Source organism: Streptomyces fuscichromogenes, from assembly GCF_014645815.1.
In the GTDB taxonomy this organism is placed as follows: Bacteria; Actinomycetota; Actinomycetes; order Streptomycetales; family Streptomycetaceae; genus Streptomyces; species Streptomyces fuscichromogenes.
The window spans coordinates 115344-172021 of sequence record NZ_BMML01000023.1; the positions used below are offsets into that span (position 1 = coordinate 115344).

Consider the following 56678-nt stretch of genomic DNA (forward strand, 5'->3'; position numbering starts at 1 on the left):
CCGGCTGTCGCGGCTGGTGGTGGACCCGGAGCGGTTCCCGGACGAGCGGGAGGAGATGCTCGCCGTCGGGATGGGAGCGGTGTACACGCGGACCACGCACCGGGGTGTGCTCCGCGACGAGTCCGCCGACCCCGGGCCGCTGGTCGAGCGGTACTTCCGGCCGTACGCCCGGGCGATGACGGAGGCCGTCGCCGGGCGGCTGGCGGCGACCGGCCGGGCCGTGGTGATCGACGTGCACTCCTATCCGAGCCGGGCGCTGCCCTACGAGCTGCACGGGGCGGGACCGCGGCCGCCGGTGTGTCTGGGCACGGACGCCTTCCACACCCCGGCCGGGCTGGCCGAGGCGGCCCGCGCGGCCTTCGCGGGGTGCGGGGAGACCGGGCTGGACAGCCCGTTCGGCGGAGCCTATGTGCCGCTGGAGTTCCACGGGACGGACCCGCGGGTCGAGGCGCTGATGGTGGAGATCCGGCGGGACCTCTACATGACCGAGCCCGGCGGTCCGGCGGGCCCGGGAGCGGACCGGCTCGCCGCCGCCCTGGCCGCGCTCGTGGACGCCGCGGGCCGCTGACCCTCCGGCTGGAGCATTCCGGCAGGACACGGGGGGAGGGCCGTACGACCGTGGAGGCATGACCACGGAGACGACCGCGCCCACGACCACGGAGACGGCCGCGCCGGCGGCGACGGAGCCGATCCCGGCCGTCTGCGGGACCGCGCCGCCGGTACGGGACTGGCCCGCGCTGGACCTGGCGGGGACGGACTTCGACCCGGTCCTCGCCGCCCTGATGACGGAGGGTCCGGTGACCCGGATCCGGCTGCCGTACGGCGAGGGCTGGGCTTGGCTCGCCACCCGGTACGAGGACGTCAGGACCGTCACCAACGACCCGCGGTTCAGCCGTGCCGAGGTCACCCGGCGCCAGGTGACCCGGCTGGCCCCGCACTTCAGGCCCCGGCCGGGCTCGCTGGCCTGGGCCGACCAGCCCGACCACAACCGGCTGCGCAAGCCGCTCGCCGGTGCCTTCACGGTCGGCGCGATGAAGCGGCTGCGGCCCCGGGCGCAGGAGATCCTCGACGGACTGGTGGACGGGGTCGTACGGGACGGGCCGCCCGCCGATCTCGTCGCGCGGGTGCTGGAGCCGTTCCCGGTCACCGTGGTCAGCGAGGTGATGGGGGTGCCGGAGGCGGACCGGGACCGGGTGCACGCCTGGACCCGGCAGATCATCTCCACCTCGGGCGGCGTGGAGGCCGCCGAGGCGGCCAAGCAGGGGCTGTACGGGTGGATCACCGAAACGGTGGGTGCGCGTGCCGACGGTCCGGGTGACGACGTGTACTCGCTGCTCGGGACCGCGGTGGCCCGTGGCGAGATCGGCATGGAGGAGGCCGTCGGACTGGCCGGTCCGCTGCAGATCGGCGGCGAGGCGGTCACCCACAACTGCGGGCAGATGCTGTTCCTGACGCTGACGCGGCCGGAGCTGATGGCCCGGATGCGGGACCGGCCGGCGGAGCGCGGGCCGGTCCTGGACGAGCTGTTGCGCTGGATCCCGCACCGCAGCACGGTCGGGCTCGCCCGGATCGCCCTGGAGGACGTCGAGTTGGGCGACGGCACCAAGATCGCGGCCGGCGACCCGGTGTACGTCTCCTACCTGGCGGCCAACCGCGATCCCCGGGTCTTCCCCGGTCCGGACCGCATCGATCCGGACCGCGACCCCAACCCGCACCTCGCCTTCGGCCACGGCACGCACTACTGCACGGGCGCGGTCCTGGCCCGGCTCCAGACCGAACTCCTGGTCGACACGCTCCTCGACCGGCTGCCGGGGCTGCGCCTCACGGTGCCCGCCGAGGGGGTGGAATGGCGCCGCAGGACGATGATCCGGGGGCCGCTGACACTGCCCGTCACCTGGTGACCGGCGGCCGGACCGGGACCGGACCACCGGGGCCGTCCCACCGGCCGTCCGGCCTGTCCACGACCGTACGAAGCGCGGCGGCCAGGAGTCCGGGCGAGGGTCCCGGACCGGCGGCGGGGCTTGCTCCTGCCGGTCCGGGGCGCGGCCAAGTGTGCGGGCCCCGCCGGACCGGGGTGCGGGCGCCGCCGGTCGGGGGTGCGGGCGCGGCCGGTCGGGGGTGCGGGCGCGGCCTCAGGCCCGCAGCCACTCCGTCACGATCACGTCCCGGCCCGTCCGCAGCCGGAGCGCGAACGGACCGGTGGGCGGCGTGTCACTGGCGAAGCGGCCCATGCCGTCGACGGTGAGCGGGCGGGCCGCCGCCGGACCGCCGAGCACCTCGATCCGCGCCGTCTGCGGGGGCAGCAGCTGGCCGAGCAGCCCGTCGCCGGTGACCTCGACGTCCACGGTCAGCGCGCCCGCCTGGAAGGTCAGCATCCGGGGCGGGTCCTCGACGCCTCTGACGGGGATGGCGTCGACCAGGGAGTCGAAGGTCAGCTCGGCGACCCGGGCCTCCAGGTCGTGCAGCACGTAGGCGTCCATGGCCAGTTGGAGCAGCTCGGCCGGGAGCGGGTCGAGCACGGCGGCGGCGCCGCGCAGTTCCTGCTCCAGGAGGTCCGCGTCGAACCCGTCGGCGCCCTCGGCGGTCGCGTCGAGGCCGTCGTCGGGCGGGAAGTCGTCGTCGCTCATACCGCACCCCTCGCGTCGAGCCGGGCCCGCAGCCGGCGCAGACAGCGCTGGCGCAGCGGGCCGATACTGCCCACGGCGATGCCCAGCGCGGCGGACACCTCGACATAGCTGGGCGGCGGCGAGGCCATCAGGACACGCAGCAACTGCCTGCACCGGTCCCCGAGTTCCTCGAACTCCTGCCACAGCATGCGGATCCGCCGGGCCTCGTCGGCCTGGTCCTCCGCGTCGATCAGGGACTGCTCGGGCGTACGGTCCTCGCTGATCCGGTCCAGGACCTGGGGATCGTCGGTCGGCAGCAGCCTGGTCAGTCCCCGGATCACCTTCAGGCACTCGTTGCGTGCCGTGCTGGCCAGCCAGGAGCCCGCCTTGTCCGGCTCCCGGATCCGGCCCAGGTGCTGGGCGAACCGGAACCACACGGTCTGGTAGACCTCGTGCCCGTCGGCGTCGGAGAGCCGGTGTGCGCGCACCACGGACCACACCAGCGGGCTCAGCCCTTCCACGAGCGCCTTCCAGGCCGCCGCGTCGCCGTCGACGGCGGACTGGACCAGCGCGCCGACCTCTGCTCGGTCCACGGTCCCACCCCTCGTGTACGGCAAGTCATCGTACGCCGTGGAGGGGAGTGTTCCGGAACTCAGGCCGTCGTAGCCAGTCCCACGACCGGGACCGGCTGCCAGCTCGCCGGGCGGAGCGCCGGTACAGGGGTGCCGCGCACCTCGGCGTACTCCGAGATGTCCGCCAGGAGCCGACTGCCCGCCGTGCGCGGGTCGGGCTCCTGGTGCGTGGTCATCCGGTCGGCGACGAGGCCGGCCACGATGGGGGTGGCGAACGATGTTCCGCTCCACTGTGCGAACCCTTCGAACATCACTTGGTCCGGTTTGCCGGGGCCGGTCGTCCCGGTGTCGGTCAACACGCCGGTGTGGCGCGGGTACTGGCAGGTGCAGGCGTAGGTGAAGCCGAACCGGCAGGCGTCATAGGTGGTGTGCTGGTACACGTACGGCACGGGTGCGTCGAAGCCGGCCAGGGCGCCGATGAGCTGCTCGCCGGGGGCGTAGACCTTGACCCAGCCGCCGTGGTTGGTGAAGCAGGCGCCGTACTCGCCGTCGCTGCGCAGCGCGCCGACCGAGAGGACCGTGTTCTCGTAGCCGGGCAGACCGGCGCAGGCGGCGGGCCAGAAGGAGGTGGCGCTGCCGTTGTTGCCGGCGGCGGCGACCAGCAGGGTGGACTGGTCGCGCAGGGCGTCCATGAAGGCCTCGACGGCGAGCAGTCCGTCGGCGCTGCCGTTGGAGGTGCCGGCGGAGAGGCTGATGACGTCAGGCCAGCCGTGCTCGTCGACCGCCTCGAAGAGCCTGGCCCCGAAGTCGGACTCCAGGATGGCGCCCGCGTCGTTCAGGGTGTTGGTGACGGTGATGTCGGTGTTGGGCGCGAGGGCGGCGATCAGCCCGGCGATGAACGTGCCGTGGCCGACGTACTGCTGCAGGACGCCGTCGGCGTCGGTCTCGGCGAGCTGCGGATCGCCCTGGACCCGGTCGAGGAGCGGGTAGGAGCGGTAGTCGTGCACCAGACCGGTGTCCATCACCAGGACGCTGACGGCGGTGTCCGGGTCGTGACTCCCGGCCACGGGACGTGGGTTGGGGGTCTGGGTGAGCAGGGCGGGCAGCGGTTCGCAGGGGTTGCAGGCGTTGGCGTTGCCCGTGGTGGACACGACGTGGTTACGGCTGACCAGGCGGCGGCCGGCGCGGCCCTCGGCCTCCCGCAGGGCGCGCAGCGCGTGGCCGACGGCGAGGTCGCCGGTGCGGTCGCCGTGGTCGGGGTCGCCCACCCGGATACGGGTGACGCCGGTGCGGCCGGTCTCCGGTCCCGCCCTGCGCACCTGGTCGGCGATGAGCCCGTCGGTGGCGGTGAAGTGCGCGCGCACGGTGTCCTCGACGACCCGTGCCTCCGCGCCGGCGCGGGCGAGGACGACGCCCTTCTCGTAGAGGAACTCGGCTGCGTCGTCCGGTCCCATCGCCAGTGGTACGTCCGGCATGGAACGCTGGATCTGATCGAACTGCTCATGGAATCGCTGCGGTGCCATGGCCTGTCCCTCCCCCGGAAACGGCGTTCTTCAGTCAGAGTCGCCAGGCCGCCGCTTGATACAGCGTCAAACCTGTGGGGCATGTATGCCCAGGCCACTACCATCCGAGGGGTGACTGCGCGAAGCGATTCGGTTACGGAACTCCTGCCGATGGTGTTCGCCGCCCCCGGCGAGGCCCTGGCGCGGGCGGAGCGCGTCCTGCGGTCCGATCCGTCACCGCTGGAGGCGTCCGTCGCGCACCAGGTCATCGGCATCTGGCAGCGCGACTTCGGGGACCTCGGGGTCGCCCTGGACCATCTGCGGCAGGCCAGGGACCGGGCGGCCCGCGCGGACTCGGCGGAGCGGGAGGCGGACGTCCTGGGCACCCTCGGGGTCGCGTTGGTGCACGCGGGGCGCACCCGGCAGGGCCTGGCCGCGTTCGAGCGCGGGGTGGCCCGGGGCAACGGGCACACCCGGGCCCGGGTGCTGTACCGGCGGGCGTACGTCTGGTGGGTGCTGGGCCGGCACAAGGAGGCCCTGGAGGACCTGCGGCGCGCGATACCGGTGCTGCGGCAGGCCGGTGACGTCATCTGGACCGCGCGGGCGCTGAGCGTGCGGGCCACCGTGCATCTGGCGATGGGCGCGGTGGACCGGGCGGACGCGGACTTCACGGCGGCGGAGCTGCTGTGGGAGACCACGGGCCAGGAGCACGACAAGGCGGTCGCGGTGGAGAACCGGGGTCTGGCCGCGTACCGGTCCGGCGACATCCCGGCGGCGCTGCGGCTGCTGGCCGCGGCCAAGGAGCGCTACGACGAGCTGGGCACGCCGCCGTTCATGCTGTACATCGCGCGCTGCGACGTGCTGATGGCCGCCGGTCTCGCCCCGGAGGCGCTGGCCGAGGCGGACACGGCGATCGCGACCCTGGACCGGATCGGCGGGCAGTCCACCCGCAAGGCCGAACTGCTGCTGACCGCCGCCCGTTGCGCGTTGTCGACCGGGGACGCGCAGACCGCGGTCGCCCGCGCCGCCGTGGCCGTACGGCTGTTCTCGGGGCAGCGGCGGAGCTGGTGGGAGACGCATGCGCGGCTGGTGCTGATCGAGGCGCGGGTGGCGGGCGGGGCCGCGTCGGGGCGGCTGGTGCAGGACGCGGCGGCGGTCGCCGACCAACTGGCCTCCTTCGGCGCGCCTGCCGCGTCGGAGGCCTCGCTGCTCGCCGGGCGGATCGCGCTGGCGCTGGGCTGGACGGCGGACGCGGAACGGCATCTCGGGGTGGCCGCGCGCGGCAGGCACGTCGGTCCGCCGCTGGCCCGGATGACGGGCTGGGCGGCACAGGCGCTGCGGGCTCGGGCGGCCGGTTCGGGCCGGGGTGTCCTGGAGGCGTGCCGGCGCGGCCTCGACGTCCTGGACGACCACCGGATGACGCTGGGCGCCTCGGAGCTGCGGGCCCGGGCCACCGCGCAGGGCGCCGAACTCGCCGCGCTGGCCCAGCAGGCGAGCCTCGCGCACGGCGGCCCGCGCCGGCTGCTGGAGTGGAGCGAGCGGCTGCGGGCCACGGTCCTGGCCGCTCCTCCGACCCGGCCGCCCGCGGACCCGGCGCTGCTCGCCTCGCTCACCGCGTTCCGGGAGATCGCCTCGCGCGCGGAGGAGGCGCGCCGGGAGGGCCGTCCGGTGCCCGCCCTGGAGCGTGAACAGCGGCGCCTGGAACGGGAGATCCGCGCCCGCACCCACCACACCCGGGGTGCGGCCCCCGGTGGCGGCGACCGCTTCGACCCGGCCCGGCTGCTGGACCGGCTCGGCGACGCCCGGCTGGTCGAACTCACGGTCCTGGACGGCCGGGTGCACATCCTGCTGTGCGGACAGGGCCGGGTACGGCGGTTCGCGGGCGGCGCGCTGGCGGAGGCCGTCGCCGAGGCGGAGCACGTCCAGGCGGGACTGCGCCGGCTCGCGCACCCGGGGGCGGAGGCGCGGCTGCCGGTGGTGGAGGCGGCCGGGAAGCGGCTGGAGGAGCTGCTGCTGGGCGCGGCGGCGAGCCGGCTCGGCTCCGGTCCGGTGGTGATCGTCCCGCCGGGCACGCTGCACCGGGTGCCCTGGGCCCTGCTTCCGTCCCTCCGGGAGCGGGTGCTCAGCGTGTCGCCGTCGGCGGGGAGCTGGCTGCGGGCCCGGGAGACCGAGCCGCCGCCGGGCGGCCGTCATGTGCTGGTCCGGGGACCGGGGCTGGCGACCGGGGGTGCGGAGGTGCCCGAGGTGGCGGGCCAGTACGCGACGGCGCGGATCCTGGAGCACGAGGGCGCGCAAGTGCCCCGCGTACTGGAGGAGTTGGACGGATCCGCACTGGCCCACATCGCCGCGCACGGTACGTTCCGGGCGGACAGTCCGCTCTTCTCCTCGTTGCGGATGACCGACGGCCCGCTGATCGTGCACGACTTCGAGCGCCTCGCCCGCAGCCCCTACCGGATCATCCTCTCCAGCTGCGACACGGCCCGCCTCGCCTCGGTGGGCGCCGATGAACTCCTCGGCCTGGTCACGGCGTTGCTGCCACTGGGCACGGCCGGGGTGGTGGCGAGCAGTGCGCCGGTCAACGACGCGGCCGTGGTCCCGCTGATGCTGGCCCTGCACAAGGGCCTGGGCGCCGGACTGTCGCTGGCGGAGTCCCTGCGCGACGCCCGCGCCGCCCTCCCCGGCGACGCCCTCCACCAGGCGACGGGCTGGGCGTTCGCGGCGTTCGGAGCGGCCTGAGCACCCCGAAGGGGCGCGGGGAACTGCGCGACCAGCCACGACGGCGCGGCACTCGGCACATGACGTATCACGGCGCTTGCAGCGGAGCGCTCACGCCGTCTGCCGGTCCGGCTGTTCCGTCAGCCAGGGCAGGGCCGCCCGGTCGCTCGCGCCGAGGCGGGTGTACGCGCTGTAGAGGTGGTTGCCCACCGTCCGCACGGACAGGGTCAGTTGCTCGGCGATCTGCCGGTTGCTGAGGCCGGTGGCGGCGAGGGTGACGATCTGGCGCTGGCGGGCGGTGAGTTCACCGAGGACCAGGCCGGACAGGGCCGGGGTGCGGGCGCCCTGGCAGCGGCGGGCGAGGGCGACCGCGCGGGTGCGGGACATCCGCGCGGCGCGCGGGTCGCGGTGGGCGCGGACGGCCTGGGCATGGGCCTCCGCCGCGAACAGCAGCAGACCGCGCTCCGCGAGTGCCTCGGCCGCCCGGTCGAGGGCCGGCCCGTCGCCGCGGGCGAGGGCCCGCGCGTGCCGGGCGAGCACGCCGTCCAGCCGCCCCGCGGCCCCCACCGCCGCTTCGGGCTCCCCCAGCCGTACGGTGCCGTAGTGCGCGAGACCCCCGTCCCCGCGCACTACGGCACCTTCCCCCGAGTCGGCGGCGGCCAGGGCGAGTTCGGTACCGCAGGAGACGTCGCCCGGCGTCGTCCGCAGTCCCTCCCTCGCCCATGCCGCCGCCTCTCGCAGCTCCCCCCGAAGCCGCGAGTACCGGGCACGCACGGCCGCGTACCCGGCTGGTACGGGCAGGTCTCCCGACGCCAGCCACTCCCCCACCGGGGCCGGCACCTCCCGTACGTCCAACTGCTCGATGAGCTGTTCCAGTTGCTTCTGCTCGTCCTTCAGCGCGGGCTCGCACCGGTCGGCGGTGCGGGCCAGCCGCCGGGCCCGCAGCCGCCCTGCCGAGGCCCGCAGCGCGGGGCCGTGCAGGGGGTGGACGAGGCGGACCGCTCCTCGCTCGTCGACGTGGATCAGGTTGTCGGCCTCCAGCCGTTCGAGTACGGCCAGGTCCAGGCCGTCGTCCAGGTGGAGCGGCAACGGCTCGGCGAGGGCGAGGCGTTCGAGGGTGTCGCGCTCTTCGGGGCCCCGCCCGTCCCGCAGCGGTGCGATGCGGTCCCGTACGGTCGGGGTGAGCGGCAGCGGGCCGCGCCAGGCCCGTTCAGCGGTGCCCGGGACCCGGGTCAGCGCGCCGGACTCGCGCAGCGCGCCGAGCAGGTCGCGCAGCAGTCGCAGATCACCCCGGCACACCTGGTGCAGCCGGCGCACGGTGAGCGGTTCCAGGCCGTCGCCGGCCAGCAGTCGGGCCGTCTCGTCGTACGGCAGCGGTTCCAGGGCGAGGTGGGTGAGGAGTTCCCCGGTCCACAGCCGGGAGACCGCTCCGGGGACGGCTGCCGGGTCGGCGGCGGCCACCACGAGGCGCGGGCGGCCGTGCACGGCGAGCTGGTGGACGAGGGCGGCCGAGGCCTCGTCGAGATGGTGGGCGTCGTCGACGACCAGGAGCCGCACCCCCGACAGGTGCCGGACCGCGCCGGGCAGCGAGGCCCGGTCGGAGAGCAGGTGCGCGAACGCCGCGAACGGAAGGGCGCTGGTCTCGGGGGTGCCGGTCACCCGGACGCAGTCGGTGCCCCGGACGGCCTCGGTGATCAGCCGGGTCTTTCCGATGCCGGCCGGGCCGGTCACGACGACACCCTGCCGGCCGGCCACCGACGACCGCCTGACCAGCTCCAGTTCGTCCGCCCGGCCGGTGAACGGCCAGGGCAGTTCGAGGGTTCGCGCGTCCCGTTCGTAAGTCGTCACGTGAGTATGAGTCGCGTTACTCAGCTCTGATACAGGGGGACTTGAGTAGCTTCCGACTCAGGTGCCCGGCCGGGTCGAACGGCAGTCTGGGCGCATGACCCGACGCTACTGCTCGCTTCCGCGGCAGTCGGCCCCGGAGTTCGCACCGGGACTGGCCGCCGAGCGGCTCGGCGCGCTCGTCGGCGGGCGGCGGATGTGGGTCAACGGCACGACCTTGCACTACTACTTCTTCGACGCCGACACCGACGCCTCGGTGATCCCGGTCCCGGGGACCGCGGAGACCCGCCGGGTGCCGTGGGCCGGTGCCAAGGAGCAGCGGGACGTGGTGCGCGAGTGCTTCCGGGAGTGGCAGGACCTGGGCATCGGGGTGGTGTTCGCCGAGGTCCCCGACCGGTGCGAGGCGGAGCTGCGGATCGGCTTCCAGCAGGGAGACGGATCCTGGTCGGCGGTGGGCCGGGACGCGCTCTCGGTCGGCCTGGGCGAGCGCACGATGAACCTGGGCTGGGACCTGACGGAACCCGACGGGCGCTGGACGGCCCTGCACGAGATCGGGCACGCGCTCGGCATGCGGCACGAGCACCAGAGCCCGTTCGCGGGCGTCCACTGGGACGACGAGGCGGTCTACGCCGACCTCGCCGGACCGCCGAACCACTGGAGCCGGGACCGCACGGACCTCAACATCCTGCGCAGGCTGGACCCGTCGGAGGCCAACGGTGCGGTGTGGGACCCGCGGTCCGTGATGCAGTACCCCTTCGGTCCGGGGCTGATCCTGGAGCCGGAGCACTATCACAACGGTCTTCACCCGCCGGGGTCGCTGTCCCCGGCCGACAAGGAGTTCGTGCTCCGCTGGTATCCGCCGGCCGGGCCGCCGGCGGCGCTGGTGCCGTTCCGCTCGGCGCCGCTCGGTCTGGGCCCCGGCGAGCAGGCCGACTTCGCCGTGGAGCCGCCGGAGACCCGCGTCTACAACGTGGGCACCTTCGGGGAGAGCGACTCCGTCGTCGTGGTCTTCGAGGAGCGTGACGGGGAACCGCGCTACCTCGCCGGCCACGACGACGGAGGCACCCCGCACAACACCGGGATCAGGGTCCGGCTCGTCAAGGGCCGCCGCTACTTCGTCCGCGTCCGTCTCCACTCGGCATGGGGATCCGGGGAGACAGCGGTCATGTGCTGGTGACAGCACGGCCGCGACGCGGAGGTCGGACGACCACTGTCCGGCACCGGGGGAAGAGGTCGTGGCACGTAGCCTTCGGGGGAGGGATACGTGCCACGACCACGCCGGAGACGCCGGAACACCTGCCCGGGGGCGCGGGGAACCGCGCGACCGGCCACGACGCACCCGCACCCGGCGGCGGGCCGTTCCGGTGGCTCGCGAACCGGACGTCTCACTTGCCGGTCAACGGCGTCCCACATTGCGGACCCTGCTTGCGCGGGACGCGGGAGCTGCGGTTATGGTTTCGGCCATCTACGCGGGAGCCCCTCCCCGACCGGGCTGAGAGGGCGTCTGGGATCCGTGTGCCGCTCCGGCGGGCACGGTCCCCATGGGGACGCCGACCGCACCAGCAGCGCTTTGCGCCCCGCGTAGGAGTCCACGTGTCCACAGCAGTCGAGCCGCAGCCCACGGTGGAGCACCACGCTGCCCGCTCCTGTTGTCGTCGCACGTGCTGTCGCCGGTCCCGCTGACCGCGACCTCCCCCGCCTTCCGCACCCCGCTCGTCCTCGCGCCCCCGCGCACACTGCCTCCGGAGTACCCCCATGCCGCATATACGGGTCATGCTCGACTATTTCCACCCATGGCCCAATTCTGCCGGTCTGTACGTCGCCCGTGCCCGACGCTGGTACGCGGCGGCCGGTCTGGACGTCGAACTGGTGGTGCAGGATCCGGGGCGTGGGGACACGCTGGAGTATCTGGCCCGAGGCGAGGTGGACTTCGGGATCTTTCCGCCCAACCGCCTGCTCGCCCGGCGCGCGGCGCTCGGTCAGCCGCTGGTCGCGGTCGCCGCGGTCAACCACCGGGGACTGGAGGCGATCCAGACCACCACCTCGACCGGCATCATCCGCCCCCGCGACCTGGCCGGCCGGCGTCTCGCCTACAACCCGACCCCGCGCGGGCGGGCCATGGTCCGTCATCTGGTGGCGGCGGACGGCGGCGACCCCGACGCGGTGGTCACGGTCGACGCGGGCAGCCGCGAGCTGACGGTGGACGACATCGAGGCGGGCGAGGCGGACGCGACCTTCGGCAACTACTGGTCCTGGGACGCCCTGCGCGGCGACCTGCCCGAGGACAGCCGGCTGACCTGGCCGGTCGACGAGATAGGCGCGCCCCGCTACCACAGCTACCTGCTGGGTACGAGCGAGCGGCTGCGCGACGAACAGCCGTCCCTGGTGCGGGACTTCCTGACCGTGACGGCCCGTGGATACGCCACCGCGGCCGGGCGGCCCGAGGCCACCCTGGAGATGCTGGAGCGGGTCATCCCGTACTTCCCGCGGCCGCTCATCGCCCGCTCCCTCGCCCTGATCGCGCCGACGTGGACGGACCCGCAGGGCCGTTGGGGCGTGATCGACGAGGGCCGGATGGGTCCCTACGCGCACTGGCTCGCCGAGAACGGCGCCATCGCGCACGACCACGGCTGGCAGCGGTCCTTCACCAACAGCCTGCTGGACGTGGCCGCATGACCCTGCTCACCCGGCGGCTCGCCGTCGACTTCAAGCGGGTGGACAGCGCGCTGTGTCGGGCCTGACCGCTCCGCACCGCCGCCCGGCTCCGTTCCCCCGCAAGAAGGACCCTCCACCATGCTCCGCCGCACCGCGCTGTCGGCCCTCGCCGCCCTGACACTGCTCGCCGTCACCACAGCCTGCTCGGCCGACGCCGACTCCACGGCCGCCGCCGAGGACGGCACCACCACGGTCACCCTGGCCCTGGACTGGACCCCGAACACCAACCACACCGGCATCTACGTCGCCCAGGCCAAGGGCTGGTTCAAGGACGCCGGGATCGACCTGAAGATCGTCCCCTACGGCTCGACCGCGCCCGAGACGCTGATCGCGAGCCACAAGGCCGACTTCGGCATCTCCTACCAGGAGGGCGTCACCACGGCCCGCGCGGCCGGCCAGGACATCACCTCCGTCTACGCGGTCACCCAGAAGACGGACGTGACGGTGTCCGTGCGCGCCGACCGCACCGACATCACCTCGCCCAAGGACCTCGACGGCAGGACGTACGCCGGGTTCGGCGCCCCCTACGAGAAGCCGCTGCTGCAGAAGGTGATCAGGAACGCGGGCGGCACCGGCGACTTCAGGCAGGTCACCCTCAACACCTCGGCGTACGCGGCGCTGTACGCCGGCAAGGCGGACTTCGCGATGCCGATGCCGACCTGGGAGGGACTGGAGGCGAAGCTCAGCGGGAAGCCGCTGAAGGACTTCCAGCTCTCCGACTACGGCTTCCCGGCGATCTACTCCACACTGATCGCGTCCTCCGACCGGTTCCTGAAGAAGAACCCGGCGGTGGCACGGAAGTTCCTCGCGGCCGTCGACAAGGGCTACCGCTACGCGGCCGCCAACCCCGACCGGGCCGCCGGTCTCCTCATCGCCGCCAACAAGAGCGTGCTCACCAATACCAAGCTGGTCAAGGAGAGTTCGCGGCTGCTGGCCAAGGAGTACTACAAGGGCACGGACGGCTCGATCGGCACCCAGAGCGCGGCCCGCTGGAAGGCCTTCGCCGACTTCGAGTACGGCGCCGGGCTGCTCGTCGACGCGAACGGCAGGAAGCTGACCAAGGCGCCGGACACCTCGGCGTTCTTCACCAACACCTACCTCCCGGCCGCCAGGTGAGGCCCGTGCTGCGGTCGTTGTGGCCGCCCCTGCTGGTGCTGGCCGTGGTCGTCGGCGGCTGGCAGCTGTACGTGACGACGGCCGGCGTCGACCCGACCACGCTGCCCTCCCCCGCCCGGGTGGCCGAGCAGGGCTGGCTGAACCGCCGGGACCTGTGGGACCAGACACTGCCCACGCTCCAGGAGACACTGCTCGGCTTCGCGCTGTCGTTCGCGGCGGCCTGGCTGGTGGCGGTGGTGCTGGACTTCTCCGCCGCCGCCCGCCGGGGCCTGTACCCGCTCCTTGTCGCCTCGCAGACGATCCCGGTCGTCGCCGTGGCGCCCCTGCTGATCATCTGGTTCGGGTTCGGGCTGCTGCCCAAGATGCTGGTGGTGACGCTGACGACGTTCTTCCCGCTGGCCGCCAACCTGGCCGCCGGGTTCGCGGCGACCGACCGGGAGGCGATGCGGCTGCTGCGCTCGCTCGGCGCCGGGCGGTGGCGGGCGTTCCGGCTGGTGCGGGTGCCGAGCGCGATGCCGTACTTCTTCGCCGGGCTCCGGGTGAGCATCACCTATGCCGTGGTCGGCGCGGTGTTCGCCGAGTACGCGGGCGCCGAGTCGGGGCTCGGGATCTACCTGCAGGCGCAGAAGAGCGCGTTCCGCACCGACCTCGTCTTCGCGGCGGTGGCCGTGACCGCCGCGCTGAGCATCGCCCTGTTCGGGGCGACCTGTCTGCTGCAGCGGCTGGTGCTGCCCTGGGAGCGGAAGGAGCGGCGGTCATGAGCGGTCTCGCCGTCGAGCGGGTGAGCAAGTCGTTCGGGGACCTCGACGTCCTGCGCGATCTCGAACTCATAGTGGAGCCGGGTGAGTTCGCCGCCGTCATCGGACCCAGCGGCAGCGGCAAGAGCACCCTGTTCAACCTGGTGTCCGGGCTGGACCGGCCGACCTCCGGACGGGTGCTGGTGGAGGGCGAGCCGGCCGGGGTGGCGTCCGGCAAGGTCGCCTACATGCCGCAGAAGGACCTGCTGTTCCCGTGGCGGACGGTCCTCGACAACACCGCGCTGGGCCTGGAGGCACAGGGGGTGCGGAAGAAGGAGGCGCGGGCACGGGCCGACGCGCTGTTCGCCGACTTCGGCCTGGACGGCTTCCAGCAGGCGTATCCCTCGCAGCTCAGCGGAGGCATGCGGCAGCGGGCCGCGCTGCTGCGCACGGTGGTCCTGGAGCGGCCGGTGCTGCTGCTCGACGAGCCGTTCGGCGCGCTGGACTCGCTGACCCGCACCGAGATGCAGCTGTGGCTGGCCGGCATGTGGCAGCGGCACCGCTGGACGGTCGTCCTGGTCACCCATGACATCCGGGAGTCGGTCCTGCTCGCCGACACCGTCCACGTCCTGTCCCCGCGCCCGGCCACCGTGGTGGACCGGGTCGAGGTCCCCCTGCCCCGGCCGCGTGGCGCCGACGACTTCACGGCACCGCAGTTCGCGGCCACGGAACGCCGGATCCTGGACTCCCTGCGCGGCACGGCGGCGGTGGGGGCGGCGTGAGCGCGCATCTGGCCCACGGCCTGGGCAGCGAGCCGGTGGAGCCGGACTGGCCGCCGCTGACCGACGCCGAGGTCACGGCCGTGACCGGCCCGGCCCGGGTGGTGTGGCGCAGTCCGCGCCCGCTGTCCGCGGCGGCCGTCGTGGTACGGGAGGAGCGGCGGCTGTTCGTGAAACGGCACCACGTCACCGTCCGCACCCCGCGGGGCCTGGCGGAGGAGCACGCCTTCCTGCGTCATCTGCGGGAGCGCGGGGCGCCCGTGGTGGAGGTCCTGGACCTGGTGGAGCGCGGCGAGTGGACCTACGAGGTCCACTCGGCCGGGACCGGCAGGGACCTGTACCGGGACGCGCTGTCCTGGTCGCCGTTCCTCGGTACGGCGCATGCCCGGTCGGCGGGCGAGGCGCTGGCCCGGCTGCACCTGGCGGCGGCGGACTTCGCCGCTCCGCGCCGCGCACCGCAGCCGCTGGTCGCCTCCTTCACCGTCTTCGCGGCCCCGGACCCCTGGGCCGCGCTGGACACGTACCTGTCCGAACGACCGCGGCTGGCAACGGCGTTGGCGGACCTCCCCTGGCGCGAGGACACCCGCCGCGTGCTGCTGCCGCACCATGAGCGGCTGGCTCCGCACCTCCCGGCGCTCGGTCCCCTGTGGACCCACAACGACTGGCACGCCTCCAACCTCCTCTGGGACGAGGACGGCGAGGTCGCCACCGTGCTGGACTTCGGCATGAGCGACCGCACCACCGCCGTGCACGACCTGGCCACGGCGCTGGAGCGGAACACCGTGCAGTGGCTGGACCCCGGCCGTCCGGTGCAGGAGGAACACGCGATCGCGCTGCTCCGGGGCTATCAGTCGGTACGCCCGCTCACCGCGGCCGAGTCGAAGGCGCTGCCCGCCCTTCTCCCGCTGGTCCACGCCGAGTTCGCCCTGTCCGAGTTGGACTACTTCCATGGCGTCACCCGGTCACCGGCCAACGCCCGGCTGGCGTACGAGTACTACGTCGGCCATGCCGAGTGGTTCGCGGGACCGGCGGGCCACCGGCTGCTGGAGCTGGTGGCCGCCCAGGTATGAGCCTCAGCGCCGACGCCACTCCTGCGCGAGGAGTTCGTACGACCGGACCCGGTCGGCCTGGTCGTGGGTGATCGTCGTGATGAGCAACTCGTCGGCGCCGGTGGCCTCCTGGAGCTGTTCCAGGCGGTCGGCGACATGCCGCGGGCTGCCCACGAACTGGGTGTCGAGGCGGTCCTGGACCAGTTCCCGGTCCTCGTCCGTCCAGACGTGCGCCCGGGCCTCCTCGGGGGTCGGGAAGGGGATGGCCCCCTCGGCGGTACGGATGCTGCGGACCCAGGCACCGTAGCCGGTGGCGAGTTCACGGGCGGTGGCGTCGTCCTCGGCGACCACGACGTCGGCGGACACGCTGACGTACGGCTTGTCGAGGACGTCCGAGGGCTGGAAGCTCGCGCGGTAGCCGTCCACGGCCTCCAGCACGGTGGCCGGGCTGACGTGGTAGTTGGCGGCGAACCGCAGGCCTCGCTCACCCGCGACCCGAGCGCTCTCGCCGCCGCTGCTGCCGAGGATCCACACCTCGACCTCGGCGCCCTCGCCGGGAACGACATGGGCCTCGACGCCGTCCTCGGTGCGGTAGGTCCCGGCCAGCAACGCGAGGATGTCGTCGATCTGTTCGGCGTAGTCCTGGGACTCGGCGTTCGGCAGCAGGAGCAGCTTGCGATGGAGCGCGAGCCGCGGGGAGCCGAGCAGCCGGGCGAAGGAGAACCGGGGCGGGACGACCAGTCCGTTGGGTGCCCGGCCGTCGATCACCGGAGTCGCGGTCGGCGTGGCCGCCTTCTCCCCGGGCGGGCGGCCCCCGGAGCGGCCCAGGCCCAGGTCGAGGCGGCCCGGGTGGAGGGCGTCGAGGAGGCCGAACTCCTCGACCGTGGACAGCGCGGTGCGGTGTCCGAGCTGTACGGCACCGGAGCCGAGCCGGATCGTGGAGGTCGCGGCGGCGGTGGCCGCCAGGACCACCGCGGGGGAGGTGCCGGCCACCCCCGGGTTGAGGTGGTGCTCGGCGAACCAGTACCGGGCGTAGCCGAACTCCTCGGTGCGCTGGGCGAGTTCGACGGAGTTGCGCAGGGCGTCGGCGGCGGTGGCACCGCTCGGCACCGGCACCAGGTCGAGGACACCGAGCGGGATGTCAGACATGTGGGGGCTCCTCGGCGGCCGGGTGTACGGGTGCCCACGGGAACGGCGGGTCGGGGATGTCCTTGCGCAGCACCGGGGCCACCGCCGACTGGAAGAGCTCCAGCGAGTCGCGGTGCTGGGTGTCCGTCAGTCCGCCGGCGTCGGCGTGCAGGTGCAGGACCGTGTGCCCCAACTGCTCGTGGTAGCGGTGCACTTTCTCGATGACCTGCTGCGGGCTGCCGATCAGCGCCGAGCTGCGCGCCACGAAGTCCTCCAGGGTCTCGAAGACGACCGGCAGTCCGGCCCGGCGGAAGAAGGCCAGGTTCGCCTCGAACACCGGGCGGTAGGCGGCCAGTGCCTGCTGGGTGGTGGGCGCCACCAGGAGGCCCGCGGTACCCGCGCCTATCGCGATGTCCGCCGGGTCGTGGCCGAAGTACTCCCAGCGTTCCCGGTAGTGGCGGATCAGCTCGGCGTACGGCTCGACGGGGTTGGTGACGTTCGCGGAGAACAGCGGGTCGCCGTAGCGGGCCGCGAGGTCGACGGACTCCTTGCTGGTGGCGCTGCCGTGCCAGACGCGGACCGGCCGCTGGTAGGGGCGTGGCCAGACCTCGGCGTCCGTCAGCTCCGGCCTGAACCGGGTCCTCGCCGTCACCCTGTCCTGCCGCCACAGCTGCCGGAACACCTGGTAGCTCTCGGCGTTGCGGTCCCACTGGTCCTCGGGCGTGACCTGGAACAGCTCCCGCTGGGCGGTGCCGTTGCCCTTGCCGATGATCAGGTCGAGGCGGCCCTCGGAGAGATGGTCGAGGGTCGCGTAGTCCTCGTACGCCCGGACGGGGTCCAGCAGGCTCAGCGTGGTCACCGCGGTGAACAGCCGGATCCGCCGGGTGAGCGCGGCGACATGGCTGAGCACCACGGTGGGCGCGGAGGAGATGAACGGGCGCTCGTGCCGCTCCCCCACCCCGAAGCCGTCGAAGCCCAGCTCCTCGGCGAGCACGGCGTTGTCGAGGACCTCACGGAACCGGTCATGGGTGGACTTCTGTCTCCCCGTGACCGGATCCGGCCGGTGCACGATCAGGGTGATCGCCAGGAATCTCACGACGCCACCCGCTCGCTCCGCTTCTCGTCCGGGTGGGCCAGGCCCAGGTGGTCGCGCAGGGTGGTGCCCTCGTACTCGGTGCGGAAGACGCCCCGCTCCTGGAGGAGCGGGACGACCGTGTCGGCGAAGGTGTCGAGGCCGCCGGGGGTGATGTGCGGGACCAGGATGAACCCGTCGGAGACGTCGGCCTGCACGAAGTCGTCGATGGTGCGGGCGACGGTGGCCGGGGAGCCGACGAAGGTCTGCCGGTTGCCGGTGTTGATCACCAGGTCGCGGATGGACCACTTGTTGGCCTCGGCGAGCTCGCGCCACTCGCGGGCGATGGCGATCGGGTCGCGGTACATCCTGACCTGGGCACGCCCGCGGGAGATGTGCTCCTCGCTCACCAGCGGGTCGACGTCGGGCAGCGGCCCCTCCGGGTCGTACGACGACAGGTCCCGGTTCCAGACGAACTCCAGGTGCTTGAGGGCCGTGGCGCCGCTGACCTGCTGACGGCGCACCTGGTGGGCGATCTCCTCGGCCTCCGCGTCGGTGTCGCCGAGGACGAAGCTGGCGGCGGGCAGGATCAGCAGTTCGCCGGGCGCGCGGCCGTACTTGGCGAGGCGGGACTTCACGTCGGTGTAGAAGGCCTGGCCGGCGTCGAGGGTGGCGTACCGGCTGAAGATCGCGTCGGCACTGGACGCGGCGAACTCACGGCCCTCGTCGGACTCGCCGGCCTGGAAGATGACCGGGCGGCCCTGCGGCGAGCGTGGCACGTTGAACTGGCCGTGGATGTCGAACTGGGGACCCTGGTGCACGAAGGAGCCGGCTCCGGCGTCGCGCAGGAAGGCGCCGGTGGCCTGGTCGGCGAGGATCTCGTCGCCGTGCCAGGAGTCGAAGAGCTCGTTGGCGGTGGCGAGGAACTCCTTGGCCCGGGAGTAGCGCTCGTCCTGCGGCAGGAAGCCGCCGCGCCGGAAGTTCTCGCCGGTGAAGGCGTCCCAGGAGGTGACCACGTTCCAGGCGGCCCGGCCGCCGGAGAGGTGGTCGAGGCTGGCGAACTGGCGGGCCACCTCGTAGGGCTCGTTGAAGGTGGAGTTGATGGTGCCGGTCAGTCCGAGGTGTTCGGTGACGGCGGCGAGAGCGGCGAGGATCGTGAAGGTGTCGGGGCGGCCGACGACGTCCAGGTCGTATATTTTTCCGCCCTGTTCGCGCAGCCGGAGGCCCTCGGCGAGGAACAGGAAGTCGAACCTGGCGCGTTCGGCGGTCTTCGCGAAGTGGGCGAAGGAGCTGAACTCGATGTGGCTGCCGGCGGCCGGGTCGCTCCACACGGTGGTGTTGTTGACACCGGGGAAGTGCGCGGCCAGATGGATCTGCTTCAGCGGCTTGCTCATGGGAGTGCGGTCCTTCCGGCTCAGGCGGTGGCAGCGACGGCGTAGCGGTTGGCGGGGCGGGCGAGCCCGAGCAGGCCGCGCAGCGTGTCCGCCTCGTAGGCGGTGCGGAAGCGGCCGCGACGCTGGAGTTCGGGGACCAGGTCGGCGGTGATGCGGGGCAGGTCGTGGCCGAGCACGGCGGGCCGCAGCCGGAAGCCGGAAAGGCCCTCGGCGGCGAACTCCTCCAGGAGATCGGCGAGTTCGGCCGCCGTCCCGGTGAAGATCCGGGCATCGCCGGTGTACGCGCCGCCGTCGAGGGCGTCGAGGCGCTCCTTGCGGGCGGCGGCCGCGGCCGGGGTGTCGTCGAGGAAGACCACGAGGTCGCCGAAGACGTGCACGGTGTCGCCGGCCCGTCCGGCGGCCTGCTGCTCGGCACGGATCTCGGCGACGATCGCGCGGGCGTCGGCGCTGTCCTGCGGGGTGACGTAGCCGACGTCGGTCTGGCGGGCGATCAGCCGGTAGGGGACGGTCTGGTGGCCGAGGGCGGTGACGAGCGGCTGGCCCTGCGGCGGGCGCGGGGTGATGGAGGGGCCCTTGACGCTGAACCGGCGGCCCTCGAAGCCGATGTAGTGGAGCTTGTCGCGGTCGATGAAGCGGCCGGTGGCGGCGTCCCGGATCTCGGCGTCGTCCTCCCAGCTGTCCCAGAGCCTGCGCACCACCTCGACGTGGTCGGCGGCCTCGTCGAAGTGTTCGGCGAGCCGCTCCTGGCCGGCCGGGGAGCGCAGTTCCGCCAGGTCGATCGGCGGGAAGGCGCGCCGGCCGAAGTGGTCCGCCTCGTGCGGGCGGGCGGAGATCTGCACCCGCAGCCCGGCGCGGCCGGTGCTGACGTAGTCCAGGGTGGCGATCGCCTTGGATATGTGGAACGGCTCGGTGTGAGTGGCGATCACCGTCGGCACCAGGCCGATGTGGCTGGACAGGGGTGCGATCCGGGAGGCGATCAGGACGGCGTCCAGGCGGCCGCGGACCTGGTCGGTGCGGCCGTCCGGCTCGCCGTGGTGCGAGGACTGGAGGCCGAGGCCGTCCTCGATGGTGACGAAGTCGACGAGACCGCGCTCGGCCTCGGCGACCAGGCCGGCCCAGTAGCCGGCGGTGAACAGCTCACGCGGCCGGGCGACCGGCTCGCGCCAGGAGGCGGGGTGCCAGCCGGTGCCGTCCAGGGCGACGGCGAGATGAAGGTGGGAAGCGGGAGACGAGGACACAGTGGTGCCTTCCTGAGGGTCCGTACGAGGGCGCGCCGGAGACGGGGGCGCTGCGGGGACGACTGGTCAGGAGCAACAGAGCGCGCCAGCCACGCGCTGGAGGTCGATGTGCGGCCGGGAGTGCAGGACGGTACGGCGGCTGGGGCTGAGGACAGACGGCATGTCCCATACCTCCCGGCCGGCTCCGCGTACGTCTCGTCGTGAGTCACAACAGACCGGTTTCCGTGGTTGTTCCCGGGCTGCGCACCAGCAGGGTGCGGCCGCGCAGCCGCTCGGGGAAGCCGGTCGACTCGTACAGCCGGATCGCCTCGGGGGCGGGTTGACGGTCGTTCCCGGGCCGGCGAGGGCCGGCCAGACGGCGTTGTCGAGCGGGGACGGATCGGGTGCGAGCGGGGCCCGGCCTCCGTGGAGGTGGGTCTGCAGCGTCACGGAGGCGCGGTCCTTTCTCGCCTTGCAGGTTGCTTCTTGACAGGTGGTCAGGAGTTGTCGAGCGGCAGTCCGGGCGGGTTGACCTCGGACTTGGCGACGGCCTCGTTGGAGAGGTTGTAGGCCTTGAGCCACTCGGCGTACTGACCGTTCTTGATCAGGTAGTTGATGGCGTCCGCAAGGGGCTTGGCGAGGCCGCTGTCCTTCTTCGCGGTGGCCGCGATCAGGCCCTGGAGGCTGGCGCCCGCGCCGGAGTAGGTGCCCGCGGTGCGGGTGGCGTTGGGCGTGTTGGCCACCTGGCGGTTGTGGTACGCGAAGCCGGGGTTGGGGCCGAAGGAGGCGTCGATCTTTCCGCTGTTCAGGGCCAGGAAGGTGCTGGTGCTGTCCTGGAAGTACTTGACGGTGAGCTTCTTGCCCTCCTTGGCCAGCTTGTCCTTCCACTCCAGGAGGATCTTCTCCTGGTTGGTGCCGGAGCCGACCGCGATCGTCTTGCCGGCGAGGTTCTCGTAGTCGCCGTCGAAGTTCCAGGTGCTCTTCTTCGGCACGATGAAGGCGAGGTTGTCCTGCCGGTAGGAGGCGAACTCGTACTTCTTCTTGCGCTCCTCGGTGTCGGTGATGTTGGAGAGGGCCACATCGACCTTGCCGCTGTCGATGCCGACGAACATGTTCTCCCAGGTGAAGTTCTTTATCTCCGGCTGGAGTCCGAAGACCGCGGCGATCAGGCGGCCGAGATCGGGCTCGGAACCGGTGAGGGTCTTCTGGTCGTCGCCGACGTACGCCAGCGGCGGGAACCCGGCGGGCAGGGCGCCCTCGCCGATGACGAGCCTGCCGCTCCTGCGCAGGGCCGCCGGCAGTTCGGCGCTGATGGACTTGACCTCGGAGACCTTGATGGTGGTCTGGGTGCCGGCGCCGTTGGAGACCCGTGCGACGACGACCTCGCCGGACTTGGCGGCGCCGGTGGTGGTGGCCGCGTCACTGTTGCCCCCGCAGGCGGCGAGCCCGGTGGCGAGGGAGGCGACGGCGGTGGCCGCGGTGATGCCTCTGATCAGGCTGCGTCGGGTGATGTGGGTAGACATGGCCGTTCCTTGTCGCTGCGAGTGATGAGGGTGGCGTGGGGGGAAGTCGAGGGGTGCGGCGGGAGGTCAGAGGACCTTGCTCAGAAAGTCCCTGGTCCGTTCGTGCTGTGGTCTGTCGAGCACCTCGGAGGGCGGACCCTGTTCGACGATCCTGCCGTGGTCGATGAAGACGACCCGGTCGGCGATCTCGCGGGCGAAGCCGATCTCGTGGGTGACGATGACGAGCGTGGTGCCGCTGGTGGCCAGGTCCCTGATGACGGAGAGGACTTCGCCGACGAGCTCGGGGTCCAGGGCGGAGGTGGGCTCGTCGAAGAGGATGACTCCGGGACGCAGCGCGAGGGCGCGGGCGATGGCGACACGCTGCTGCTGACCGCCGGACAGCTGCCGGGGGTAGGCGCCGACGCGCTCGCCGAGACCGACGCGTTCGAGGAGTTCCTTGGCCAGTGCCCGGGCTTCGGGCTTGGTCAGCTTTCCGGTGGCGACCGGGGCCGCGGCCACGTTGTCCAGCACGGTCAGGTGCGGGAAGAGGTTGAAGTTCTGGAAGACGAAGCCGATCCGGCCGCGCTGGGCCAGGATGGCGCGCTCGCTCAGCTCCTTGAGCCGGTCGCCCTGCCGTTTCACGCCGACCAGCTCGTCGTTGATGCTGACGTAGCCGATCTCGGGCTTCTCCAGGTGGTTGATGACCCTGAGGAGAGTGGACTTGCCGGAGCCGGACGGGCCGAGGACGACGGTGACCTCGCCGGGACGGATGGTCAGGTCGACGCCGTCGAGGACCCGGTGGGTGCCGTACCACTTGTGGACGTCGTGGATCTCCAGGGCGGCGGGGGCCGTCTCCAGGGTGTCGGTGGTGCTCATACGGCGGCCTCCCGGCGGATGCGGGCACGCAGGTCGGTGAGGCCGGCCCGCAGTTTCTGCAGGGGGGTCGGCGGCAGGCTGCGGGTGGCGCCCCGGCCGTAGTACCGCTCGACGTAGAACTGGATCACGGAGACGACGCTGGTGAGGATCAGGTACCAGACGGTGACCACGAGCAGCAGGGGCACGATGTCGCCGGGGTAGGTGGAGCCCATGCTCTGCGCGGTGCCGAAGAGGTCGAGCAGCGAGACGTAGAAGACCAGCGAGGTGCTCTTGATCAGGCCGATGAGCTGGTTGACGTAGTTCGGGATGATCGACCTGAGCGCCTGCGGGAAGACGATCCTCCGGAACTGGTAGCCCTTGGGCAGGCCGAGCGCGGCGGCCGCCTCGTGCTGGCCCTGGTCCACGGAGAGGATGCCGCCGCGGACCACCTCGGCCGCGTAGGCCGCCTCGTTGAGGCTGAGGCCGATGACGGCGATGGCCATGTCGGTGGCGAGCTTCGACTCGTCGAAGGAGAAGAAGGCCGGACCGAACGGGACGCCGACGCTCAACGTCTTGTAGAGGGCGCTGAAGTTGTAGAGGAAGAGCAGCACCACGATGAGCGGTATGGAGCGCAGCGCCCAGACGTAGGTCCAGCTGACCGCGCGCAGCACCGGGCTCTTCGAGAGCCGGGCCAGGGCGAGCAGGATGCCGCCGAGCAGGCCCAACACGGCGCTGTAGGCGGTGACTTCGAGGGTGATGACCAGCCCGTCGAGGATGGTCGGCCGCAGGAACCAGTAGCCCCAGCGGTCCCACTGGTAGAAGGGATTGGTCACCAGTCCGTGCACGAACTGGGCGACCAGGACCAGGACGACGGCGGTGGCGATCCACCGTCCCGGCCTGCGCAGCGGCAGAACTCGCTGGGCGGCGAGAGGTTTTGACGGTTCGTCGGCGACGGGAGGCGCCTCGGGGGCGATCGTGGCGCCTGGGGGTTCACTCATGGCGGGCTCCGGCGGAGTCGGACACCCACGTGTCCCACGGCGGAGGCCGCGCACCGCGCCGTGTTCGGGCACGGCACGGTGCGCGGGGGCGCGCGGGGCACGGGGCTGGGCGGACGGCGGCACACCGGGCGGCCGGTGCTTCGACGGGGACGCTGGGGTGCGGAGCTGCGGGAAACCGGCGGAAAGGCCTGGTCAGACCCGACAGCGGGCACAGCCCGGTGCGGTACACGCGCTACACAGGGCGCTGTTGACACGGAGCAGGTCGACGGCGCGGTCGGCGACGAGCGGGCTCGGGTACGGGCGTACGCAGTCCTCGGCGCGGCGCTGGGCCGTCCTGGATGCTGCGTACATGTCCGTCACCTGTCACTGTCGAGCCGGCCCCGGGGGCCTCGCGCTTACCGAATCGTCGCTTGCCGAAACGTCATCGGTCCGGTCGTCACCTGGGGCACCCCACCGCGAAGCGAGGGTTGCCGGTCAGCAAGCCAGGGCTTGACGCTGACGCTCTTGACCGTTCTGGTCCGCAAGTAACGCAGTTGCCCGAACGAATGTCAACGCCTGTCCGACTGGCGAAACGGTTCGGACCGCTCTCACCTGCGGGGAACGCCGGGAGCGTCCGCCGCGTGGCCTGCCCAGTCCAGGATCTGGACGGCCGCTCCGGCGGCTTCCAGACCCTGGCAACGGCCGTGGTGGCGGCGGGCGATGCCGTCGAGGTCGAGGTGGGCGCCGAAGGCCGGATGGGCGGCCAGCCGCCGGGCGTAGGCCCACAGCACCGGGTGGCCGGCGATGGCGTGCACGGCGGCGGCGTCCAGGTGGTTGCGGTGCACGGTGTCGAGTTGCACCAGGGTCACCCACAACTCGACGTCCGCAGCCGTGAGTTGCCCGCCGACCAGGAACTCCACCCCGGTCAGCCGGAGTTCGAGTGCGTCCAGGGAGGCGAGCAGCATCGCCAGCGCCTGCGGGTCGCCGCCCTCGCGGCCGGCCCGCTGCGCGGCCTGCTCGATGCCCTCGGCGCACAGCCGCTCGACGGCCTCGATCTCGGCCTCGGCGCCGCCCGGGTAGAGCCGGGTGGCGCCGTCCGCGAAGTGCCGGTCCAGGTCGCGCAGGATGTCCCGGCTGTGGGTGCTGACGATCCGGCCGGACCAGTCGTCGCTCAACACCGGCGCGAGCGCCGGTCCCGAGTAGTGGTGGGCGCTGGCCTCGTACAGCGGGCGCAGTGCCGCGTGGCTGCCGTCGGGACAGTCCGGGACGGCGGGCAGGTAGGTGACCGGACAACAGTCGTCCAGGGCCAGCAGGCCGTGCCCGACGGCGATGCGCAGGCCGTCCGGACAGGCGGTCGAGAGGTGGAGCCGGTAGCGGCGCGGCACGGCGTAGTGGCCGCTGCGCGCGTCCCGGCCGATGCGGCCCCGGAAGGCGGGGGCGGTACGGACGGACGGGACGGCGGCGAGTGGAGTGATGGACATGCGTCTCCCCGGGGCGGGCGCGCGGACGTACGCGCGGCGGAAGCGTTCGTCGGTGGGTGCTCGGCGAGCGGCGGCGGGTCCTGAAGGGGGTGCTCAGCCTCTGCGGCCGGTGGCGCCGCACATCCGGAGCAGGTCGAGGTGGCGGCGGGAGGTGAGCGGGGGGCCGGTCCGGGGCGCGGGGCTCTCGCGGCGCTGTCTGCCGGTGGGCGTGCGCAGGCGGCCCATCTTTCCCTACCTTTTCACTAGGATTCCTTTCTGGAGTGTCGATCGGCCTCCGCCCGGCGTCAAGGGGGCGTCCACGCCTGGGACACCCGGCGCCGCCCCGGCCCCGACTTGCCGCCGGACGGAAGGGGCGGTGCGCTGGGTGCCGGAGGCCGAGTGACAGGAGCCGGAGCCGATGACCGAGCCCCCGGGACCCGGGCCGGTGCCCGGTGCCGTGCCCGAGACCTTCGCGTTCCGCTGCGGGCGGTGCGACCACGGCTGGGAGGCCACCTTCCAGGCGGTGTTCTTCACCGACCCGGTCGCCGACCCGGATCTCCAGAGCACCCTGGAGTACGTGGACGAGGCCGGGCGGGCCGTACCGTCGCCGCTCACCGACGCGGTGTGCCCGCGCTGCGGCAGCCGGCGGGTGCGGATCGCGGCGGCCGGATCATGACGCTCACCCGAACGGCCCGTGCGAGTGGTCGGCGCCGGTGGCCGGTGGTGGCGTGGAGGGACGTACCGCGTTCCCGAGGAGGCAGTCGCGATGACCCGTCCGTCCCGACCCGCGCGTGTTCTCGCCACGGCCCTGGCCGCGGGGACCCTGTTCGCCACGGCGGCATGTTCGGACGGCAGCGGCTCCCCCGAGGCCGCGCCCGTCTCCCCCGCGGCCGAGCGGCCCCCGGCCCCCTCGCGCACCCCCGCCCTGACCGGAGCCGGAGCGCAGGCCGCGCTGATCACGCCGGCCGACATCGAGGACGACTGGCAGCTGGCCGCCGACGCCGCCACCTGGCGCAACCAGATGCTGGTCGGCAGGGTCGACGTCGCCGAGTTCCTCACCGCCAAGGCCGCCGCCGCCGACTGCCAGCGGCTGCTGGACAGCCTCTACTCCGACACCCTGCTGGGCCGTGCCACCGGCGCCTCGGGGCTGCGCGGCTTCACCTCCCAGGACTCCCGGCTGCTGTACCAGGTCGGGGACTACGGCCAGGTCAAGATGGACGCCACCATCGACTGGCTGAAGGGCCTGCCGGAGAAGTGCAACCAGTTCACGGCCACCGCCTCGGACGGCAGCAAGCGGACCGTGCAGGTCGTCGAGTACAAGGAACCGCCCAAGGTGGCCGACGCGCTGGCGGCGCTCACGGTCACCGTCCAGGGCACCTCGAACGGGCAGCCCGCCACCACCACCCTGGACGTCGCGGCGTTTCGTGTCGGCGCCTCCGGGGCTGCGGTCACCAACGGCGGCCTGTCCGGCGCCGATCACGACAGCACCGCCCTGGCCCTGCAGAACGGCGCCCAGCGCCTCAAGGACGTACTGGCCGGCAAGACCCCGGCACCACTGCCCAGCCAGTTCGACTAGGGCCTGTCCGACAGTTCCCGTCGTCGCCCGGAGGGCGGCCTCGCGGCGTCAGGTGCGTGCTCTCGGCGTGCCGGGCGCAGGCCCTCGTACTGGACAGGCCCCAGGTCAGTGGGGCATCGGGTCCCCCGGGTTGCTCTGGGTGGTGCCCGGTTCCCCGTTGTCGCGGTGCCAGGCGACGACGAGTTCGTCACGGGTGCCGAACCGGACCAGGTGCCGGCCGACCACACCCTCCAGGACGTCGAGGTTCTCGGGGTCCGTCTCGACGGTGAGCAGCAGGGCGCCCTCGGCCGCGGTGAGGGTGCCGGTGCCGTTCTGGAAGACGATGCCTCCGGTGCCGGTCTCCTCGTCCCAGCTGGTCTGCGAGCGGCGGCCCAGATGCGAGGCGAGCTGCTTGGCGTAGCGGGCGGGGCGGTCGGTGGGAACGCGGGCTTCGGAGCGGGCCATCGGGGACTCCTGGTGCTGCGGGGGCGGGCATGGGTGACAGGCCCACGCTACGTCCGGGCAGGGGGTGCGGCGCCGTACCGGGGGCCGCAAGCTATGCATGCCGGCCGCGTCAGCTGACGTCGTCAAGACCCGTGAGCGCCGTTCACTCATCCGGGTGCACGGTCACGCTTGCACCGTCGGCCTCGCCGAAACCACAGGTCAGGACGCTCGCCCAGAAGCCCTGTACGGCGAGCAGCTATGCCCCGGTCGTCGAGCCGGGGCGGACGATCATCAGGACCACCACGATCAGCCAGGCGAGGGCGAACAGGCCGGTGGTCATCGAAAGGCGGGGCAGCCGGGCGGCGAGCGACTCCACGGAGGCCGACGTCCGTTCGGGTGTGTCGAGCAGGGTGACCACGTCGTCCTGGGTGCCGAGCACCGCGATGCCCAGCAGGACGGCGGCCACCGCTGTCAGCGCCATGGAGGCGACGACCCAGGCGCTGTCCAGCACGCCCATCACCTCCGCGGTGCCGATGCCGAACGCCGGGACGGAGACGCCGGCCACGGCGTAGACCCGGCAGATCCGGTGCAGCAGCCGGACCGCGCCCTCGGCCGGCTGCCGCGCGGGTCCGTCGGCCAGTGCCTGGCGCGCAAAGCGCGGGAACAGGCTCGCCGCGATGGTGACCGGTCCGATGAGCAGGATCGCCGCCAGCACGTGGATGCTGAGCAGGACTTTGGCCATGCCTGTGTCTCCCTTTCGCACGCAGGGATCCGACGCGGGGCGTCGGGCGCGCGGTCTCGGTCTGGCTCGAACCGGGCCGACGGCCGATCACGGTGTCGCGCGGAGGTTCCCGTCGGGTGCCCGGCCGATGGTCGGTTCATGGGTGGTGCGGGTGTCGATGTCCGTGCGGCGCGGTCAACACCGGCCGCTGCCGGGGACGTTCCGCGGCCAGAAGTCCTGGGGGCGCCGCGGACCGTCCCGTTGGCGTGTCCGATCACGCTTCGGCGGGCGTCCGGGGACCGTGCGCCTTCCGGCGGACGAACAGCGCCGCCGGCACGGCCATGACGATCAGTACGACTCCGCCCACGACGTTGCCCAGGTGCACGGCGTCGGTGAACGCCCTCGGTACCGCCGCGCCCACCACACGGGCGAAGGACGCGGGGAGGCCCGTCGCGCCGCCGCCGTGTGACGCGCCCTCCACGATCCGGTCCGCCTGCCGCGCGGGGATGCCTGCCTCGACGAGACGGTCGTGGAGGTTGCGGGGGAAGCGGCTGGTGACGATCGTCCCGAGCACACTGGGGCCGAGCACGGTTCCCAGTTGGCGGGCCATGTTCACCGCCGCCGACGCCATGCCCTGCTGCGCCGGCGGGACACTGTTGACCGCGGCGGCCGTCGAAGGCGCCGTCAGCAGTCCCGCGCCGACTCCCGCGATGAGCAGTCCGGGCCACATCGCGCCGTAGCGTCCCGAGGCATCGGTCGCGAGCAGCGCGAGAGACCCGGCTCCGATGAGGACCAGACCCGCCGTGATCAGGGGTGTGAGGCCGACCCGGTGCACCAGCACACGGGCGGACACCACGGTGACCAGGAGGAACGTTCCGAACAGCGGCAGCAGGCGGACGCCGACGTCGACGGGGCTGGTCTGTCCCACGCGTTCCATGTAGAGCACGCTGAGCAGGGCGACACCGACCAGTCCGAAGACGCTGACGGCGGCCACGCCCATGACGGCCGAGAAGGCCGCGCTCCGGAAGAGCCTCAGGTCCAGCATGGGGTCGGGGTGGCGGAGTTCCGCGCGTACGAACAGGAACAGGGACACGGCGAAGACCGCGTACATGGTGATGATCGGCGCCTTGGTGTATCCGGTGGAGCCGCCCTGGATGATCGCGTAGGTGGCCGAGGCCGTCATCACCGTTCCCAGCACGAGGCCGGCGAGATCGGGCCTGCGGGTGGGGTGTCTGGACTCGGTCACGAAGACCGGGGCCAGCAGGAGGGCCGCGGCGGCGATGACGATGTTGGCGATGTAGACGGCGTGCCAGGAGAAGTGTTCGAGCAGGGCTCCGGCGAGGATCGGGCCGACGGCCAGGCCCACTCCCGAGCACGCGGCCCAGATGCCGATCGCGGAGGTGCGTTCGCGCGGGTCGGTGAAGGTGGCGCTGACGATCGCCAGGCTCGTGGGCAGCACCGCCGAGCCGCCGAGGCCCGCGACGGCCTGTGCGGTGATGAGCGTGCCGGCGCTGTCGGCGAAGACGGCGAGCACGCTGCCGGCCAGGAAGACGGCGGCACCCAGGCTGAACACGCGTCGACGTCCCACGAGGTCGCCGAAGGTCCCGGCGGACATCACGAAGCTCACGACGGCGAGGCTGTACGCGCTGGTGATCCATACCAGCGTGCTCGCGGTGACGTGCAGGTCGCTCTGGATGTCGCCCAGGGCCGAGATGGTGGAGGTGACGTCGACGAAGGCCATCATCACGCCGAGGCAGACCACCAGAAGGCCGAGCCAGCGGGCCCGCCCGCCGCCGGGCGCCGAGGCCTGGGCGGCCCGGTCCGGAACGGACGCCGTCATCGGACCGCCACCGTCCTCTTCTGCGACACGGCCAGTGAGACCACGCCCGCGACGGCCATGAGGGCCATCGTGACCAGCCACGCGTGCCGGTAGGTCGCCAGGGAGGCGCCGCCGGAGGCGGTGCCGAGCATGGCGACCAGGATGCTGATGCCGACGACCGAGCCGATCTGGGTCGACATGGTCACGATGGCGCTGCCGGTGGCGGCCTGCTCGGGAGGCAGGCCGACGGTCGCGGAAGAGACGACGGTCGGGAGCGCCAGGCCGGCGCCGAACCCGAAGAGCAGCCAGCACGGGAGGACCCCGGAGGCGTAGTTCGGGTCGTTGTGCAGCAGAACGGCGAAGAGAAGGATGCCGGCGGAGGCGATCGCACTGCCGACCGCCGCGATGACGCCGGCCGGGATCCGGAACCGGCGCTGGAGGGTCTCACTGGCGGTGGCGGCGACCGCGAAGCCGATCGGGCCGGGCAGGCTGGCGCATCCGGTCCTGATGGCGGAGTAGTGCCAGTGGGTCTGCAGCCAGAGGATCGTCGACAGCAGGAGGCTGCCGAACGCGGCCACCTGCAGCAGGCCGGCGAGGTTCGCCGAGGCGAAGATCCGGTCGCGGAAGAGCGAGAGGTCGACCACCGGCACCCGGTGCCGGGACGAGCGGAACAGGAACGCCAGCAACCCGACCGCTGCCACCGCCAGGGACGTGACCACCCGGGTGTCCGACCAGCCCCAGTCGGGCGCCTTCACCACACCGAGGGCCAGGCCGCCGACCACCACGATCAGCAGAACACCGCCGAGCAGGTCGGGGATGCGGGCGTCCTGTTCGTGCTTGACGTTGGCCACGAGCCGGGCGGCCATCGCGATGGCGAGCAGCCCGACGGGAATGTTCACCAGGAACAGCCAACGCCAGGAGAGCTGCACCAGCAGCCCGCCGAAGATCGGTCCGCACACCCCGGACAGCGAGCCCGCGGTGAACCAGATCTTGACGTACCGCTCCACCTTGTCGGCGGGGGCGCTGGTCAGGACCAGACCGAGGCTGGCGGGGGTCAGCAGGGCGGCGCCCACCGCCTGAAAGGCGCGGAAGACGACCAGCACCCACACGTCGTCGGACAGGGCCGCGCCCAGGCTCGCCGCCACGAAGACGGCCATGCCGAGCAGGAAGCCGCTCTTGCGTCCGAAGCGGTCGGCGAGCCGCCCCGCGGGGACGAGCAGGGCGGCGAAGACGATCGCGTAGCCGTTGAGCACCCAGCTCAGGTCCGACAGCGAGGTCGAACCCAGGCCCTGCCCGATGTTCGGCAGACCGACGTTGGTGATCCACACGTCGAGTTGGCCGAGGAAACTCGCCATGGCCAGCACCGCGAGGATGAGAGCGGGCCGTGCTCTCGGTGTTGCCCCGCCTTCGGTCTGCGCTCGCGCAGGGGCCATCTGATCTTGCGAAGACATGCGTCTCGTCCGTTCCGTGGGCTTCGGGGGATGCCGTGAGTGGCGCGCGGCACAGTTCTGGACCGCTTCGTCAAAAACCCTACGAATTTCTGGAACGACATGTCAAGAATGCTTGCGCGGCCTGTAGGGTGGCCCCATGGGACGTCCACCAGGTTTCGACAGGGCCCAGGTCATGCGGGCCGTCGAGCGAAAGTTCCGCCGGACCGGCTACGCGGGCACCAGCGTCGACGACATCGCCAAGGCCGGCGGGCTGGGCCGCGGCAGCCTCTACGCCGCCTTCGGGGACAAGAACACGCTGTACCTGGAGACGCTGTCGGCCTACTGCGACCGCAACGAGGCCGGCTGGGCCGCCGTACTCGACGGCCCCGACGACACCGCGCTGGAACGGCTGCGGGCCTATCTCGTGAAGTCGGCGCGGTTCGTCCACGAAGACCCGGACGGACTCGGCTGCATGGTCACCGGCTTCGTCGTCGAGGGAGTCGACCACGATCCGCGGGCCGAGGCACGCGTGCGGCAGGCCCTCGCGAGCATCGGGCGCTCACTGACCGAATGCGTCCGGGCCGCCCAGCGCCACGGCGACCTCGACCCCGAGGCGGACGCCGCCGAAGTCGCCCACCTCCTCATGGCCGTCAATCGCGGCATGGAAGTGATGGCCAGGGCAGGGCTCGACACGGCCGCACTGGACCGCGTCTGCGATCACGCGTTCCAAGGACTCCCGCTCACGGCGCGGGCCCGGTCCCTGTGGGTGCCCCGGTCGGCCGCCACGCCGTAGGCCCGCAGCGTTCGCGCCCCCGGCGGGCCCCTGGAGGCCTCGTACGCGGGGCTGAAGGTCCCTTCAGAACCTTCAGCGGCTCTTCAGCGCGCCCCCGCCATGGTGTTCCCGTTCTGCACAGGCGTCGGGTGCGAAGCGGAGCAGTCCGCGGCGGCTCACGACGCGGACGATGGAGGAGTTCCTCATGGCACCGCTTCTGAAGCACGGCCGGTTGCGCCGGGCGGGCGCGCTCACCGTCACCACCCTCGCCGCACTCGCGGTGATGTCCCACGGACCGGCCGCCGCCTCGGCCTCGGCGACCGGTCCGCACCGCGGCAAGGCCGTCAAGTCGGCCGTGTCGGAGGTCGAGTTGACCCCGTGTACGGTGCACTCGCATCCGCATGCCGGTCCGTCGCAGGTGCACTCGCACCCCGTCAGGCCGTCCAGGTAGGCCTCGGATGCCGGGAGCCCGACCGGGCTCCCGGCACGGGTGGCGTCGAATCCACGGACCGCGCGCCCGAGTTGCCCTCCGCTGCCGTACAGGACGAGATGCCCATGCGAGTACTTGTGATAGACGACGACGCCCGTCTCGTGGCCCTTCTGCAGCGGGGACTACGTGCCGAGGGCTACGCGGTGGACGCCGCCCACGACGGCCTGGAAGGCATCGAACGAGCGGCGGCGGAGGCGTACGACGTCATCATCCTGGACGTCATGATGCCGCGGATGAACGGTTACCAGGTCTGTGCGCACCTGCGGTCCACCGGTGACCGCACACCGATCCTCATGCTGTCGGCGAAGGACGGCGACTACGACCAGGCCGAGGGGCTGGAGACCGGAGCGGACGACTACCTGATCAAGCCGTTCTCCTTCGTGGTGCTGGGTGCCAGACTGCTCGCGCTGCTGCGCCGCAGCCGGCCCGAGGTACGGGCCGTTCAGCACCTGGGCGATCTGGAGATAGACCGCGCGGCCCGGCGCTGCCGTCGCGCGGGCACCGAAGTCCCGCTGACCGGGCGCGAGTTCGCGGTACTCGCCTGTCTGGCCGAGCGCCCGGACACCGCCGTGCACAAGACGGCCGTCCTCGACGCCGTCTGGGACAGCGCGGATCGACGCGGTGCGAACCTCGTGGAGGTCTACGTCAGCGCGCTCCGCCGGAAGATCGATCGCCCCTTCGGCCGGGCGAGCATCGAGACTGTCGCGGGCGGCAGTTACCGGCTGCGCTCCGACGGTGCCTGAGCCGGGCCGGCGCCGTACGGGGCTGCTGCCCCGCACGGTGCGCGGCCGGACCACCGCGGCGCTGGTCTTCCTGACCATGGTCGCGGTGACGGTGTCGGCCGCCGTCCTCCTGTTCTTCGTCCATGCCGGTCTCGCCGGCTCGGCGCGGCAAGCCGCCGACAGACAACTCCGCGTCGCCGAGCGCGAGTTGCGGCAAGGTGCCAGCGTCGAGACGGTCAGACACGACGCCCCCGACGTCAGCCTGAGCCTCGTACCGGAAGGACAGGTCGTCCCCGGCCCCTCCGCGCGGCCGACACCGGCCGGTCCGAACAGCGGCAGGGTGACGGTGCGGACGGACACGGGTGTCTACACGATCGAGGCCGATCCCCGGCTCACGTCCACCCGCACGGTGATCGGTTCCATCGCCTGGGCCCTGGTCCTCGCGGCTGTCCTCCAGCTGGTGTTCATGGCCGGGCTGATCTGGTACGCCCTGGGCCGGGTCCTCCGTCCGGTGGAATCCCTCCGCACCGAGTTCGCCAAGATCACCGCCGGCCGCCTCGACCACCGGGTACCGGTGCGGTCGTCGGACGACGAAGTCGCCCTGCTGGCCGCGACGATGAACACCGGCCTGGATCAGTTGCAGCGGGCCGTGAACCGGCTGGAGACCTTCACGTCGGACGCGTCACACGAGTTGCGCGGACCGCTCACGACGCTGCGCGCCCGGCTGGAGATCGCCAGAATGCTTCCGGAGCAGACCGACTGGCCGGACATCGTCGACGAGTCGCTCGCCGATGTCACCCGCCTGGAGGAGATCGTCCACGACCTGCTGTTCCTGGCCCGCCTGGACGCCCATCAGCCGTTGAAGGGGGAGCCGATCCCGTTCACCGAGTTCGTCCGCGACGTCATCGGTGACCTCTACGCCGACCAGCCGGTCTCGTTGATCGCGGCCGCACCCGTGCCCGACCGGCCCGACACCGTCTTCGGCGGTCCCAGCTCGCTGACCCGGGCGCTGAAGAACCTGATCGACAACGGCCTCGCCCATGCGGCCGGAGACGTACAGGTCGAAGTCCTCGTCGGTGACGACCAGGTGGTCGTCGAGGTCCGCGACGACGGCCCCGGCATTCCGGAAGAGGCCCGCGAGCGCGTCTTCGACCGCTTCGTACGCCTGGACGACGCCCGGACGGCCAGGAGCGGCGGGAGCGGTCTCGGACTGGCCATCGCTCGCGACGTGTGTGTCGCCCACGGCGGAAGTCTCTTCGCACGGGAGCCCTTGCCGGGCCGGACCGGCGCCCGTCTGGTGCTGGCACTGCCCACAGCGGACCCGGTCTCCCGGACCGGCCAGGAAATCATCGCCGGTCAGGACGAGCAGGCACCGCCGCAGCAGAGCGGCGGTGCCACCGGGAACCGGTGAGAGGTCGGATCAGCGGAGCCTCAGCGTCTTCATGGCCCGGAGGCTCAGGCTGATGAAAGCCGCGTACCGCTGATCGTCCATGCCCAGGGACGGTGCCAGGGGGAGGATCCGCTGCGTGGCGACGGTCTGCGGCTCCGTGTAGCTGAGGATGCCCTCGCGGCCGTGCCGGCGGCCGAGCCCGGAGTCCTTCATGCCGCCCATCGGAGACCGGACGCTGCCATGGGCCGATGTGTAGCCTTCGTTGACGTTGACGGTGCCGCTCTGCAGCCGGGCCGCGACGCGTTCGCCGCGCCGGGTGTCCTTCGTCCACACACTGGAGTTGAGGCCGTACGGCGTGGCGTTCACCCGCTCGATCGCCTCGTCCTCGTCGGTGAAGCGGTACACCGACACGACCGGTCCGAACGTCTCCTCCGCATGCACGGCCATCGTGGGCCGCACGCCGTCCAGGATGGTGGGCTCGTAGAAGAAGGGGCCGACGTCAGGACGCGGCTTTCCCCCGGCGAGGACCGTGGCCCCCTCGGCGACGGCCTGGTCGACGTGCCGGGACACCGTGTCCAGTTGACGCGGGCCCGCCAGCGAACCCATGCCGACCCCGTAGCCCAGCGACGTACCGAGGGAGAGCGCCCGTGTGCCTCGGACGAACCGCTCCAGGAACGCGGCGGCGACCGACGCGTGCACGAAGATCCGCTCGGCCGACAGGCACAACTGACCGGCCGAGGTAAAGCACGTGCGCACCGCGCCCTCGGCCGCCTTGTCCAGGTCCGCGTCGGCCAGCACGAGCAGGGCGTTCTTGCCGCCCAGTTCGAGCGACGCGCCGACCAGACGGGCCGCCGCGCGGGCCGCGACATCCCGGCCGGTGCGGACAGAACCGGTGAACGTGACGTAGTCGGCCTGATCCACGACGGCGGACCCGACGACCCGGCCGTCACCGACGACGATCTGCCAGACGTCGGCCGGCAGCCCGGCCTCGATCAGTTGCCCGCGCGCCCACAGCGGCGTCAGGGCGCTCTGCGTGTCCGGTTTCGTCACCACGGCATTGCCGGCGACGAGAGCGGGAAGCGCGTCCCCCAGGGAGAGTTCGAGGGGGTAGTTCCAGGGCACGATCTGCCCGACCACGCCTCGTGGGTGGTGCCACTCGGTGACCTTCGTCAACACCGGAAACGCGCCGAGGTGCCGCTGCGGCCGGAGGTACGCGGAGGCCTTGCGCCCGTAGTGCCGGGCCACCACGGCGGCCCCCTGCACTTCCTCGTGTGCGTGCAGACGGGCCTTCCCCGTCTCCACCTGGATCAGGTCCATCGCCTCGGCCTGTCGGTCCAGGAGGAGGTCATGAAATCGGAGAAGCACCGCCGCACGCCTTCGAACCGGAAGCGAGCCCCATTCCCGCTGGGCTTCCCGTGCCCTGCGGAAGGCCTCCTCCACATCGTGCGGTCTCGACTCGGGAAGCTCCGCGACGATCTCGCCCGTCATAGGGGTACGGCTCACGGTCCGGCCGCTGCCCTCGACACCCCGAGTGAGTCGGGACACCAGTTCAGGGGTGACCACATCGGTCGCCGTCCGGCTGCCTCGCGCCGCGACAGGGTTGCTGTCACCCGTAGCCGCATCGCCGGTTCCTGACGTGATGCTCATCTACGCATATCCCGATCACTAGACAGAAATAGCACGCAATCCACTGCTTGCCCCGCCGGTCGAGATCGCGCGAGCAGCGGACACCCGCGTTCTGGACCGACCTGTCATGAACCGTATGAAATTGTGGAACGAGATGTCAAGAAATCGGATGCCACCCGCGCACCGACGACCGCCCACGGGACACCGGCCGAACTCCGGCGGAACCAGGGCGCACAGGCCGTGAAGCCGACGCTATCCGCACAAGGCGATCCCGACAGGCCTCACCGCACGGCGGCCGGCCCCACCGAGGGGACGCGCCCGACCCGCCGCCGGTACCCGCCCCCCGGACGCGGGGTCGACCCCGAAAGACAGCCCCGGCGACCGCCCGGACGATGCGCTCGCGGCCGGCCAGGCCCTTCACGGCCGGCCCGCGGACCGCCGCACCACAAAAAAGGGCTTGACAACCCATTCTTCGAGGTGTTCCCTGGAGACAGCAAAAAGGGCTCCCAAGCCCATTCTTTCGGAGGTGGACAGGATGCCGACCCGGCCCCGCCACACGCCCGTCTTCTGCGAAGCCTCCTCGAACGGCTGACGCTGGAGTTACCGCCGGCTTCTCCCTGGACAACTCAGGAAACGGAGATCATCCCCCATGGAACGCAACCTGCTCGTGATCGGAGCCACCGGCAAGACCGGCGGCCAGACCACCGAACTCCTGCTCCGGCGCGGACACCGCGTCCGCGCACTCGTCCGCGGCCGCGACGCACGCGCCGAGCGGCTCGCCGCCCTCGGAGCGGACATCGCGGAAGGCGACGTCCTCGACCTGGACTCCCTGTCCCAGGCGACCAAGGGGATCGACGCCCTGTACTTCACCTATCCGATCCGCCCCGGCCTGATGGACGCCACCGCGAACGTGGCCCAGGCGGCGGAGGAGAACGGGGTCCAGGCGATCGTGAACATGTCCCAGGTGTCCGCACGCCGCCACACCGCCAGCAACGCGGCCCGCCAGCACTGGGTCGCCGAACGCGTCCTGGACCACGCCCCGGTCCCGGTCACCCACATCCGCCCGACCTTCTTCGCCCAGTGGCTGATCGACACCTGGGCGGACGGAACCGGCGAACTGCGCCTGCCGTTCGCCGACGGACGCCACGCCCCCATCGCCGAAAGCGACCAGGCCAAGGTGATCGCGGCCGTCCTGGAGGACCCCGCCCCGCACGCCGGCCAGATCTACCCGCTCTACGGGGCCGAGGAACTCGACCACTACGAGATCGCCGAGAAGATGTCGAAGGCGCTGGACCGTGAGGTCACCTACGTGCCCGTCGAACTCGACGAGTTCGCCGCCATCCTGCGCGGGCGCGGCGCGCCCGACCACCTGATCCAGCACCTGCTCGCCGTGGCCGTCGACTACCGCAACGGCGTCTTCGCCGGCACCAACGACCTGGTCAGGACGATCGGCGGCAGCGACCCCCTCGACGTCGAGACCTTCATCGCCCAGAACCGCGCGGCCTTCGACCTGCCCACCACCTGAACACCGGAGAAGACAATGAGCGTCTGGTTCATCACCGGATCGTCCCGCGGCCTCGGCCTGGAGATCACCCGTGCCGCCCTCGCCGCAGGCCACCAAGTGGTCGCCACCGCCAGGAAGGCCGCAACCGTCGGCGAGCGGTTCCCCGACGCCGGCGACACGCTGCTAGCCGTCCCGCTGGACGTGACCGACCCGCAGAGCATCCAGGCGGCCGTCGCCGCCGCGGTCGAACGGTTCGGCCGGATCGACGTCCTGGTCAACAACGCCGGAACCGGCCTGCTCGCCGCCGTCGAGGAGTCCGACGACGCCGCGGTGCGCGCGGTGTTCGAGACCAACGTGTTCGGTCCGCTCGCCGTCCAGCGCGCCGTACTGCCGGTACTGCGCCGTCAGCGCTCCGGCCACGTGATCAACATCAGCTCGCTCGTCGGCTTCGCCACGGCGCCGGGCTGGGGCATCTACACGTCCACGAAGTTCGCCGTCGAAGGCTTCACCGAGACCCTCCACACCGAACTGGCCCCCCTGGGCATCCATGTGACGCTGGTGGAACCGGGGTTCTTCCGCACCGACTTCCTCGACCCGGCCCACCTGCGCACCGGCCTGGACACCATCGACGACTACGCGGCCACCGTCGGCGCGATGCGTACGGCCGCCGCGAGCCTGAACCACACCCAGCCCGGTGACCCCGCCAAGGCCGCGCGCGCCATCGTGGAGATGGCAGCCGCCCCCGAGCCGCCCCTGCGCCTGCCGCTCGGCGCCGACACCCTTCAGGCCTTCGACGCCAAACTGAGCGCCTTCCAGAAGGAGTTGGACGCCTGGCGGCACGTCGCTCTCTCCACCGACCACGACTAGCCCGAACCGGTCCCCGAAAACGGCCGAAGGCCACTCCAGAACCTCTCTGGAATGACCTCTGACCTGCGACTTCGTAAAGTCGGGACGACAGGATTTGAACCTGCGACCCCTTGACCCCCAGTCAAGTGCGCTACCAAGCTGCGCCACGTCCCGCTGCGGAGTCACGCGGTTGGTTCCGCGTGATCACGCAGGTCAACACTACCGCACGCGTACGGGTGCTGCCGCCGGCCGCTCCGTGACCGGGCCGGCGACGCGGCTCGCGCGGCGGACCGGGACGAGGAGGGCGGCCGCGGCGGCGGTCAGGCAGAACAGGGCGAGCAGGGCCCAGGCGTGGGTGTAGCCGGAGGCGTACGGCAGCCCGGAGGACTGGAGCCGCCCGGTGACCAGGACGCTGGTGAGCGCGGCGCCGATGGAGCCGCCGATGGTGCGGATGTTGGCGTTCATGCCGGTCGCGGCGCCGGTCTGCTCGGGCGGCACACTGCCGACGATGAGGTTGGCCATCGAGGCGAAGGCCAGGCCGATACCGAGACCGAACAGGCCCGCGACCACGCCGATCTGCCACTGCTGGTCGTGCCAGAGGGTCAGGAAGCCGCAGGCGACGGCGCCCAGCGCGGCTCCCGCGGTGAGCTGCGCCTTCGCGCCGACGCGGGGTTCGAGGCGGCCGCCGATGACGCCCGACAGGAACATGGCGATGAGCATCGGCAGCATGAGCAGGCCGGACTCGGTGACGGTGGCGCCGAAGCCGTAGCCGGCCGAGGCGGGGGTCTGGACGAAGCCGGGCAGGAAGGACCAGATCGCGTACATGCCGGCGCCGAAGAGAAGGGCGGCCGTGTTGGTGGTCCAGACGGCGGGCAGCCGCATCACGCGCAGGTCGATGAGCGGGCTGGCGGAGCGCGCCTCGGTGAGCAGCCAGACGGCGAACAGGACGACGGCCGTGGCGAACAGGCCCAGCACCTTGGCCGAACCCCAGCCCCACTGCCCGGCCTGGCTCAGCGGCAGCAGCAGCGCCACCAGCCAGGCGGAGAGCAGTCCGGCGCCGAGCCAGCTGACGCTGCCCGTGGCCCGCTTGGGCGACTCGGGGACGTACCGGGCGGCGATCAGGACGGTCAGCGCGACCACACCGACCGGGATCCAGAACAGCCAGCGGTAGTCGAGCGCCGAGACGATCGGTCCCGCGGCGACGATGCCGACGCCGCCGCCGGCCGCGATCACCGCGGACAGGTTGCTGATGCTGCCGCTGACCTCGGCCGGGGTGAACTCGTCCCGGATGATGCCGAAGGAGAGCGGGAACAGGGCGCCGCCGATGCCCTGGACGACCCGGGCGATGATCAGGACGCCGATGTTCGGCGCGAGCGCGGCGACGAGACAGCCGGCCAGGACGGCCAGCAGGACGGCGACGAGGGTGCGCTTCTTGCCGATCAGGTCGCCGACCCGGCCGAGTATCGGGGTGAAGACCGAGGCTGACAGCAGATAGGCCGTCATCACCCAGGTCGCGGTGGACTGGGAGGTGTGCAGGGCGTGCTGGACGGTCGGCAGGGCCGGCGCGACCAGCGACTGGAGCATGGAGAACACGCCGGCACCGGTCGCGAGGACCGCGAAGGTGAGGCGGGTGGACTTCCGGGGCATGAAAGAGCCTCTCCGAAATCGGAACGGAGGGAAACGGTGCGAGAGATGTCTGCGAACGTGCGGGAAGGGCACACCGGGCCGCGTCCGGCCATGGCGGTACCGCTCCGCACTGCTAAAGTGGAGGTACCCCTCCACTCTACTGGAGGGAACCCTCCGCTTCAACCGAAGTCGAGGAGCCCCTCCGGTTCATCCTTGCCACACGGGAGGCAGCAGTGACGGACACCCCGTTCCCGGTCAGCGGGATCGTCGCGGCCCGCAGACCGCACCGCAAGGACGCGGCCCGCAACTACGACGCGCTCATCACGGCCGCCCGCGAGGCGTTCGCCGAGCGCGGCGCGGACGTCTCCCTGGAGGACGTGGCCCGCCGTGCGGGGGTCGGCATCGGCACCCTGTACCGGAACTTCCCCACCCGCCGCGACCTCTTCGAGAGCGTCTACGCGGACGAGGTCAACGCGCTGTGCCGGACCGCCCTGGACCTGGCCGCGCTGGAGCCGTGGGAGGCGCTGACCTCGTGGCTGGACCGTTTCACCGGCTACATGGTCACCAAGCGGGCGGTGCGCGAGGCGCTGAACGACGAGTCGGAGATCTTCCAGGCGTGCCGTGACTCGATGTACGCGGCCGGCGGCCCGCTGATGGAGCGGGCCCAGAAGGCGGGCGTGGTCCGCACCGACATGGAGATCGGCGACCTGCTCCGCATGGTCTCCGGCATCACGGCGACGGCCTTCGAGGACGACGCCCAGCGCAACCGCGTTCTCGGCATCGCCCTGGACGGGGTACGCACCGCCCGATAGGACCGGGACCGCCGGCCTTCGACCGGAGTCCCGCGTCGGAGTCCCGCGTCAGAGTCCCGCGTCAGAGTCCCGCGTCAGAGTCCCGCGTCAGAGCCTTACGACGATGAGCGCGACGTCGTCCCGGCCGCCGCTGGCGACGCCCAGCCGGGCCAGCACGGTGTCGGCCAGTTCCTCGGTGCCCAGGTGGACGAACTCGCAGAGGATGTCGGCCAGTTGATCCAGGCCGACGTCGATGTCCTGGTCCCGTCGCTCGATCAGCCCGTCGGTGTACAGGACGAGGGTGTCACCGGGCTTGTACGGCAGGCTCACCTGCGGGCGGGGAACGTGCTGCGGACGGGCGCCCAGCGGCGGGTCGGTGGCCTGGTCCAGCAGTTCGCGGCTGCCGTCGGGGTGGACGAGTATCGGCGGCGGGTGGCCCGCGCTGCTGTAGGTGATCAGGCGGCTGCGCATGTCGATGACCGCTTTGACGGCGGTGGTGCCCAGCGCCCCCTCCACCGACCTGGCGTACAGGCCGAGCACCTCCAGGGCCTGGGCCGGCCGTTCCAGGGCCCGGATGGCGGCGGACAGGGCGCTGCGGAGCATGCCCATGACGGCCGCCGCCTCCAGGCCGTGGCCGATGACGTCGCCGACCGCTACAGCGAGCCGGTCGGGCGCGATGTCGACGACGTCGTACCAGTCGCCGCAGACGTTGAGGGAGCCGGTGGCGGGCAGGTAGCGCACCGCGATGTCACGGTGGTGGGCCAGGTCGGGGGCGTGCAGCATGGCCTCCTGGAGGATGACGGCGACCTCGCGTTCGCGGGTGTGGGCCTGCCGCAGCTCCTCGTTCAGCCGTTGCAGCTCCCGGGCCCGGGCGTACAGCTCCGCCTCCAGCGCCTGCGTCTCCTTCGAGACCCCGGCCCGCCCGGCGCCGTCGGGGTGGGCGGCCCGGTACTCCTTGACGAACGCGGTGACGTCCTCCACCCGGTGGATGATGTAGGTCACCTGCCCCTCCGGGTCGACCACCGGGGTGTTCACCGGGGACCACCAGCGCTCCTCGAAGACCCCGGGCCGGCCCATGACGGGGATGTCGTACTTCTGGAGCGCCATGGTGTCGGACCGGCCGGTGACCAGGACCCGGTGCAGGGAGGCGCCGAGATTCTTGACCCCGTCGGCGTCGGGGTCGGCGGGGTTGTCCGGGAACGCGACGAAGATGTGCCGCCCGAGCAGGTCCTCCCGGGTGCGTCCGGTGGCCGCCAGATAGGCCCGGTTCACGTCGACGATGACCAGGTCCGGACCGAGCACCAGATAGGGGCTCGGCGTCGCGGCGAACAGCGCCGCGTGATCAACCCGGGATGCCACCGCTGACGCTCCTTCCCGCCTCAACGGCTTCATCCTCAATCTACGGTCCGTCCTGGGGCTCTGCCCGCCGTGTGCCATCACGGACCGCCCCGGTCGGCCCGCCGGGGCACGCACGCGTGACCCGGCGGGACCGCGCGGGCCGTGCCAGGCTGAGAATCCGGCCGACGGGCCCACGGGGTGCCGCCGAGGCCGGGCGCCGACACTGGGAACGGTGAGTACGGATGAACACGAGACCCACGGACCGCCCGGGGCCGGAGCCGGGGCCGGGGCGTGGGCCGGGGCCGGAGCCAGGGCCGGAACCGAGGCGTGGGCCGGAACCAGGGCCAGGAGCGGAACCGGAGCCAGGGCCGGAACCGAGGCCGGAGCCGGAGCCAGGGGCGGAACCGGAGCCAAGGGCGGAACCGGAGCCAGGGCCGGAGCCGGGGCCAGGGGCGGTCGGGGACGGGGTGGTTGTTTCCCGTCGGGAGTTCGACGCCCTCTTCGACGCGGTGCGTACCTGGGGCCGCTGGAGTCCGGCCGACCGCGGCGCCTGGAACCGGGTGACCGAGGACCGGGTACGCCGGGCCACGGGGACCGTGCGGTCCGGCCGGGTGGTGCCGCTGGCGCTGCCCTGGAACACCGTGCCCGGCCCCGACAACCCCAGGCCCGCCCTGCACCACATGACCGACCTCGGAGACGTGCAGAGCCCGGAGCCCGCCACCCACAAGGACTTCATCGCCGCCGACTACCACGGCAAGGCCGTCACCCACCTCGACGCCCTGTGCCATGTCTCCTACCGGGGGCGGCTCTACGACGGCCGCACCGCGAAGGACGTCGTCGGCGCGGCCGGGGCGCGTTTCGGAGCGGTGTCGGCGCTCGGCCCCCTCGTGACCCGGGGAGTGCTCCTCGACCTCCCCGCCGTGCTCGGGATCCGCTGGCTGGAGCCGGGGCGGGCGGTGCACGCGCAGGACCTCCTCGCCGCGGAACAGGCACTCGGCGTGCGGATCGGCGAGGGCGACGCGGTGCTCCTGCGCTCCGGGCAGACCCGTCGCCGTACGGAACTCGGCGCCTGGGACCCGGACACGGCGTCCGCGGGCCTCCATGTGGACGCCGTACCGCTGCTCGCCGAGCGCGGCATCGCCCTGCTCGGCGGAGACGGCGACAGTGACGTACGGCCCTCGCCGGTGGACGGTGTGCACTCGCCCGTCCATGCCCTGGTGGTGGCCGCGATGGGGGTGCCACTCCTGGACAACCTCGACCTGGAGGCCCTGTCGGCCGCGACGGACCGGGCGGGACGCCACGAGTTCCTGCTCGTCGTGGCACCGCTGAACATCCCGGGCGGGACGGGCTCGCCGGTCAACCCGGTCGCCGTGCTGTGACGCGGGGCGAGAAATGCCCGTAACCTCCTATATATCGTATTGTTTCAGAAAACGGACTCTGCGGGCGCGAATGAGGCGAAGCGTGGTTCGGGGCGGCGGGAAAGCGATGGAGATGGGGCGTGCGACGGACGGCAACGGACCCACCCGCTCGCGTGAGCGTTTCCTCCAGGGCGAGGCGGTCGAGGCCGGCGTACGCGTCCCCATCTCCAACTCGTGGCAGCGCTGCCGGGCCCTGGGACTCTCCCCCGACCAGCCCGGACTCCCCTTCCGGGACGACTTCGAGCGTGACGCCCGGATCGTCCGCGCGGCCGGGCCGGTGCTCGACCGACTCCAGTCCTGGTTCGCCGGCAGCAGGATGAACATCTCCCTGGCGGACGGGGACGGCACCGTCCTGCTGCGCCGCTTCGGCGAGACGTCCCTGGCCAGGAGCCTCCCGGCGTTCCAGCGCGTCCCCGGGTTCGTGTTCGCCGAGCAGTACGCCGGCACCAACGGCATCGGGCTGGCGCTGGCGGAACGGCAGCTCGTCCAGGTCTACGGCGCCGAGCACTTCGCCGAGCGCGCGCAGGGCAACGCCTGCCGGGCGCTGCCCGTCCGCGACCCGATCAGCGGCCGCATCGAGGGCGTCCTGTGCCTCGGCTACCCGCGCAGCGCCGAGGACCCGGCGCTGGCGGGCGTGATACGCCGGGCGGCCCGCGCCATCGAGCGACGGCTGCTCGGACAGAGTTCCGAACGTGAGCGCGCCCTGCTGCGGACGTACCTGGACACCAGCGCCGAGACCGCCGCCGAACCGCACCACAGCGTCGGGGTCGGCGAACTGACGCTCGGCATGCGCCCCTGCGACCGGGCGATCCTCATGGAGAAGGCCGTCGAGCTGATCTCCTGCGCACAGCGCGCCGCGGTCCGCGTCGCGCTGTCCGACGGCCGGCGGGTCACGCTGGTGAGCCGACCGATGACGACCGCCACCGGAGTGGAGGGCTTCGTCACCGAGGCCATCCTGCCCGGCCCCGCACCGTACGAGCCCCTTCTCGTCCCCTGGGCGGCCGAGGAGCCCGTGCGCCTCACCCTCGTCCCCACCGACTTCACCCGCGACACGGCCACGTCCGGCGGCTCCGCCGCCTCCGCCGAACCCACCACGTCCGCCGCAGCCGCAGCCGCCGTGGCCTCCGCCGCCTCCGCCCTCGCGCCCGCCCCCGTCTCCCCCGTCTCCCCCGTCGTCCAGGCGATGTCCGTCGTTCCCGCCGTCCCGCCGTCCGCGGCGGTTCCCGTCCCCGCAGCGACCGGTCTCGTCCCGCTCCGGGCAGAGGCGCGCGAAGCCGAAGCCGTAGGCGAACCCGGCAGCGAACCCGCAGGCAGGTCGGAGTCCGGGGCCGGGGCCAGGGCCGCGGCAGGCGGTCGGCGGGGCTCGGCGGCCCCGGCGAACCCCCCGGCGCGAGGGCTGGTGCTGGTGGGAGAGGCGCATGTGGGGCGGTACGCCCTCGCCGCGCGCCGCCGCCTGGAGCTGCTGACCGACGCCAGCACGCGCATCGGGACCACCCTGGACGTGCGCCGCACCGCCGAGGAGCTCGCCGAGACCGCGGTGCCCCGGCTGGCCGACTACGTCACGATCGACCTGCCCGAGGCCGTGCTGCGGGGCGAGGAGGCCACCGACCCCTTCTCCGACCTCTACCGCACAGTGGTCCACGGCATCCGCGACGACTGTCCCTTCGACCCGGTCGGCAAACGTACCGACTACGGCCCGGCCACTCCGCACCAGCGCTGCCTGACCAGCGGGCAGGCGGTGCTGGAACCGGACCTGCGGAGCGCCATGGGCTGGATCGGCCACGATCCGCTGCGCGCCGAGACGCTGTTGGCCCAGCTGAGTTCGCTCATCGCGGTCCCCCTCGTGGCCCGCGGCGTCATCCTCGGCGTGGCCGTGTTCTACCGCGGGCAGCACCACGCGCCCTTCGACGACGACGACCGCTCGCTCGTCCAGGAGCTCGCCGGCCGCGCCGCCCTGTCCATCGACAACGCCCGGCGCTACACCCGTGAGCGCACCATGGTCCTGGCGCTCCAGCGCAGCCTGCTCCCACAGGGGCTGCCGGACCAGGACGCCGTCGACGTGGCGCACCGCTACCTGCCGGCGGAGTCCGACGTCGGCGGGGACTGGTACGACGTCATCCCCCTCTCCGGCACCCGGGTCGGTCTCCTGGTCGGCGACGTCGTGGGCCACGGCATGCTCTCGGCCGCCACCATGGGACGGCTGCGCACCGCCGCCCGCAGCTTCGCCGAGCTCGACTTCTCCCCGGACGAGGTCCTCACCCACCTCGACAACCTGGTGGGCCGCCTCGACCGGGAGGATCCCATCGCGGGCGGGGCGGGCGTCTTCGGCGCGACCTGCCTGTACGCCGTCTACGACCCGACCACGCAGCAGTGCACCATGGCCCGCGCCGGACATCCTCCCCCCGCGCTCGTCCGCCCCGACGGCACCGTCTCCTTCCCCGACCTGCCCGCGGGACCCCCGCTGGGCCTGGGCGGCCTGCCCTTCGAAGCCGTCGACATCGACCTCCCCGAGAACAGCCGGCTGGTCCTCTACACCGACGGGCTCATCGAGGGCCGGGACCGCGACGTCGACGTGGTCCTCGACCGGCTGCGGGGCGTCCTCGCCCACCCGGAGCGCACCCCCGAGGAGATCTGCGAGACGGTCCTGGACACCGTGGCGCCGGTCCACCCCCATGACGACATCGCCCTGCTCGTCGCCCGCACCCACGCCCTGGCCCCCGAGCGGATCGCCAGCTGGGACCTGCCCGCCGACCCCGCCCTGGTCAGCGAGGTCCGCGCCGCGGCGCTCCGCCAGCTGGCCGACTGGGGACTCGAGGAGGCCGGGTTCGCCGCGGAGCTGATGCTGAGCGAGCTGGTCACCAACGCCATCCGGCACGGCTCCGGTCCCGTGCGGGTACGACTGCTGCACGGCCGCACCCTGATCTGCGAGGTCTCCGACCGCAGCAACACCGCCCCGCACCTGCGCCGGGCGGCCAGCACCGACGAGGGCGGCCGCGGACTGTTCCTGGTGGCCCAGCTGGCGCAGAGCTGGGGCACCCGCTACATCCGGCAGGGCAAGGTCATCTGGGCCGAGTGCGGGCTCGACGCCGCCTGAAGCCGTGAGCGCGGCTGACCCGTTGGTGTCATCGCGGGCGCCAAATCCTGAATGTAATTATTTGTACCATTAGTATCGCTGGTGAGAGTCGGGAAGAGAACGCCAGGCCGACCCCCGGAGATGTCCGTGCACGACCTTCCCGGCACCCCTGCGAACGCGGTCCCGGCCTTCGGAGCCGATCCTCTGGTGCGGATCCGCGGGCTCGTCAAGCGGTTCGGCGGGACCCGTGCGCTGGACGGGGTCGACCTCGACGTCCGGGCCGGCAGCGTCCTCGCCCTGCTCGGCCCCAACGGTGCCGGGAAGTCCACGCTCATCAAGGTGCTCGCGGGGGTCCATCGTGCCGACGCGGGCTCGGTGACGGTGGCCGGGCACCCGCTCGGCAGTCGTGCCGCCGCCCGCGGCATGTCCTTCATCCACCAGGACCTCGGGCTCGTGGAGTGGATGACCGTCGCCGAGAACATCGCCCTGACCGCCGGATATCCGCGCCGCGCCGGGCTGATCTCCTGGCGGCGGACCCGGGAGCGCTGCGCCGAAGCCCTGGAGACGGTCGCCGGGCACCTCGATCCGGACACCCCGGTCGCCCGGCTCGGTCCCGCCGAGCGGTCGCTGGTCGCCGTGGGCCGGGCCCTGGCGGCCCGCGCGCGGCTCGTCGTGCTCGACGAGCCGACCGCCCGCCTGCCCGCCGCGGACTGCGCCCGGCTCTTCCGTGTGCTGCACACCCTGCGGGACCGGGGGCACGGCATCCTCTACGTCACCCACCGCATGGACGAGGTGTACCAGGTGGCCGACGCCTTCGCCGTCCTGCGCGACGGCCGACTCGTCAGCCACGGCCCGCTGGCGGACCACAGCCCCCAACAGCTGGTCCATGACATCGTCGGCGAGGAACACGACGGAGCGGCGGGGCTGGAGGAACCGGAGAGACGACGGGCCCGCCCGCCGCGTCCCGCGACCGCCTCAGGGGGCGGCCCTGCCGTGCTGGCCCTGCACGACGCGCGCACCGCCGGCACGGCCGCGGTCACCCTGGAGCTGAGGGCCGGGGAGGCACTGGGCCTGGTCGGTCTCTCGGGCGCCGGGCACCGGGAGCTGGGCCGTGCGCTGGCCGGGGCCCGGCCCCTCCTCGGCGGGCGGGTCCTGCTGGACGGCCGGCCCTACCGGCCCCGCACGGTCGCCGAAGCCGTCGCCGTCGGGGTCGGCCTCGTGCCCGGGGACAGACAGCGGGAGGGCTGTGCCATGGGGCTGACCGTGCGCGAGAACCTGCTGGCCAACCCCCGGGCGGGCGGTCCGCCCGCGCTGCGCTGGATCGGGCCCCGCCGGGAACGTGCCCGGACCGCGGAACTGATCGAACGGTTCGCGGTGCGCCCCCGCGACGGCGAGGCCCCGCTCGCCGCGCTGTCCGGCGGCAACCAGCAGAAGGTGCTGATCGGCCGGTGGCTCCGGGCTGACCTGCGCCTGCTGATCCTGGAGGAGCCGACCGCGAGCGTGGACGTCGGAGCCAAGGCCGCGGTCCACCGGCTGCTCGACGAGGCGCTGGCCGGCGGTCTCGCGGTCCTGCTCGTCTCGACGGACTTCGAGGAGGTGGCGGGCGTGTGCCGGCGCGCGCTGGTGTTCGTCCGCGGCCGCGTGGCCGGCGAGCTGAGCGGCGCGGACCTCACCGTCACGGGGCTCGCCCGGGCGGCCTCGGCTCTGCCGGCGCCCGGCCCGACCACGGACTCATGACGGCCCCGCCGCCCCCGGCCCCCCGCTCCCGGCCGCTGCGGCGGGGGCCGGCCTGGCATCTCGCGGGCGCCTACGGTCTGCTGGTCCTCACCGCGCTGCTCGTCCTGGTCTTCTCCCTCATGCTGCCGCGTACGTTCCCCACCCGGGACACCGTCGACTCGATCCTGTCCAACCAGTCGATCCCGGCCGTCCTCGCGCTCGCCGCCATGGTCCCGGTCGTGACCGGCTCCTTCGACCTCTCCCTCGGCTACGGTCTCGGCCTGGCCCACGTCATGGTGCTGCACCTCGTCGTCGACGCCGGATGGCCCTGGCCCTGGGCCTGCCTCGCGGTGATCGCCGGGGGCGGGGTGACGGGCCTGCTCAACGGGGTGGTCGTCGAGTTCGGCCGGATCGACTCCTTCATCGCCACCCTCGGGACCGGCAGCATGCTCTACGCCGTGACCGGCTGGATCACGGGCGGCGGCAGGATCGTCCCGGGCCCGCAGGGTCTGCCGACGGCCTTCACCGACCTCTACGACGCCACGTTCCTCGGCCTGCCGCTGCCCGCGTTCTACGTACTCGCCCTCGCCGCCGTCCTCTGGGTGATGCTGGAGCGACTGCCGTTCGGCCGGTGCCTGTACGTCATCGGGGCCAATCCACGCGCCGCCGAACTGGTCGGCATCCCGGTCCGCAGGTACACGGTCCACGCGTTCGCCGCGTCGGGGCTGATCGTCGGCTTCGCCGGGGTCCTGCTGGCGGCTCAGCAGCAGATCGGCAATCCCAGCGTCGGTCTCGACTACCTGCTGCCCGCGTTCGTCGGCGCCCTGCTCGGCTCCACCGCGATCAGGCCCGGCCGGCCCAACGCCCTGGGCACGCTCGTCGCCGTCGCCGTGCTCGCCGTCGGCCTCACCGGCATCGGGCAACTCGGCGCCGCGTTCTGGACGGTCCCCCTGTTCTACGGCGGCACGCTGCTGCTCGCGGTGGGCCTGGCCGGCTACTCCGCCCGCCGACTCCGCACCGGGGCCGACGCGGCCCACGACCCGCCGCCCGCGCCCAAGCCCGCACACGAACCCGGAAACGGCCCCCCGGACCCCCCGCCATGACCCGCACCAGGGCCCCCGGCTCCGAACCCGAACCCGAACCCCGCACCGAACCCGTACCTCGCACCCGCATCTCGCCCGACCCCGGATCCGGGCCCACGCCCGATTCCGAACCAGGCCCCGGCCCCGGCCGCCGCCCCTCCCCCGTACCCGCCGCCGCCCCCGGCCGTGCCCCGGTGGTCGTTCCGTCGCGAGGTGCTGTCCGGTGCCGCGTCGGTAAGGTCGGTGTCCGCCGGGGTGGGCGGGGCAGGTCCGTCGGTCTTGTGGTGGTGGCCGTGGCGGTCGCGCTGAGCGGCTGTCAGCGTGGTCCGTCGAACACCCCCGCGCCCGCCACCACCGGTCCGGGCGGCTGCCCCGCCGTCCTGGCCGGAGCACGGGCCGCCGTCGCGCGGGCGGAGCGGACCGACACCGTCTGGAACGGACCGACCACCGGGCCCGTCGCGGTGTCCGGCAGGACGCTCGTGTTCGTCGCGCAGACCATGACCAACCCCGGGGTCGCGGGCGTCGCCAACGGTCTGCGGGAGGCCGTGCGCGTGATCGGCTGGCAGGTCCGGGTGATCGACGGCGGCGGCAGCCCCGCCGGCATCCAGGCGGCCATGAGCGAGGCCGTGGCCCTGCGGCCCTCGGGCATCGTCATCGGCGGCTTCGACCCCGGCTCCACCTCCCGGCAGGTCGCCGCGGCGGGTGCGGCCGGCATCCCGCTCGTCGGCTGGCACGCGGTCGCCACCCCCGGCCCGAGCAGGCGGCCCGCGCTCTTCACCAACGTCACCACCCGGGTCGAGGACGTGGCCGGCATCACCGCGCAGTGGATCATCGCGCACTCCGGCGGCCGGGCCGGGGTCGTCCTGTTCACCGACGCCTCGGTCCCGTTCGCGAAGCGGAAGTCCGAGCTGATCAGGGCGAACCTCGCCGACTGCGCCGGAGTACGGCTGCTCGCGTACGAGAACATCCCGATCCCGGACGCGAGCAGCCGCACCCCGCGCGAGATCTCCTCCCTGCTCGCCCGCTTCCCGGACACCTGGACCCACTCCGCCGCCATCAACGACCTGTACTTCGCCGACGCCGCCCCCGCCTTCCGCGCGGCCGGCCGCAAGGGGGCGGGCCCGCCCTTCAACATCGGTGCCGGGGACGGCGATCCGTCCGCCTTCCAGCGCATCAACAGCCGGCAGTACCAGGCCGCCACCGTTCCCGAGCCGCTGTCGCAGCAGGGCTGGCAGATCACCGACGAGTTCAACCGCGCCTTCTCCGGTCGTCCGGCCAGCGGCTACGTCGCCCCGACCCATGTCTCGACGGCCGCCAACAGCGCCGGGGCCACGGCCTGGGACCCGCCGGGCTACCGTGAGGCGTACCGGAGGATCTGGGGCGGACGGGCCGCCCGCGGGCCGCGTCCCGCGCTTCCGCACCGAGTGAGCACCGAGTGAGCACCGACACCCGCGGCGCCCGGTGACGGGTCCGGCGAGGCTTCCCGCACCGCCCGGCCGGCCCTGGAGATCGGACGTCGGGATGCACGGTGTTGCGGGCGGGTACCCGGCCGTCGTCACGCGACACTGGGACGAGACGGCCGGCGAACAGGGCGGGGAGGCGAGCGTGGTGATCGCCGTCAATCCGACGGACAGCGGCTCGCTGCTCGCCGCCTTCGGCGCGTTGGGCGTCCTGGCGGTGATCTTCGCCGAGTCGGCGCTGCTGGTCTTCGGTTTCTTCCTGCCGGGGGACACGCTGCTCTTCCCGGCCGGTGTGCTGTGCGCGGCGACCGCGGACCGGCCGCCCCGGCTGGAGCTGTGGCAGGTGCTGGTGTGCGCGGCCGTCGGTGCGGTGGCGGGCGGGCAGGTCGGCTATCTGATCGGCCGGCACGGCGGGCGGCCGCTGCTGGCCCGGACCTCCCGGCGGCGGGTGCGGGAGAGCGCGGCCCGGGCGGAGCGGCTGCTGGCCCGCTACGGATACGGCAAGGCGCTGGTGATCGGCCGCTTCGTGCCGATGCTCCGGTCGGTGCTGCATCCGGCGGCCGGGGCGCTCGGGGTGCCGGTACGGCCGTTCACCCTCTGGCAGGCCGTCGGCGGAGTCCTCTGGTCGCAGAGCTTCGTCCTCGCCGGGTACGCCCTGGGCTCCTCGGTCTCCCACATCGACCGCTATCTGCTGCCGGTGGTCGGTGTGATCGTCGCACTGTCCCTGCTGCCGCTGTTGGCGGAGGCGCGCCGGGCACACCGCGACCGCTGACCCTGGCCGGGGTTCCGCGCGCGCCGCGGGCGGCCCCTTCGTAGCGGCTAGAAGGACACCGGTGGCACCAGGCGGCCGCGGGAGATGAGGGATGCCGCCTTCTTGAGGGGGCGGGCCCGCATGCTGACGCTGTAGCCGTCGATGCCCGAGGTGGCGGCGACACGGGTGGTCAGGTAGCGGTAGAAGTCGTCGGGGTCCCGGCTGACGACGCTGGCCAGCAGGTTGTACTCGCCGGTGACGGCCCCGACGAACGGGACCTCCTCGTGGCGGGCGAACTCCTCGCCGACCCGCTCCAGATGGGCGGGGGCCACGCGCAGCCACACGGTGGCGTTGAGGGGATAGCCCAGGTGTTCCGGCAGCAGTTCGACCTCGTATTCGAGGGTGCCGGAGCTCTCCAGCGACTCCAGCCGGCGGGCCACCCGGGCGGACGACCAGCCGGTGCGCTCGGCGAGCCGGGTGTGGGTGGTACGGCCGTCCTCGGCGAGGGCGTCGAGCAGCGGGGCGTCCTCGTCCGCGGGCGGCGGCGGGGGCGCGGGGGCGGGCGACGGCCGTTCGGCCGTGAGCAGCCGTACCGTCTCGGCGTCGAGGCTGTCGCCGTAGCCGGTCCACTCGGCAGTCCCGGGAGCGCCGTACTCGTGCAGGAGCAGATCGACGCTGACGTCCAGGACCGAGGCGGACTTCGGCAGCTGCCGGAACAGGGCGTCGTCGCGCTCCGTGTCGAGCGGCGAGCGGATCACGCAGAAGATCTCCGAACCGCCCGAGGCCAGATGGGCGTAGGCGATGTCGGGGCGCCGGGCCAGGGCGTCGGCGAGCGGGCCGACCCGGTCGGGGCGGCAGCGGACGCGGGCGACCCACTGCGCGGAGCCGTACACCCGGGGGTTGACGAGCCCCAGCACGCGCAGTGTGCCGCTGCGGCGCAGCGCCTGATAGCGGCGGGCCGCGGTCTGCTCGGACACGCCGGCCACCTCGCCGATCCGGCGGAACGGCAGCCGGGGGGCGCACTGGAGGGCGCGGAGGATCTTTCTGTCCACGATGTCGAGCATGGCGGAAGTCTGTCACGCGATCGCGGGTTCAATGGAGGTTTTTGCAGCCGGAAGGCCACTTGGTTGGTGGTTGTGGGTGTGCAGACCGGATGCTGTGCCGGCGGGTCTCCCCTCGGGAGCCCGCAGACACAGGCCACCGGACCCGCCGGTGGCCTTCGACCGCGGTGCGGTGCGCCGCGAAGGAGCATCTCCGTGAACGTCACGACACCGGCGAGCACGCCGGTCGAGCGGCGGGCGGCCACCATCGTCATGGCCTGCCTGGGCGTCTTCGTCGCCTATCTTCCGGTCACCACCGTCGCCGTGAGCCTGCCCGCGCTGCAGGCCGCGCTCAACGCCTCGACCGCCCAACTGTCCTGGGTGCAGGACGCGTTCGTACTGCCGATGGCCGCGTTCATCCTGACCGCGGGGGTCTTCGGGGACGTCCACGGGCGCAAGAAGGTGTTCCAGGCCGGTCTGCTGTTCTCGGCGGCGGGCGCCGTCACCGCCCTGTGCGCGCAGTCGATCGGGGTCGTCTGGGCCGGACAGGCCCTGGCCGGCGTCGGCGCGGCCGCGCTGCTGCCGACCACGCTGGCGCTGATCAGCCATGCGGTGCCGGACCACCGGGAGCGCGGCAAGTTCATCGGTGTCTGGGCCACCTGTCTGATGGCGGCCCTGGCGGTCGGCCCGCTGATCGCCGGTGTGGTCGTCCAGCACTTCTCCTGGCGCTGGGTCTATCTGCCGAGCGTTCCCGTCGCGCTGCTGGCGGTCGCCGTCGCGGCCCGTGCGGCTGCCCGACTCCCGGGCGCCGCACGGGCGCCGCCTGGACTGGCCCGGCCAGCTGACCGCCACGCTCGCGGTCACCGCGCTGGTGTACGGCGTGATCGAGGGCGGGGCGGACTCGTTCACGGACGTCAAGGTGATGGTGGCGCTGTTCACGGCCGTGGTCGCCGGTGCCGCGTTCGTGCTGGTGGAGCGGCGCAGCGACAGCCCGATGCTGGACCTGAGCCTGTTCCGCAGCCCGGCGTTCACCGCCACCACGCTGGTCGCGATGACCAGCTTCCTGGCGCTCATCGGGTTCTTCTTCGTGCTCAGCCTCTACTTCGGCATGGTGCAGCGGCTCGACACCATGGCGGCCGCGTGGCGGCTGCTGGCGGTCACCGGGGCGGCCCTGCTGGTCGGCGGGCCGGCCGGGCGGCTGATGCACCGGATATCGGCACGGGTGATGATCACCGGCGGTCTGCTGCTGGTCGCCGCCGCCCAGTTCGCACTGACCGGCCTGGCCGCCGACACCTCGTTCGCCTCGGTGGCCTGGCGGCTCGCGCTGCTGGGCCTCGGCATGGGCTTCGTCATGACGCCGATGACCGCGACCGCGGTGGCCTCCGTGCCGTACCAGCTGGCCGGCATGGCCGCCGCCGGCAACAACGCCTTCCGTCAGGTCGGCGGCGCGCTCGGCCCGGCCGTCCTGGGCGCGCTGCTCACCACCCGGGCGCTCGACGCGCTGCCGGGCCGGCTCACCGACGCCGGGGTCACCGGCGCCACGCAGGAGCAGGTCGTCTCGGTCGCACGGGCGGAAGGCCTGGGCGCGGTCGCCGGGCTGGACCTGGGCGCGCGGACCGGGCAGACGATGGGTGCGCTCGGCGACTCCTTCCTGGACGGAATGCGCCTGTGCCTGATCACCGCGGGCAGCCTGACGCTGCTGGCCGCCCTGGTCGCGGCGGTCCTGCTGCGCACGCCCCGGCAGCGGCCGACGCTCCGGGCGGCGGGACGCACCACGGCCGGGAAGGCCTCGGCCACCCAGGACGCCTGACGGCGGCGCCGGGTCAGCGCACCAGGCAGGGCCGTCTGGCGTCGAAGCTCCAGCCCTCCACGAGGTACCGCATCCCGGCCGCGTCGTCCCGACCCGCGCCGAGGCCCTGCTCCTCGTGGAGGGTGTGGGCCGCCAGCAGCCGGTCCATGTCGAGACGGACGCCCAGGCCGGGGGTGTCGGTCACCGCCACCTCGCCGCCGGTGATCCGCGGCGGTTCCACGGTGAGGCGCTCCTGTCCCTCCTGCCAGATCCAGTGGGTGTCCAGGGCGTTGTAGTCGCCGGGGGCCGCGGCACCGCAGTGGGCCATCATGGCCAGCGAGATGTCGAAGTGGTTGTTGGAGTGGCAGCCCCAGGTCAGCCCCGTCTCGTGGCAGAGCTGGGCCACCCGCACCGATCCGCGCATGGTCCAGAAGTGCGGGTCCGCGAGCGGGATCGACACCGACTGCAGGGCGAGGGCGTGGGTGAGCTGCCGCCAGTCGGTGGCGATCATGTTGGTCGCGGTGGGCAGTCCGGTGGCCCGGCGGAACTCGGCGAGGATCTCGCGCCCGGAGTAGCCGTCCTCGGCCCCGCAGGGGTCCTCGGCGTAGGCGAGGGTGCCGACCAGCGGCCGGCACAGCTCGACGGCCTCGCGCAGGGACCAGGCGCCGTTGGGGTCGAGGGTGATCCGGGCCTCGGGAAAGCGTTGCTTGAGGGCCTGTACGGCCTTGACCTCCTCGGCGCCCGCCAGGACCCCGCCCTTGAGCTTGAAGTCACGGAAGCCGTAGTGGTCGTAGGCCGCCTCGGCCTGCCGGACGATCGACTCCGGGGTGAGGGCCTCCTCGCGGCGGATCCGGTACCACGCCACGTCCGCTTCGGGTTCGCGGAGGTAGTCCAGGTCGGTGCGGTCGGGGTCGCCGACGTGGAAGAGGTAGCCGAGGACGCGTACCGAGTCGCGCTGCTTGCCGTCGCCGAGCAGGGCGGCGACGGGCACGTCCAGGTGCTGGCCGAGCAGGTCGAGCAGGGCGGACTCGACGGCGGTCACGGCGTGCACGGTGGTGCGCAGGTCGAAGGTCTGCTCCCCGCGGCCGCCCGCGTCCCGCCCGCCGAACTCCTCCCCCATGGCCCGCAGCACCCGCTGGTGGTCGCCCAGCCGGGAGCCGACGACCAGCGGTTCGGCATCCCGCAGGGTCCGGGTGATCGCCTCCCCGCCGGGCACCTCGCCGAGCCCGGTCCGGCCCTCGGAGTCCTCGACGACCACCACGTTGCGGGTGAAGTACGGGGCGTGCGCACCGGAGAGGTTGAGCAGCATGGAGTCCCGGCCCGCTACCGGGTAGACGGAGAAACGGGTGACGAAGGGCTGGCTCATACGGAGACAGTATCTACATATGAAGACGATGGCCAGGGATCGGAACCACTGCGGATCCGGACGGGGCTACTCCCGGCCGCCCGGAGTGACCAGCCCCGTCTCGTAGGCGACGACCACCGCCTGGGCGCGGTCGCGCAGGGAGAGTTTGCCGAGGACGCGGGAGACATGGGTCTTGACGGTCGCCTCGGAGAGGTGGAGGTGGGCGGCCATCTCGGCATTGGACAGGCCCTGGGCGAGCAGGCGCAGGACGTCGAGTTCGCGGGGGGTGAGACGGGCCAGGTCGCGGTGGAGGGCGGCGCTGTCGGCACCGGACCGGGCGAACCGTTCGACGAGGCGGCGGGTGATGGCGGGCGCCAGCAGCGCGTCGCCGGAGCGGACCGTGCGGACGGCGGCCGTCAGGTGTTCGGGGGTGACGTCCTTGAGCAGAAAGCCGCTGGCCCCGGCGGACAGCGCCGCGTACACGTACCGGTCGAGGTCGAAGGTGGTCAGCATCAGGATGCGCGGCGGGTCGGGGGCGGCGAGGATCCGGCGGGCCGCCTCCAGGCCGTCGAGCCCGGGCATCCGGATGTCCATCAGGACGACGTCGGGCCGGGTGCGCCGTACCGCTTCCACGGCTTCCTGGCCGTCGGTGGCCTCGGCGACGACCTCGATGCCGTCGGCCGCGAGGA

At 72.7% G+C, this 56678-nt stretch carries 48 protein-coding genes, 1 tRNA gene, 1 pseudogene and 1 riboswitch (2 of these 51 cut by a window edge); of the genes and pseudogenes, 25 read left to right on the forward strand and 25 right to left on the reverse strand.

Going from position 1 to position 56678, the window contains the following annotated elements:
• Both IEZ11_RS37650 and IEZ11_RS37655 read left to right on the forward strand, forming a co-directional pair.
• Positions 1-568, forward strand: partial view of an N-formylglutamate amidohydrolase gene (locus IEZ11_RS37650; protein WP_189267499.1) — the 3' portion only. Its footprint begins 224 nt before the window's first position; only the last 568 of its 792 coding nucleotides appear in the window; the start codon falls outside the window, past its left edge; its stop codon occupies positions 566-568.
• Between the two features lie 58 nt (positions 569-626).
• A complete protein-coding gene (locus tag IEZ11_RS37655) occupies positions 627-1901 on the forward strand; it encodes a cytochrome P450 (protein WP_189267500.1) in 1275 nt (424 codons plus the stop codon).
• 231 nt (positions 1902-2132) lie between these two features.
• On the opposite strand, the gene IEZ11_RS37660 is transcribed toward IEZ11_RS37655, so the two are convergent.
• From IEZ11_RS37660 to IEZ11_RS37670, 3 genes are read right to left on the reverse strand one after another with little or no spacing between them, the layout of a single operon-like run.
• Positions 2133-2627: a hypothetical protein gene (locus IEZ11_RS37660; RefSeq protein ID WP_189267501.1), complete on the reverse strand. Its 495-nt coding sequence runs from the start codon at positions 2625-2627 to the stop codon at positions 2133-2135.
• The gene (locus IEZ11_RS37665) at positions 2624-3223 is read right to left on the reverse strand and encodes an RNA polymerase sigma factor (RefSeq protein ID WP_373295021.1); all 600 of its coding nucleotides are present in this window, start codon (positions 3221-3223) and stop codon (positions 2624-2626) included. Before IEZ11_RS37665 ends, IEZ11_RS37660 begins: the two co-directional genes overlap by 4 nt.
• Before the next feature lie 35 nt (positions 3224-3258).
• A complete protein-coding gene (locus IEZ11_RS37670) occupies positions 3259-4701 on the reverse strand; it encodes a S8/S53 family peptidase (RefSeq protein WP_189267502.1) in 1443 nt (480 codons plus the stop codon).
• 111 nt (positions 4702-4812) lie between these two features.
• Here IEZ11_RS37670 and IEZ11_RS37675 point away from each other — a divergent pair, with 111 nt between their 5' ends.
• On the forward strand, positions 4813-7416 hold the full coding sequence (locus tag IEZ11_RS37675) for a CHAT domain-containing protein (RefSeq protein ID WP_229713608.1): 2604 nt from the start codon (positions 4813-4815) through the stop codon (positions 7414-7416).
• Positions 7417-7506: 90 nt separating this feature from the next.
• Here IEZ11_RS37675 and IEZ11_RS37680 read toward each other — a convergent pair whose 3' ends face one another.
• Complete coding sequence (locus IEZ11_RS37680; protein ID WP_189267503.1) at positions 7507-9243, reverse strand: LuxR family transcriptional regulator AbsR2; 1737 nt, start codon at positions 9241-9243, stop codon at positions 7507-7509.
• Between the two features lie 94 nt (positions 9244-9337).
• Between IEZ11_RS37680 and absR1 the strand changes: the two genes are divergently transcribed.
• The 6 genes from absR1 (at position 9338) to IEZ11_RS37710 (ending at position 15657) form a co-directional block, all read left to right on the forward strand.
• Positions 9338-10417: a beta-glucuronidase AbsR1 gene (gene absR1, locus IEZ11_RS37685; RefSeq protein ID WP_189267504.1), complete on the forward strand. Its 1080-nt coding sequence runs from the start codon at positions 9338-9340 to the stop codon at positions 10415-10417.
• Between the two features lie 596 nt (positions 10418-11013).
• A complete protein-coding gene (locus tag IEZ11_RS37690) occupies positions 11014-11916 on the forward strand; it encodes an ABC transporter substrate-binding protein (protein ID WP_229713609.1) in 903 nt (300 codons plus the stop codon).
• Between the two features lie 117 nt (positions 11917-12033).
• Positions 12034-13071: an ABC transporter substrate-binding protein gene (locus IEZ11_RS37695; protein WP_189267506.1), complete on the forward strand. Its 1038-nt coding sequence runs from the start codon at positions 12034-12036 to the stop codon at positions 13069-13071.
• 5 nt (positions 13072-13076) lie between these two features.
• Positions 13077-13832, forward strand: coding sequence for an ABC transporter permease (locus tag IEZ11_RS37700; protein WP_229713610.1), 756 nt, complete (start codon positions 13077-13079; stop codon positions 13830-13832).
• Positions 13829-14590, forward strand: coding sequence for an ABC transporter ATP-binding protein (locus tag IEZ11_RS37705; protein ID WP_189267508.1), 762 nt, complete (start codon positions 13829-13831; stop codon positions 14588-14590). Before IEZ11_RS37700 ends, IEZ11_RS37705 begins: the two co-directional genes overlap by 4 nt.
• Positions 14587-15657: a phosphotransferase enzyme family protein gene (locus tag IEZ11_RS37710; RefSeq protein ID WP_189267509.1), complete on the forward strand. Its 1071-nt coding sequence runs from the start codon at positions 14587-14589 to the stop codon at positions 15655-15657. The genes IEZ11_RS37705 and IEZ11_RS37710 overlap by 4 nt, the downstream gene beginning before the upstream one ends.
• 3 nt (positions 15658-15660) lie before the next feature.
• On the opposite strand, the gene IEZ11_RS37715 is transcribed toward IEZ11_RS37710, so the two are convergent.
• The 10 genes from IEZ11_RS37715 to IEZ11_RS52080 form a co-directional block, all read right to left on the reverse strand.
• Positions 15661-16785, reverse strand: coding sequence for an MsnO8 family LLM class oxidoreductase (locus IEZ11_RS37715; RefSeq protein WP_189267510.1), 1125 nt, complete (start codon positions 16783-16785; stop codon positions 15661-15663).
• Positions 16778-17860, reverse strand: a complete 1083-nt coding sequence (locus IEZ11_RS37720) for an LLM class flavin-dependent oxidoreductase (RefSeq protein ID WP_189267511.1) — start codon at positions 17858-17860, stop codon at positions 16778-16780. Before IEZ11_RS37720 ends, IEZ11_RS37715 begins: the two co-directional genes overlap by 8 nt.
• On the reverse strand, positions 17857-19230 hold the full coding sequence (locus IEZ11_RS37725; protein ID WP_189267512.1) for an NtaA/DmoA family FMN-dependent monooxygenase: 1374 nt from the start codon (positions 19228-19230) through the stop codon (positions 17857-17859). Before IEZ11_RS37725 ends, IEZ11_RS37720 begins: the two co-directional genes overlap by 4 nt.
• A gap of 20 nt (positions 19231-19250) precedes the next feature.
• Positions 19251-20468: an LLM class flavin-dependent oxidoreductase gene (locus IEZ11_RS37730; protein ID WP_189267513.1), complete on the reverse strand. Its 1218-nt coding sequence runs from the start codon at positions 20466-20468 to the stop codon at positions 19251-19253.
• Between the two features lie 66 nt (positions 20469-20534).
• Positions 20535-20630, reverse strand: coding sequence for a putative leader peptide (locus IEZ11_RS52605; RefSeq protein WP_373295022.1), 96 nt, complete (start codon positions 20628-20630; stop codon positions 20535-20537).
• 314 nt (positions 20631-20944) lie between these two features.
• Positions 20945-21970 carry an ABC transporter substrate-binding protein gene (locus IEZ11_RS37735; protein WP_189267514.1) on the reverse strand — a complete coding sequence of 342 codons (1026 nt, stop codon included), beginning with the start codon at positions 21968-21970 and terminating at the stop codon, positions 20945-20947.
• A gap of 66 nt (positions 21971-22036) precedes the next feature.
• On the reverse strand, positions 22037-22825 hold the full coding sequence (locus IEZ11_RS37740; RefSeq protein ID WP_189267515.1) for an amino acid ABC transporter ATP-binding protein: 789 nt from the start codon (positions 22823-22825) through the stop codon (positions 22037-22039).
• A complete protein-coding gene (locus tag IEZ11_RS37745; RefSeq protein WP_189267516.1) occupies positions 22822-23802 on the reverse strand; it encodes an amino acid ABC transporter permease in 981 nt (326 codons plus the stop codon). The genes IEZ11_RS37740 and IEZ11_RS37745 overlap by 4 nt, the downstream gene beginning before the upstream one ends.
• 386 nt (positions 23803-24188) lie before the next feature.
• A riboswitch (SAM riboswitch) is annotated at positions 24189-24312 on the reverse strand.
• A 77-nt stretch (positions 24313-24389) separates the two neighbouring features.
• Positions 24390-25262 carry a glutathione S-transferase C-terminal domain-containing protein gene (locus IEZ11_RS37750; RefSeq protein ID WP_189267517.1) on the reverse strand — a complete coding sequence of 291 codons (873 nt, stop codon included), beginning with the start codon at positions 25260-25262 and terminating at the stop codon, positions 24390-24392.
• Positions 25263-25355: 93 nt separating this feature from the next.
• Positions 25356-25487, reverse strand: a complete 132-nt coding sequence (locus IEZ11_RS52080; RefSeq protein ID WP_268239948.1) for a hypothetical protein — start codon at positions 25485-25487, stop codon at positions 25356-25358.
• A gap of 172 nt (positions 25488-25659) precedes the next feature.
• Here IEZ11_RS52080 and IEZ11_RS37755 point away from each other — a divergent pair, with 172 nt between their 5' ends.
• A complete protein-coding gene (locus IEZ11_RS37755; RefSeq protein WP_189267518.1) occupies positions 25660-25917 on the forward strand; it encodes a hypothetical protein in 258 nt (85 codons plus the stop codon).
• Between the two features lie 90 nt (positions 25918-26007).
• Positions 26008-26817, forward strand: a complete 810-nt coding sequence (locus IEZ11_RS37760) for a hypothetical protein (RefSeq protein ID WP_189267519.1) — start codon at positions 26008-26010, stop codon at positions 26815-26817.
• A gap of 105 nt (positions 26818-26922) precedes the next feature.
• Here IEZ11_RS37760 and IEZ11_RS37765 read toward each other — a convergent pair whose 3' ends face one another.
• The 4 genes from IEZ11_RS37765 to IEZ11_RS37780 all read right to left on the reverse strand — a co-directional run bounded on the left by IEZ11_RS37765 (position 26923) and on the right by IEZ11_RS37780 (position 31135).
• Positions 26923-27261, reverse strand: coding sequence for a DUF2218 domain-containing protein (locus IEZ11_RS37765; protein ID WP_189267520.1), 339 nt, complete (start codon positions 27259-27261; stop codon positions 26923-26925).
• A 235-nt stretch (positions 27262-27496) separates the two neighbouring features.
• Positions 27497-27982, reverse strand: coding sequence for a DUF2269 family protein (locus IEZ11_RS37770; protein ID WP_189267521.1), 486 nt, complete (start codon positions 27980-27982; stop codon positions 27497-27499).
• A 253-nt stretch (positions 27983-28235) separates the two neighbouring features.
• Positions 28236-29801 (reverse strand): MFS transporter, encoded by a 1566-nt coding sequence (locus tag IEZ11_RS37775; RefSeq protein ID WP_189267522.1) that lies wholly within the window; start codon positions 29799-29801, stop codon positions 28236-28238.
• Entirely contained in the window at positions 29798-31135 is a 1338-nt protein-coding gene (locus IEZ11_RS37780) for an MFS transporter (protein ID WP_229713611.1), read from the reverse strand. Before IEZ11_RS37780 ends, IEZ11_RS37775 begins: the two co-directional genes overlap by 4 nt.
• Before the next feature lie 232 nt (positions 31136-31367).
• Here IEZ11_RS37780 and IEZ11_RS37785 point away from each other — a divergent pair, with 232 nt between their 5' ends.
• From IEZ11_RS37785 to IEZ11_RS37800, 4 genes are all read left to right on the forward strand, one after another.
• Positions 31368-32003, forward strand: coding sequence for a TetR/AcrR family transcriptional regulator (locus IEZ11_RS37785; protein WP_189267524.1), 636 nt, complete (start codon positions 31368-31370; stop codon positions 32001-32003).
• A gap of 184 nt (positions 32004-32187) precedes the next feature.
• Positions 32188-32433 carry a hypothetical protein gene (locus IEZ11_RS37790; RefSeq protein ID WP_189267525.1) on the forward strand — a complete coding sequence of 82 codons (246 nt, stop codon included), beginning with the start codon at positions 32188-32190 and terminating at the stop codon, positions 32431-32433.
• Between the two features lie 104 nt (positions 32434-32537).
• Positions 32538-33215 (forward strand): response regulator transcription factor, encoded by a 678-nt coding sequence (locus IEZ11_RS37795; protein WP_189267526.1) that lies wholly within the window; start codon positions 32538-32540, stop codon positions 33213-33215.
• Complete coding sequence (locus IEZ11_RS37800) at positions 33208-34605, forward strand: sensor histidine kinase (RefSeq protein ID WP_189267527.1); 1398 nt, start codon at positions 33208-33210, stop codon at positions 34603-34605. Before IEZ11_RS37795 ends, IEZ11_RS37800 begins: the two co-directional genes overlap by 8 nt.
• Positions 34606-34614: 9 nt before the next feature.
• Here IEZ11_RS37800 and IEZ11_RS37805 read toward each other — a convergent pair whose 3' ends face one another.
• Positions 34615-36231: a succinic semialdehyde dehydrogenase gene (locus tag IEZ11_RS37805; RefSeq protein ID WP_189267528.1), complete on the reverse strand. Its 1617-nt coding sequence runs from the start codon at positions 36229-36231 to the stop codon at positions 34615-34617.
• Between the two features lie 628 nt (positions 36232-36859).
• Between IEZ11_RS37805 and IEZ11_RS37810 the strand changes: the two genes are divergently transcribed.
• Together IEZ11_RS37810 and IEZ11_RS37815 are read left to right on the forward strand one after the other, a co-directional pair.
• Positions 36860-37735: an NmrA family NAD(P)-binding protein gene (locus IEZ11_RS37810; protein WP_189267529.1), complete on the forward strand. Its 876-nt coding sequence runs from the start codon at positions 36860-36862 to the stop codon at positions 37733-37735.
• A 15-nt stretch (positions 37736-37750) separates the two neighbouring features.
• On the forward strand, positions 37751-38581 hold the full coding sequence (locus tag IEZ11_RS37815; protein WP_189267530.1) for an oxidoreductase: 831 nt from the start codon (positions 37751-37753) through the stop codon (positions 38579-38581).
• Positions 38582-38660: 79 nt separating this feature from the next.
• Here the strand turns inward: IEZ11_RS37815 and IEZ11_RS37820 are convergent.
• Positions 38661-38734: transfer RNA gene (locus tag IEZ11_RS37820), tRNA-Pro, on the reverse strand.
• A 45-nt stretch (positions 38735-38779) separates the two neighbouring features.
• The gene (locus tag IEZ11_RS37825; protein WP_189267531.1) at positions 38780-40207 is read right to left on the reverse strand and encodes an MFS transporter; all 1428 of its coding nucleotides are present in this window, start codon (positions 40205-40207) and stop codon (positions 38780-38782) included.
• 212 nt (positions 40208-40419) lie between these two features.
• Here IEZ11_RS37825 and IEZ11_RS37830 point away from each other — a divergent pair, with 212 nt between their 5' ends.
• Positions 40420-40998: a TetR/AcrR family transcriptional regulator gene (locus IEZ11_RS37830; protein ID WP_189267532.1), complete on the forward strand. Its 579-nt coding sequence runs from the start codon at positions 40420-40422 to the stop codon at positions 40996-40998.
• An 87-nt stretch (positions 40999-41085) separates the two neighbouring features.
• On the opposite strand, the gene IEZ11_RS37835 is transcribed toward IEZ11_RS37830, so the two are convergent.
• Positions 41086-42369, reverse strand: a complete 1284-nt coding sequence (locus tag IEZ11_RS37835; RefSeq protein WP_373295023.1) for a PP2C family protein-serine/threonine phosphatase — start codon at positions 42367-42369, stop codon at positions 41086-41088.
• Positions 42370-42782: 413 nt separating this feature from the next.
• On the opposite strand from IEZ11_RS37835, the gene IEZ11_RS37840 reads away from it, so the two are divergent.
• From IEZ11_RS37840 to IEZ11_RS37865, 6 genes are all read left to right on the forward strand, one after another.
• A complete protein-coding gene (locus IEZ11_RS37840) occupies positions 42783-43694 on the forward strand; it encodes a cyclase family protein (protein ID WP_189267534.1) in 912 nt (303 codons plus the stop codon).
• A 112-nt stretch (positions 43695-43806) separates the two neighbouring features.
• Entirely contained in the window at positions 43807-46827 is a 3021-nt protein-coding gene (locus tag IEZ11_RS37845) for a SpoIIE family protein phosphatase (RefSeq protein WP_189267592.1), read from the forward strand.
• 120 nt (positions 46828-46947) lie between these two features.
• The gene (locus IEZ11_RS37850) at positions 46948-48543 is read left to right on the forward strand and encodes a sugar ABC transporter ATP-binding protein (protein ID WP_189267535.1); all 1596 of its coding nucleotides are present in this window, start codon (positions 46948-46950) and stop codon (positions 48541-48543) included.
• Positions 48540-49625, forward strand: a complete 1086-nt coding sequence (locus IEZ11_RS37855) for an ABC transporter permease (RefSeq protein ID WP_189267536.1) — start codon at positions 48540-48542, stop codon at positions 49623-49625. The genes IEZ11_RS37850 and IEZ11_RS37855 overlap by 4 nt, the downstream gene beginning before the upstream one ends.
• 266 nt (positions 49626-49891) lie before the next feature.
• The gene (locus IEZ11_RS37860) at positions 49892-51043 is read left to right on the forward strand and encodes a substrate-binding domain-containing protein (protein WP_189267593.1); all 1152 of its coding nucleotides are present in this window, start codon (positions 49892-49894) and stop codon (positions 51041-51043) included.
• A 169-nt stretch (positions 51044-51212) separates the two neighbouring features.
• Complete coding sequence (locus IEZ11_RS37865) at positions 51213-51836, forward strand: DedA family protein (protein WP_189267594.1); 624 nt, start codon at positions 51213-51215, stop codon at positions 51834-51836.
• 47 nt (positions 51837-51883) lie between these two features.
• Here IEZ11_RS37865 and IEZ11_RS37870 read toward each other — a convergent pair whose 3' ends face one another.
• Positions 51884-52879 (reverse strand): Lrp/AsnC family transcriptional regulator, encoded by a 996-nt coding sequence (locus IEZ11_RS37870; RefSeq protein WP_189267537.1) that lies wholly within the window; start codon positions 52877-52879, stop codon positions 51884-51886.
• A 192-nt stretch (positions 52880-53071) separates the two neighbouring features.
• Between IEZ11_RS37870 and IEZ11_RS37875 the strand changes: the two are divergent.
• A pseudogene (locus IEZ11_RS37875) lies at positions 53072-54665 on the forward strand (MFS transporter).
• Positions 54666-54678: 13 nt separating this feature from the next.
• Here the strand turns inward: IEZ11_RS37875 and IEZ11_RS37880 are convergent.
• On the reverse strand, positions 54679-56010 hold the full coding sequence (locus tag IEZ11_RS37880) for an enolase C-terminal domain-like protein (protein ID WP_189267538.1): 1332 nt from the start codon (positions 56008-56010) through the stop codon (positions 54679-54681).
• 66 nt (positions 56011-56076) lie between these two features.
• Positions 56077-56678: the 3' portion of a response regulator gene (locus IEZ11_RS37885; protein WP_189267539.1), read on the reverse strand. It continues 76 nt past the right edge of the window; the window shows 602 of its 678 coding nt (coding positions 77-678); its start codon lies beyond the right edge, outside the window; the stop codon is at positions 56077-56079.

Bases quoted from the DNA above. Each gene is read 5' to 3' on its own strand.
- IEZ11_RS37655 (WP_189267500.1), top strand. From the start codon at position 627: ATGACCACGGAGACGACCGCGCCCACGACCACGGAGACGGCCGCGCCG.
- IEZ11_RS37660 (WP_189267501.1), bottom strand. From the start codon at position 2,627: ATGAGCGACGACGACTTCCCGCCCGACGACGGCCTCGACGCGACCGCC.
- IEZ11_RS37670 (WP_189267502.1), bottom strand. From the start codon at position 4,701: ATGGCACCGCAGCGATTCCATGAGCAGTTCGATCAGATCCAGCGTTCC.
- absR1 (WP_189267504.1), top strand. From the start codon at position 9,338: ATGACCCGACGCTACTGCTCGCTTCCGCGGCAGTCGGCCCCGGAGTTC.
- IEZ11_RS37690 (WP_229713609.1), top strand. From the start codon at position 11,014: ATGCTCGACTATTTCCACCCATGGCCCAATTCTGCCGGTCTGTACGTC.
- IEZ11_RS37695 (WP_189267506.1), top strand. From the start codon at position 12,034: ATGCTCCGCCGCACCGCGCTGTCGGCCCTCGCCGCCCTGACACTGCTC.
- IEZ11_RS37705 (WP_189267508.1), top strand. From the start codon at position 13,829: ATGAGCGGTCTCGCCGTCGAGCGGGTGAGCAAGTCGTTCGGGGACCTC.
- IEZ11_RS37715 (WP_189267510.1), bottom strand. From the start codon at position 16,785: ATGTCTGACATCCCGCTCGGTGTCCTCGACCTGGTGCCGGTGCCGAGC.
- IEZ11_RS37725 (WP_189267512.1), bottom strand. From the start codon at position 19,230: ATGAGCAAGCCGCTGAAGCAGATCCATCTGGCCGCGCACTTCCCCGGT.
- IEZ11_RS52605 (WP_373295022.1), bottom strand. From the start codon at position 20,630: ATGCCGTCTGTCCTCAGCCCCAGCCGCCGTACCGTCCTGCACTCCCGG.
- IEZ11_RS37735 (WP_189267514.1), bottom strand. From the start codon at position 21,970: ATGTCTACCCACATCACCCGACGCAGCCTGATCAGAGGCATCACCGCG.
- IEZ11_RS37740 (WP_189267515.1), bottom strand. From the start codon at position 22,825: ATGAGCACCACCGACACCCTGGAGACGGCCCCCGCCGCCCTGGAGATC.
- IEZ11_RS37745 (WP_189267516.1), bottom strand. From the start codon at position 23,802: ATGAGTGAACCCCCAGGCGCCACGATCGCCCCCGAGGCGCCTCCCGTC.
- IEZ11_RS37750 (WP_189267517.1), bottom strand. From the start codon at position 25,262: ATGTCCATCACTCCACTCGCCGCCGTCCCGTCCGTCCGTACCGCCCCC.
- IEZ11_RS52080 (WP_268239948.1), bottom strand. From the start codon at position 25,487: ATGGGCCGCCTGCGCACGCCCACCGGCAGACAGCGCCGCGAGAGCCCC.
- IEZ11_RS37755 (WP_189267518.1), top strand. From the start codon at position 25,660: ATGACCGAGCCCCCGGGACCCGGGCCGGTGCCCGGTGCCGTGCCCGAG.
- IEZ11_RS37760 (WP_189267519.1), top strand. From the start codon at position 26,008: ATGACCCGTCCGTCCCGACCCGCGCGTGTTCTCGCCACGGCCCTGGCC.
- IEZ11_RS37765 (WP_189267520.1), bottom strand. From the start codon at position 27,261: ATGGCCCGCTCCGAAGCCCGCGTTCCCACCGACCGCCCCGCCCGCTAC.
- IEZ11_RS37770 (WP_189267521.1), bottom strand. From the start codon at position 27,982: ATGGCCAAAGTCCTGCTCAGCATCCACGTGCTGGCGGCGATCCTGCTC.
- IEZ11_RS37775 (WP_189267522.1), bottom strand. From the start codon at position 29,801: ATGACGGCGTCCGTTCCGGACCGGGCCGCCCAGGCCTCGGCGCCCGGC.
- IEZ11_RS37780 (WP_229713611.1), bottom strand. From the start codon at position 31,135: ATGGCGAGTTTCCTCGGCCAACTCGACGTGTGGATCACCAACGTCGGT.
- IEZ11_RS37785 (WP_189267524.1), top strand. From the start codon at position 31,368: ATGGGACGTCCACCAGGTTTCGACAGGGCCCAGGTCATGCGGGCCGTC.
- IEZ11_RS37790 (WP_189267525.1), top strand. From the start codon at position 32,188: ATGGCACCGCTTCTGAAGCACGGCCGGTTGCGCCGGGCGGGCGCGCTC.
- IEZ11_RS37795 (WP_189267526.1), top strand. From the start codon at position 32,538: ATGCGAGTACTTGTGATAGACGACGACGCCCGTCTCGTGGCCCTTCTG.
- IEZ11_RS37805 (WP_189267528.1), bottom strand. From the start codon at position 36,231: ATGAGCATCACGTCAGGAACCGGCGATGCGGCTACGGGTGACAGCAAC.
- IEZ11_RS37810 (WP_189267529.1), top strand. From the start codon at position 36,860: ATGGAACGCAACCTGCTCGTGATCGGAGCCACCGGCAAGACCGGCGGC.
- IEZ11_RS37815 (WP_189267530.1), top strand. From the start codon at position 37,751: ATGAGCGTCTGGTTCATCACCGGATCGTCCCGCGGCCTCGGCCTGGAG.
- IEZ11_RS37825 (WP_189267531.1), bottom strand. From the start codon at position 40,207: ATGCCCCGGAAGTCCACCCGCCTCACCTTCGCGGTCCTCGCGACCGGT.
- IEZ11_RS37835 (WP_373295023.1), bottom strand. From the start codon at position 42,369: ATGAAGCCGTTGAGGCGGGAAGGAGCGTCAGCGGTGGCATCCCGGGTT.
- IEZ11_RS37845 (WP_189267592.1), top strand. From the start codon at position 43,807: ATGGGGCGTGCGACGGACGGCAACGGACCCACCCGCTCGCGTGAGCGT.
- IEZ11_RS37850 (WP_189267535.1), top strand. From the start codon at position 46,948: ATGTCCGTGCACGACCTTCCCGGCACCCCTGCGAACGCGGTCCCGGCC.
- IEZ11_RS37855 (WP_189267536.1), top strand. From the start codon at position 48,540: ATGACGGCCCCGCCGCCCCCGGCCCCCCGCTCCCGGCCGCTGCGGCGG.
- IEZ11_RS37870 (WP_189267537.1), bottom strand. From the start codon at position 52,879: ATGCTCGACATCGTGGACAGAAAGATCCTCCGCGCCCTCCAGTGCGCC.
- IEZ11_RS37880 (WP_189267538.1), bottom strand. From the start codon at position 56,010: ATGAGCCAGCCCTTCGTCACCCGTTTCTCCGTCTACCCGGTAGCGGGC.